The organism is Anaerostipes sp. MSJ-23 (assembly GCF_018918155.1).
Classification (GTDB): Bacteria; Bacillota; Clostridia; order Lachnospirales; family Lachnospiraceae; genus Anaerostipes.
The window spans coordinates 1-57,671 of the sequence record NZ_JAHLPY010000002.1; the positions used below are offsets into that span (position 1 = coordinate 1).

48 protein-coding genes and 1 riboswitch (1 of these 49 running past the window's edge) are annotated in these 57,671 nt (G+C 36.7%); of the genes, 37 read left to right on the forward strand and 11 right to left on the reverse strand.

Going from position 1 to position 57,671, the window contains the following annotated elements; all coding sequences use genetic code 11:
* Positions 1–223: 223 nt before the first annotated feature.
* Positions 224–1,705, forward strand: coding sequence for a UbiD family decarboxylase (locus KQI71_RS01975; protein ID WP_216433576.1), 1,482 nt, complete (start codon positions 224–226; stop codon positions 1,703–1,705).
* On the forward strand, positions 1,702–2,271 hold the full coding sequence (locus KQI71_RS01980; protein ID WP_216433578.1) for a UbiX family flavin prenyltransferase: 570 nt from the start codon (positions 1,702–1,704) through the stop codon (positions 2,269–2,271). Before KQI71_RS01975 ends, KQI71_RS01980 begins: the two co-directional genes overlap by 4 nt.
* A 128-nt stretch (positions 2,272–2,399) precedes the next feature.
* On the opposite strand, the gene KQI71_RS01985 is transcribed toward KQI71_RS01980, so the two are convergent.
* Complete coding sequence (locus KQI71_RS01985) at positions 2,400–3,626, reverse strand: pyridoxal-phosphate-dependent aminotransferase family protein (RefSeq protein ID WP_216433580.1); 1,227 nt, start codon at positions 3,624–3,626, stop codon at positions 2,400–2,402.
* 306 nt (positions 3,627–3,932) lie between these two features.
* The gene (locus KQI71_RS01990) at positions 3,933–4,766 is read right to left on the reverse strand and encodes a DUF2877 domain-containing protein (protein WP_216433582.1); all 834 of its coding nucleotides are present in this window, start codon (positions 4,764–4,766) and stop codon (positions 3,933–3,935) included.
* A 122-nt stretch (positions 4,767–4,888) separates the two neighbouring features.
* On the opposite strand from KQI71_RS01990, the gene allB (KQI71_RS01995) reads away from it, so the two are divergent.
* Genes allB (KQI71_RS01995) through KQI71_RS02010 form a run of 4 tightly spaced genes read left to right on the forward strand, consistent with a single transcriptional unit; the run spans position 4,889 to position 10,439 of the window.
* Positions 4,889–6,265: an allantoinase AllB gene (allB, locus tag KQI71_RS01995; RefSeq protein WP_216433585.1), complete on the forward strand. Its 1,377-nt coding sequence runs from the start codon at positions 4,889–4,891 to the stop codon at positions 6,263–6,265.
* On the forward strand, positions 6,266–7,633 hold the full coding sequence (locus KQI71_RS02000) for an NCS1 family transporter (RefSeq protein ID WP_216433587.1): 1,368 nt from the start codon (positions 6,266–6,268) through the stop codon (positions 7,631–7,633).
* Positions 7,634–7,645: 12 nt separating this feature from the next.
* Entirely contained in the window at positions 7,646–9,058 is a 1,413-nt protein-coding gene (allB, locus tag KQI71_RS02005; protein WP_216433589.1) for an allantoinase AllB, read from the forward strand.
* A 22-nt stretch (positions 9,059–9,080) separates the two neighbouring features.
* The gene (locus KQI71_RS02010; RefSeq protein WP_216433591.1) at positions 9,081–10,439 is read left to right on the forward strand and encodes an NCS1 family transporter; all 1,359 of its coding nucleotides are present in this window, start codon (positions 9,081–9,083) and stop codon (positions 10,437–10,439) included.
* Between the two features lie 4 nt (positions 10,440–10,443).
* Here KQI71_RS02010 and KQI71_RS02015 read toward each other — a convergent pair whose 3' ends face one another.
* Positions 10,444–11,292 carry an alpha/beta hydrolase fold domain-containing protein gene (locus KQI71_RS02015; protein WP_216433594.1) on the reverse strand — a complete coding sequence of 283 codons (849 nt, stop codon included), beginning with the start codon at positions 11,290–11,292 and terminating at the stop codon, positions 10,444–10,446.
* 128 nt (positions 11,293–11,420) lie between these two features.
* Here KQI71_RS02015 and fdrA point away from each other — a divergent pair, with 128 nt between their 5' ends.
* The 8 genes from fdrA to KQI71_RS02055 all read left to right on the forward strand — a co-directional run bounded on the left by fdrA (position 11,421) and on the right by KQI71_RS02055 (position 20,685).
* Positions 11,421–14,432, forward strand: coding sequence for a DUF1116 domain-containing protein (gene fdrA / locus KQI71_RS02020; protein ID WP_216433596.1), 3,012 nt, complete (start codon positions 11,421–11,423; stop codon positions 14,430–14,432).
* Between the two features lie 17 nt (positions 14,433–14,449).
* Positions 14,450–15,385 carry a carbamate kinase gene (gene arcC, locus KQI71_RS02025; protein ID WP_216433598.1) on the forward strand — a complete coding sequence of 312 codons (936 nt, stop codon included), beginning with the start codon at positions 14,450–14,452 and terminating at the stop codon, positions 15,383–15,385.
* Positions 15,386–15,404: 19 nt separating this feature from the next.
* Positions 15,405–17,018 carry an L-lactate permease gene (locus KQI71_RS02030; RefSeq protein WP_216433600.1) on the forward strand — a complete coding sequence of 538 codons (1,614 nt, stop codon included), beginning with the start codon at positions 15,405–15,407 and terminating at the stop codon, positions 17,016–17,018.
* Between the two features lie 18 nt (positions 17,019–17,036).
* The gene (locus tag KQI71_RS02035; RefSeq protein WP_216433602.1) at positions 17,037–17,249 is read left to right on the forward strand and encodes a hypothetical protein; all 213 of its coding nucleotides are present in this window, start codon (positions 17,037–17,039) and stop codon (positions 17,247–17,249) included.
* Between the two features lies 1 nt (position 17,250).
* Positions 17,251–18,492: a M20 family metallo-hydrolase gene (locus KQI71_RS02040; RefSeq protein ID WP_216433604.1), complete on the forward strand. Its 1,242-nt coding sequence runs from the start codon at positions 17,251–17,253 to the stop codon at positions 18,490–18,492.
* Position 18,493: 1 nt separating this feature from the next.
* The gene (locus KQI71_RS02045; RefSeq protein ID WP_216433605.1) at positions 18,494–19,501 is read left to right on the forward strand and encodes a FadR/GntR family transcriptional regulator; all 1,008 of its coding nucleotides are present in this window, start codon (positions 18,494–18,496) and stop codon (positions 19,499–19,501) included.
* Between the two features lie 49 nt (positions 19,502–19,550).
* On the forward strand, positions 19,551–20,282 hold the full coding sequence (locus KQI71_RS02050) for a DeoR/GlpR family DNA-binding transcription regulator (protein WP_253287894.1): 732 nt from the start codon (positions 19,551–19,553) through the stop codon (positions 20,280–20,282).
* A gap of 97 nt (positions 20,283–20,379) precedes the next feature.
* Entirely contained in the window at positions 20,380–20,685 is a 306-nt protein-coding gene (locus tag KQI71_RS02055) for a hypothetical protein (RefSeq protein ID WP_253287895.1), read from the forward strand.
* A 70-nt stretch (positions 20,686–20,755) separates the two neighbouring features.
* Here the strand turns inward: KQI71_RS02055 and pflB are convergent, their stop codons facing one another.
* The 3 genes from pflB to KQI71_RS02070 form a co-directional block, all read right to left on the reverse strand.
* On the reverse strand, positions 20,756–22,984 hold the full coding sequence (gene pflB, locus KQI71_RS02060; protein WP_216433607.1) for a formate C-acetyltransferase: 2,229 nt from the start codon (positions 22,982–22,984) through the stop codon (positions 20,756–20,758).
* Complete coding sequence (gene pflA, locus KQI71_RS02065; RefSeq protein ID WP_216433609.1) at positions 22,977–23,696, reverse strand: pyruvate formate-lyase-activating protein; 720 nt, start codon at positions 23,694–23,696, stop codon at positions 22,977–22,979. Before pflA ends, pflB begins: the two co-directional genes overlap by 8 nt.
* 176 nt (positions 23,697–23,872) lie before the next feature.
* Positions 23,873–23,957: riboswitch (ZMP/ZTP riboswitch) on the reverse strand.
* 73 nt (positions 23,958–24,030) lie between these two features.
* Positions 24,031–24,855 carry a MerR family transcriptional regulator gene (locus KQI71_RS02070; RefSeq protein WP_216433610.1) on the reverse strand — a complete coding sequence of 275 codons (825 nt, stop codon included), beginning with the start codon at positions 24,853–24,855 and terminating at the stop codon, positions 24,031–24,033.
* 190 nt (positions 24,856–25,045) lie between these two features.
* Here KQI71_RS02070 and KQI71_RS02075 point away from each other — a divergent pair, with 190 nt between their 5' ends.
* The 7 genes from KQI71_RS02075 to spoIIR all read left to right on the forward strand — a co-directional run bounded on the left by KQI71_RS02075 (position 25,046) and on the right by spoIIR (position 31,860).
* Positions 25,046–26,197, forward strand: a complete 1,152-nt coding sequence (locus KQI71_RS02075) for a tyramine oxidase subunit B (RefSeq protein WP_216433612.1) — start codon at positions 25,046–25,048, stop codon at positions 26,195–26,197.
* 30 nt (positions 26,198–26,227) lie between these two features.
* Complete coding sequence (locus KQI71_RS02080) at positions 26,228–26,545, forward strand: (2Fe-2S)-binding protein (RefSeq protein ID WP_216433614.1); 318 nt, start codon at positions 26,228–26,230, stop codon at positions 26,543–26,545.
* Positions 26,546–26,564: 19 nt separating this feature from the next.
* Complete coding sequence (locus KQI71_RS02085) at positions 26,565–28,133, forward strand: FAD-dependent oxidoreductase (RefSeq protein ID WP_216433616.1); 1,569 nt, start codon at positions 26,565–26,567, stop codon at positions 28,131–28,133.
* 13 nt (positions 28,134–28,146) lie between these two features.
* Positions 28,147–28,473, forward strand: coding sequence for a (2Fe-2S)-binding protein (locus tag KQI71_RS02090; protein WP_216433618.1), 327 nt, complete (start codon positions 28,147–28,149; stop codon positions 28,471–28,473).
* A complete protein-coding gene (locus KQI71_RS02095) occupies positions 28,473–29,609 on the forward strand; it encodes an NAD(P)/FAD-dependent oxidoreductase (RefSeq protein WP_216433620.1) in 1,137 nt (378 codons plus the stop codon). Before KQI71_RS02090 ends, KQI71_RS02095 begins: the two co-directional genes overlap by 1 nt.
* A gap of 91 nt (positions 29,610–29,700) precedes the next feature.
* Entirely contained in the window at positions 29,701–31,209 is a 1,509-nt protein-coding gene (locus KQI71_RS02100; RefSeq protein ID WP_216433622.1) for a Na+/H+ antiporter NhaC family protein, read from the forward strand.
* 63 nt (positions 31,210–31,272) lie between these two features.
* Positions 31,273–31,860 carry a stage II sporulation protein R gene (spoIIR, locus tag KQI71_RS02105; protein ID WP_216433624.1) on the forward strand — a complete coding sequence of 196 codons (588 nt, stop codon included), beginning with the start codon at positions 31,273–31,275 and terminating at the stop codon, positions 31,858–31,860.
* A gap of 29 nt (positions 31,861–31,889) precedes the next feature.
* Here the strand turns inward: spoIIR and KQI71_RS02110 are convergent, their stop codons facing one another.
* The 3 genes from KQI71_RS02110 to KQI71_RS02120 all read right to left on the reverse strand — a co-directional run bounded on the left by KQI71_RS02110 (position 31,890) and on the right by KQI71_RS02120 (position 34,300).
* Positions 31,890–32,420: a class I SAM-dependent methyltransferase gene (locus KQI71_RS02110; protein WP_216433626.1), complete on the reverse strand. Its 531-nt coding sequence runs from the start codon at positions 32,418–32,420 to the stop codon at positions 31,890–31,892.
* A gap of 79 nt (positions 32,421–32,499) precedes the next feature.
* Positions 32,500–33,831, reverse strand: a complete 1,332-nt coding sequence (locus KQI71_RS02115) for an MATE family efflux transporter (RefSeq protein WP_216433629.1) — start codon at positions 33,829–33,831, stop codon at positions 32,500–32,502.
* A gap of 25 nt (positions 33,832–33,856) precedes the next feature.
* Positions 33,857–34,300, reverse strand: a complete 444-nt coding sequence (locus tag KQI71_RS02120; RefSeq protein ID WP_216433631.1) for a MarR family winged helix-turn-helix transcriptional regulator — start codon at positions 34,298–34,300, stop codon at positions 33,857–33,859.
* Between the two features lie 153 nt (positions 34,301–34,453).
* Between KQI71_RS02120 and KQI71_RS02125 the strand changes: the two genes are divergently transcribed.
* Positions 34,454–35,140, forward strand: a complete 687-nt coding sequence (locus tag KQI71_RS02125) for a DMT family transporter (RefSeq protein WP_216433632.1) — start codon at positions 34,454–34,456, stop codon at positions 35,138–35,140.
* Positions 35,141–35,198: 58 nt separating this feature from the next.
* On the opposite strand, the gene KQI71_RS02130 is transcribed toward KQI71_RS02125, so the two are convergent.
* Positions 35,199–36,272, reverse strand: coding sequence for a 6-phosphofructokinase (locus tag KQI71_RS02130; protein ID WP_216433634.1), 1,074 nt, complete (start codon positions 36,270–36,272; stop codon positions 35,199–35,201).
* A 610-nt stretch (positions 36,273–36,882) separates the two neighbouring features.
* Between KQI71_RS02130 and ileS the strand changes: the two genes are divergently transcribed.
* The 8 genes from ileS to KQI71_RS02170 all read left to right on the forward strand — a co-directional run bounded on the left by ileS (position 36,883) and on the right by KQI71_RS02170 (position 49,228).
* Entirely contained in the window at positions 36,883–40,041 is a 3,159-nt protein-coding gene (gene ileS / locus KQI71_RS02135; protein WP_216433636.1) for an isoleucine--tRNA ligase, read from the forward strand.
* 198 nt (positions 40,042–40,239) lie between these two features.
* Complete coding sequence (locus KQI71_RS02140) at positions 40,240–44,934, forward strand: SpaA isopeptide-forming pilin-related protein (RefSeq protein WP_216433638.1); 4,695 nt, start codon at positions 40,240–40,242, stop codon at positions 44,932–44,934.
* The gene (locus KQI71_RS02145) at positions 44,934–45,134 is read left to right on the forward strand and encodes a hypothetical protein (RefSeq protein WP_216433640.1); all 201 of its coding nucleotides are present in this window, start codon (positions 44,934–44,936) and stop codon (positions 45,132–45,134) included. The genes KQI71_RS02140 and KQI71_RS02145 overlap by 1 nt, the downstream gene beginning before the upstream one ends.
* A gap of 17 nt (positions 45,135–45,151) precedes the next feature.
* Positions 45,152–45,700, forward strand: a complete 549-nt coding sequence (lepB, locus tag KQI71_RS02150) for a signal peptidase I (protein WP_216433642.1) — start codon at positions 45,152–45,154, stop codon at positions 45,698–45,700.
* A gap of 46 nt (positions 45,701–45,746) precedes the next feature.
* On the forward strand, positions 45,747–46,871 hold the full coding sequence (locus tag KQI71_RS02155; protein WP_216433644.1) for a DUF7601 domain-containing protein: 1,125 nt from the start codon (positions 45,747–45,749) through the stop codon (positions 46,869–46,871).
* Between the two features lie 8 nt (positions 46,872–46,879).
* The gene (srtB, locus tag KQI71_RS02160; RefSeq protein ID WP_216433646.1) at positions 46,880–47,620 is read left to right on the forward strand and encodes a class B sortase; all 741 of its coding nucleotides are present in this window, start codon (positions 46,880–46,882) and stop codon (positions 47,618–47,620) included.
* 30 nt (positions 47,621–47,650) lie between these two features.
* On the forward strand, positions 47,651–48,331 hold the full coding sequence (locus KQI71_RS02165; RefSeq protein ID WP_216433648.1) for a hypothetical protein: 681 nt from the start codon (positions 47,651–47,653) through the stop codon (positions 48,329–48,331).
* Between the two features lie 120 nt (positions 48,332–48,451).
* On the forward strand, positions 48,452–49,228 hold the full coding sequence (locus KQI71_RS02170; RefSeq protein WP_216433650.1) for a Cof-type HAD-IIB family hydrolase: 777 nt from the start codon (positions 48,452–48,454) through the stop codon (positions 49,226–49,228).
* Here KQI71_RS02170 and KQI71_RS02175 read toward each other — a convergent pair.
* Complete coding sequence (locus tag KQI71_RS02175; RefSeq protein ID WP_216433652.1) at positions 49,179–49,694, reverse strand: HD domain-containing protein; 516 nt, start codon at positions 49,692–49,694, stop codon at positions 49,179–49,181. The two genes, KQI71_RS02170 and KQI71_RS02175, sit on opposite strands and share 50 nt — an antisense overlap.
* A 178-nt stretch (positions 49,695–49,872) precedes the next feature.
* Between KQI71_RS02175 and KQI71_RS02180 the strand changes: the two genes are divergently transcribed.
* From KQI71_RS02180 to KQI71_RS02210, 7 genes are all read left to right on the forward strand, one after another.
* Positions 49,873–51,606: an ABC transporter ATP-binding protein gene (locus KQI71_RS02180; RefSeq protein ID WP_216433654.1), complete on the forward strand. Its 1,734-nt coding sequence runs from the start codon at positions 49,873–49,875 to the stop codon at positions 51,604–51,606.
* Positions 51,603–53,354, forward strand: coding sequence for an ABC transporter ATP-binding protein (locus KQI71_RS02185; protein ID WP_216433656.1), 1,752 nt, complete (start codon positions 51,603–51,605; stop codon positions 53,352–53,354). The genes KQI71_RS02180 and KQI71_RS02185 overlap by 4 nt, the downstream gene beginning before the upstream one ends.
* Before the next feature lie 49 nt (positions 53,355–53,403).
* The gene (locus tag KQI71_RS02190; protein WP_216433658.1) at positions 53,404–54,387 is read left to right on the forward strand and encodes a P1 family peptidase; all 984 of its coding nucleotides are present in this window, start codon (positions 53,404–53,406) and stop codon (positions 54,385–54,387) included.
* The gene (locus KQI71_RS02195; protein ID WP_216433660.1) at positions 54,384–55,016 is read left to right on the forward strand and encodes an endonuclease III domain-containing protein; all 633 of its coding nucleotides are present in this window, start codon (positions 54,384–54,386) and stop codon (positions 55,014–55,016) included. Before KQI71_RS02190 ends, KQI71_RS02195 begins: the two co-directional genes overlap by 4 nt.
* 183 nt (positions 55,017–55,199) lie before the next feature.
* Positions 55,200–56,222, forward strand: a complete 1,023-nt coding sequence (locus tag KQI71_RS02200; protein ID WP_216433661.1) for a DUF3878 family protein — start codon at positions 55,200–55,202, stop codon at positions 56,220–56,222.
* 373 nt (positions 56,223–56,595) lie between these two features.
* A complete protein-coding gene (locus tag KQI71_RS02205; RefSeq protein WP_216433663.1) occupies positions 56,596–57,123 on the forward strand; it encodes an ECF transporter S component in 528 nt (175 codons plus the stop codon).
* 16 nt (positions 57,124–57,139) lie between these two features.
* Positions 57,140–57,671 carry the 5' end (the start) of a pyridoxal-phosphate-dependent aminotransferase family protein gene (locus tag KQI71_RS02210; RefSeq protein ID WP_216433665.1) on the forward strand. Its footprint extends 605 nt past the window's final position, so 532 of the gene's 1,137 nt are visible here — the first part of the coding sequence; its start codon is at positions 57,140–57,142; its stop codon lies beyond the right edge, outside the window.

Genomic DNA, 57,671 nt, shown 5'->3' on the forward strand with positions numbered 1-57,671 from the left:
GCAATGGTATCTTTGGTAGTGAAAGTTTTGTAGAAGTTCATTAGTCTCATATGCTTTCGAGTATATTTGGAAGTGAATGTATATAAGAACCCAACGTGCTTTAGCTGTTGGAGTGTCAGATCTATAAAAGGAAGAAGCAGATGACGTAAGGAAGTTTGCTTCTTTTTTGCCTTTGAAGAAAACAGATGTTAAAATAGAAAAAAATACCAAAGGAGATGAAATGATGGCAGAGAAAGTTAGAGATTTACGGAGTGCTCTCAAACTTCTTAGTCAAATGCCAGGGCAGTTGATTGAGACAGATGTGGAAGTAGAACCAATGGCAGAACTTTCTGGCGTTTATCGTTATGTGGGAGCTGGAGGAACAGTAAAAAGACCAACAAAAGAAGGTCCAGCCATGATTTTCAATCATGTGAAAGGTCATCCGGGTGCGAAAGTAGCGATCGGTGTGCTTGCGAGTAGAAAGAGAGTTGCGGCTTTGCTGGATTGTAAACCGGAAGAAGTTGGGAAAAAGTTATATCATAGTGTGGATCATCCAATTCCGCCAGTGGAGGGAAAAGGAGAGGCACTTTGTCAACAGGTTGTGCATCGCACAGAAGATCCAGATTTTGATCTTTATAAACTTGTTCCAGCACCAACAAATACCCCAGTGGATGCGGGACCTTATATTACTCTTGGAATGTGTTATGCGACACATCCAGATACCGGAGTGCATGATGTAACGATTCACAGACTTTGTATTCAGGGAAAAGATGAATTATCTATTTTCTTTACTCCTGGAGCAAGACATATCGGTGCTATGGCGGAGAGGGCAGAACAACTTGGAAAAAAACTGCCGATTTCTATTAGTATTGGAGTAGATCCGGCGATTGAAATTGGATCTTGTTTTGAACCACCAACAACACCGCTTGGATATGATGAACTTTCGGTAGCGGGTGCACTGAGAGGTGAACCGGTAGAACTTTGCCAGTGTCTTACGGTAAATGAAATGGCGATTGCAAATGCAGAATATGTAATTGAAGGAGAGGTAATTCCAGGTGTGCGTGTGACAGAAGATCAGAATAGTCATACAGGTTATGCAATGCCGGAGTTTCCAGGATATACAGGACCTGCCAGTGATCAGTGCTGGTTAATTAAAGTAAAAGCAGTGACTCATAGAAAAAATCCAATTATGCAGACTTGTATTGGACCGAGTGAAGAACATGTATCAATGGCTGGAATTCCAACAGAGGCAAGCATTTATGGAATGATTGAAAAAGCAATGCCAGGAAAACTTCAAAATGTATATTGTGCTTCATCAGGTGGCGGAAAGTACATGGCAGTTTTACAGTTTAAAAAGACAGTGCCAAGTGATGAAGGGAGACAAAGACAGGCAGCACTGCTTGCTTTTTCTGCATTTAGTGAGTTGAAACATATTTTTCTTGTAGACGAAGATGTCGATTGCTTTGATATGAATGATGTTTTGTGGGCAATGAATACAAGATTTCAAGGAGACCAGGATATTATTACAATTCCAGGAGTTCGTTGCCATCCTCTCGATCCGTCAAATGATCCAAAATATTCTACAAGTGTTCGGGATCATGGAATTGCATGTAAGACAATTTTTGATTGTACAGTTCCATTTGAATTGAAAGATCGTTTTAAAAGAGCGCAATTTATGGAATTGGATCCAGCAAAATGGCTGAAAGGTAATGAAGAAGAACGATGAAAAAGAAGATTATCGTTGGAGTTTCCGGAGCCAGTGGAATGCCGGTTATGGTCGAGTGTTTGAAACTTATTCGGAAGCATCCGGAGTATGAAAGCGGACTAATCTTAAGTGATAGCGCAAAGATTACGATAGAAAAAGAAACAGATTTTGAAATTTCAAAAATAGAAGCGATGGCGGACGAAGTTTTTTCCATGAATAAGATTGGAGCGGGACCTGCCAGTGGGTCTTATCAAACTGAAGGAATGCTAATTGTTCCTTGCAGTATGAAAACGGTTGCTGGAATCCATAGTGGTTATGGAGAAAATTTGATTCTTCGTTCAGCTGATGTAACAATTAAGGAACAGCGTCCGTTAGTTCTTGGTGTAAGAGAGACGCCGTTTAGTGGGATTCATTTACGCAATATGCAAGAGCTATCGCTGATGCCAGGGGTTCGAATTATGCCATTAATGATGACATTTTATCATCGACCAAAAAATATTGAGGAAATGGTTTATCATATGGCAGCGAAGCTTGTAGAGCCTTTTGGAATTGAAGCAGAAAAATATCGCAGATGGAATGGAGAATAAATATAAATACGAAAAAAGAAACCTGCGAATAAGGAATTTCACAGGTTTCTTTTTCATTTGGGGAAATTTACATGTTTTTAAGAAAATAAAATTCTTAAAAATCTATATGATAGAAAATTATAAATTTTCTATTTAGCGTTTTTATATACTTCCATTGCAGCAGCAACACCATCGCCAGCTGGTACTTTCACACCGTTTTGAAGTAATACGGCTTCCAGAGCACCTAATGTGAAGAGAATATTTCTCTTCTGGCTTGAGTATCCCATGTTTCCGATACGGATGATTTTTCCATCCAGTGGACCAAAGGAAGTAGCAACTTCAATTCCGAAGTAATCAAGTAACTGACCTCTTAAAGTAGGACCATCGATTCCTTCAGGAATATTGATTGCAGTAACAACAGGCATTTTGTGTTTAAGATCACCAAAGATTGTGATTCCCATGGCCTGAAGACCAGCACATAATGCTTTATCATTTAAATTATGACGTTTAAAACGTTCTTCCAGACCTTCTAACATGATGCAACGAAGTGCTTCATGAACCGCATACTGCATACTTGTTGCTTCCGTATGATGATTTAAGTGACGTGGGCTCCAGTAATCCTGTAACTGAGCAAGATCTAAGTAGTTACTTGGGATCATTGGAAGAGAACCGTCAACATCGTCTGCGGTACGAATTCCTTTTTCGACTTTCTTTCTTTTTGCAATAATATCTTCAATTTTTTTGTCATATGTAATTAATGCAGATCCAGATGGTGCGGAGATACATTTCTGTGTACCTGCGATACATGCATCTAATCCCCATTCATCAACACGAATGTCAACTCCACCTAAAGTGGCAACGGTATCAACGATGAGTAATGCATCATATTTTTTACAAAGTTTACCGATTTCTTCTAATGGTTGCATCATGGAAGTAGAAGTTTCTCCATGAATACATGCAACGGCTTTATATCCGCCTTTTTTTAATTCAGCTTCAATTTCTTCTGGTTCGAAAACAGTTCCCCATTCTCTTTCCAGTAATGTAATTTCTGCACCACAGCGTTCCAGAATTTCAGATAATAAGTATCCAAAACGTCCGAAAGCAGGAATTAATACTTTATCTCCAGGGCAGATTGCTGCAGTAAGAACAGTTTCTAAACCTCCACGGGATGTTGTATCTACAGTATATGTCTGATGATTCTTTGTCTGGAATACACGACGGGCCATTTCCTGAGTTTCAGCCATAAGTCCTGTGAATTCTGGGTCAAACTGTCCTAAAATATGAGCACCCATTGCACGAAGAACTCGTGGGTCAGCTTCTACAGGACCTGGGCACATTAATGTACGTGGTGATGGATTGATTTCCTGAAAATTCATCTTTCAATCTCCTTCTTTCTTAATCTATTTCTGTCAATAATGAACAACTTGCATGAACTATTATTACAAATAACACATTCTTAAAAAAAAGTAAAGAAAAATTTTAATAAATTTCTTAAAAACCACGAAAAAACGTTATTTTTCTATTAAAAAGTGGTTGACCGCATAAGAGGAATATGATATATTAACAGCATCAGCAGTACATATGACATTGATTTTACAAAGAGGTAAATCGCAGATACCGAAGCCTTAAGGCCTGGGTCTGAATGATTTGCCTCTTTTTTGTTTTGTAGAAAATTTTAGATGTTAAAGGAATATCTGGAACGCAAAATAGATTCCGCAAAGGGTATCTAGACCAGAAGAATGTCCGATCGCAAGAAATTCAGAAAGAATATGTGACATTTTTGGATGATCTGAAAGCATATGAACTGCCGTTCCAAACTGTCGGTGCAGTGCACAGGATAAAAAAGCAGAACTAATTTCATTTGTTCTTGAAAGATTGCATTGGATTTGCTGTCTTAAATAACATGAAAATGGTGTATCCCATAAATTCATAAAAATAAGACCACAAAGAAATCCACAAAGAAAATCATCTCCGCTTGGAGTCAGACCAATTCCAAGGCCAATCAGGCTAATAAGATGGGAAACAGCATCTTGAAAATTCCTTGTTTTTAAAGAGTTAGATGTGGCATGAATGTGTTTCCTAGCAGTTTTAAGCATGAGGTTCAAGTTCGGTGTTGGTTGAAAAATCAATACAAATCCTTGAGGAGGAGCTGTTATGATGGTATTTTCAAGGATTTGTCTTAAAAAAAGACAACGCTCATGATCCAATGGGAAAAGCTCTGCATAAAAAATTTTTGCATTTGCAAAAGTAATTTTATGAACATCTAAAAATATGGTATTCTTAGAAAGGCTGAGCTGTGGAGATGGTTCAGACAGCAGTGAAGATAATTCATTGGTAGAAAGATCTGTGATCAGACTCAGGGGAGATAAGGAAGAGGTTTTTGGCTGAAGAGTTAGAAGCTGACCGTTAAAAGAAAGGTTGATCGCTTTTTCATAGCCGGAGTGAAAGGAAGGTTTTGCATCAGATGTGAGAATCCGGGCAGCATAGTCGGACATTTTTATAATTTTGGATTTCATAGTAGATAAACTCCTTTTTGTTTTATTTCATAGCAACATGATAAAGCAAGAGAGACGCTCTCTTTAAGAGAAAATTAGCAGATAAAGAAAAACTTGTCAATTTAGAAACAGGAGGAAGATGTATGTACGATTTACTGATCAAAAATGGAAAAGTTGTTACACCAGATCAGGTTTATGAAGCAGAAGTTGCAATTCAAAATGGAAAAATTGCAGGCATTTTAGCTGTTGGTACCAAGGTGGAAGCAAAAAAAGTAATTGATGCAAAAGGAAAATATATTTTTCCAGGAGCTATTGATACCCATGCTCATTTAAATGATCCTGGATATGAATGGAGAGAAGATTATGAACATGGAACAGCCGCTGCTGCTGTTGGAGGTTATACAACAATTATTGATATGCCTCTTCAGAATGATCCGGCAATGACCAATGGAAAGGCTTTTGATGCAAAAATTAACAAAGTAGATCCCAATGCTTATGTGGACTATTGTTTCTGGGGTGGATTGATTCCGGATAATTTTGATGATTTGGAAGAATTAAATGAAAAAGGATGTGTGGCATTTAAGTCGTTCATCGGACCAGTTTCACCAGATTACAGTTCTTTAAGTTATGGACAGGCATATGAGGCAATGGAAAGAATTGCAAAATTTGATGGACGTGCAGGATTTCATTGCGAAGACTTTTCAACAATCAAATGGCAGGAAGAACGCATGAAAAAAGCGGGACGTCTCGACTGGCAGGGATTTTTAGATTCCAGACCTGTGATTGCAGAAATGTTGGCAACGGTTGATATTATTGAAATTGCAAAGGCAACAGGATGCAAAGCACATATTTGTCATGTCAGCAGTCCAGATGTGGCACAGAAGATCAAAGAGGCGCAGCAGGAAGGTTATGATATTACTGCAGAGACATGTTCTCATTATTTAAGTATGACAGATCAGGATGTGCTGAAAAATGGACCATTGTTTAAATGTGCGCCACCATTACGTTCTCAGGAAGAAGTAGATCGTTTGTGGAAGTATGTAGAAGATGGAACGATCAGCGGAATTGCGAGTGATCACTCTCCTTGTAGCTATGATGAAAAGTACAATGAAATTCTTGGAAATAAGATTGAAAATGTATTTGATGTTTGGGGTGGAATCAGTGGAATTCAAAGTGGATTCCAGGTAGCATTTCATGAAGGATGTGTAAAAAGAGGTATTTGTCCAGCTGTTCTTGCAAATGCCATGGCAAAACAGCCAGCACAGGCATTTGGAATTTATGGTAAAAAAGGAGATATCAAACCTGGATTTGATGCAGACCTTGTCATTGTAGATCCAGATAAAGAATGGGAAATTACGGAGGATTCTCTTTACTATGTAAACAAGATTTCAGCCTTTGTTGGTATGAAAGGAAAAGGACTTCCAGTATATACAATCATCAGAGGACAGGTTATCGCAGAAGGTGGAAAACTAGTCGGAACGAAAGGATTTGGAAACTTTGTAAAGAAAGGTGAAAAGTAGATGGAAAAAATAACAGACAATAAAAATCTGGATGCGAGCCTTGCAAAGAATGTAGATACAGATTTGCAGCCAACAAAAGAGCGTATTATGGACCCACTTTCCTATGGAGCAAGTTTCCTCGGTGGATGTGTTTCTATTGGAACATTTTCTATGGGTGCCAGTCTGATTGGAGCACTGACAGTAACACAGGCAATCATTGCAATGGCGATTGGGTGTTTGGTCATTGCGGTTGCACTCGTATTGATTGGAAACTGTGGCCATAAGTATGGGATTCCTTATAGTATTCAGCTAAGAAGTAGTTTTGGAACGACTGGTGTAAAAGTGCCTGGATTTTTGCGTGGTATACCAGCGATCATATGGTTTGGATACCAAAGTTGGATCGGAGCAGGAGCAATCAACAGTTGTATGAAAATTTTATTTGGATTTGATAATCTTCCATTTATCTATGTATTATTTACGATTGCACAGGTAGCACTTGCAATTCATGGATTCAAAGAAATTAAATGGTTGGAAAATATTTCATGCATTTTTATTATTGGAATTTTAATTTATATGCTTTATGTCGTAAAGACACAGTTTGCAGTAGAAATCAGCGGAACATTTTCTCATATCAAAGGAACATGGGGAATGCCTTTCTGGGCAGCAACAACTTCTTTCCTTGGAATTTATTCTACAATGATTATTAATGCATCTGATTATGCAAGAAATTTAAAGAAAAATATAGGACCAAAAACAACAGGAAGTATTTATGCTGTTGCAATTTTACCAGTTACTTTGTTTATGGGATTAATTGGTCTTCTTGTAACTGCAGCAACAGGAAACAGTGATCCAGTTGCTGTATTCTCTACAACTATGCATAGCAAGGCATTAACGATCATTACATTGGCATTTATTGCGTTTGCACAGGTAACAACGAATGTATTAAATAATATTGTACCACCAGCTTATGTTTTAATGGAAGCAACACATTTGAAATGGAAAGTATGTACAGTGATCGTTGGTATTTTATCTGTTTGCTGTTGTCCATGGGTTCTTGTTACGGATAAGTCAGCTGCAGGACTTGCATTATTTACAAAAATTTATTCTGCATTCCTCGGACCAATTTTTGCTGTTATGGTCGTAGATTATTACTTTATTCGTAAGAAAAAATTAAATGTCAATCTTTTGTATGATAAAAATGGACCATATAAGGGAATCAACTGGGCAGCGATTATTGCAATTATTGTAGGATCTCTTTGTTCTTTAATCGTTGTGGATCTTTCTTGGTATGTAAGTCTGATTCCGACAGGAATTGTTTATTATATTTTAATGAAAAAAATGAAGAGTGCACAACCGTATTGTACCGGAAGTATTTTTGAAGAAGAATAAGGAGGCAAAATAATGTATGATTTACTGATCAAAAATGGGAAACTTGTTACACCAGATCGTATTTATGAAGCAGAAATTGCGATTCAAGATGGAAAATATGCCGCTTTTTTGGCAAAAGGAACAAAAGTAGATGCAAAAGAAGTGATTGATGCAAAAGGAGGATATGTTTATCCTGGAATTATTGACTGTCATGCACATTTAAATGAACCTGGATTTGAATATCGTGAAGATTTTGAAACTGGATCAAGAGCGGCAGTTTCTGCAGGATGCACTTGTCTGATTGATATGCCGTTAAACAATGATCCATCTTTAATGAATAAAGAGATTTTTGATCTTAAGATGGAAAAAATTAGTAAACATTCTGCCGTTGATTTTGCATTGTGGGGTGGAATCGTTGGAGATTATGATGATAAACCAGGTTCTGTAAAAAATAATATGAATGATCTTGTAGATCTCCATAAATGCGGAGTAGCAGCTTTTAAAGGATTTACATGCCCAAATGGAGATTTATTTCCAACGGTCAATATGGGAAATGTAAGGAAAGCTCTGGAAATCTTAAAACCATACAATGCTTTATGCGGATTCCATTGTGAAGAATTTGGACAGGTTTTGGAACGCGAAAAAGAAGCAAAAGCGAAAAAACAAGAACGAACAAAAGAAGAAAAAATCAGAGATTTCCTTGATGCACATGATGTGTGGACAGAATATGTAGCAACAAAAAATGTCATTGATATGGCAAGAGCAACAGGAGGAAGAGTACATATTTGTCATGTTAGCCATCCAATGGTAGCACAGGTTGTAAAAGATGCAATTCATGAAGGCCTTCCAATTACAGCAGAGACATGCCCACATTATCTTGGATTTACAGAAGATTTTGTCTTTGAAAAAGGCGCACCAGCGAAGTGTACACCTCCAATGAGAACAAAAGAAGACATGGAAAAATTGTGGGATTATGTTTTAGACGGAACGTTATCTTGTGTTGGAAGTGACCATTCACCAGCTGCAGATGAAGAAAAAGATAATGAGACAAAAGATATCTGGTCTGCATGGGGAGGATTAAACTCGATTCAATTTTTCCTTCCAATGATGTTTGATATGGTGGTTCATAAAAAGAATTTAAGTCCAACACTAATTGCAAAAGTAATGGGATATAATCCGGCAAAGATCTTTGGGCTTTATGGTAAAAAAGGTGCTTTTGAACTTGGATTTGACGGAGATATTGTTATTGTAGATCCGCAAAAAGAATGGAAATGTGAACAAGAAAAATTATTTACAAAAGGACATATTTCTTGCTTTGATGGATTAGAAGGAAAAGGAGCACCTGTTTGTACAATCATCCGCGGAAAAGTCGTAGCAGAAAATGGAAAATATAAAGAAGACGCGATTGGATATGGACAATATGTAACACCTGTAAGAAATGATTAAAAAAGGAAAGGAATAAAAATATATGAGTGATGTAAACAAGGAAGAAAAGAAAGAGTCTGGCTCACTTGCTCCGATTCAGGATAAAGACCGTATTATGGGTTGGGGTTCTTATCTGATGCTTTGGCTTGGAGGGTGTATTTCTATTGGAACGTTGACCATGGGTTCCGCCCAGCTTGATAAAGGCTTAAATCTTTTTCAGGTTTTCTTGGCAGTATTGATTGGTTCTACGATTCTGATTATTGGTATTTGTGCGAATGACCGTTTTAGCTATATTTCAGGAGCACCTTATGCTGTTCAATTAAAAAGTGCATATGGAACAAAAGGAAATATCGTACCAGTTATGATCCGTGGATTGCCGGCGATTGTATGGTATGGTTTCCAAAGTTGGCTTGGTGGATCTGCAATCAATCAGATTTCTATTGCATTGTTTGGATATGATAATGCAGTTTTATATTTTGTATTATTCCAGGTTCTTCAGATTGTTTTATCAGTTAAAGGCTTTCATGGAATTAAGTGGGTAGAAAATATCGGTGGCGTTGTTATCGTGTGTGCTATGCTTTATATGCTTTTTGTATGTGTGACACAGTACGGAGATATCATTGGAACAAAACTTGTTCATAAACAAGGAACATGGGGAATGCCATTTGTAGCAGCAATTATTGCGTTCTTTGGAAATAGTACAACAGTTATGTTAAATGCGGGAGATTATTCCAGAGAACTAAAACCAGGATTTTCTATGGGAAAACGTGGAATTGCGTATTTTATTTCTATGGTTCCAACAACCGTTTTGCTTGGATTAATCGGTGCAATGTCATCGACAGCGACAGGAATTGCAAATCCAATTAACGCATTTTCAAAAATGGTCAATAATAAAGTTTTGCTTGTTGCAACACTTGCGTTTATCCTGTTTGCTCAGATGACAACAAATCTTGCAAGCAATGTTGTTCCACCAGCTTATGCCTTTATGGATGCTTTTAAAATGAAACATAAGACGGCAGTTATTCTTGTTGGTATTTTGGCGGTATGTACCTGTCCTTGGATTCTGACAAATGATAGCTCTGCAGCAGGCCTTGATTTGTTTGTTAAAATTTACACTGCATTTTTTGGCCCTATTTTTGCAGTTTTGATTACAGATTATTATATTCTTCATAGAGGGAAAATTACAGGAGAAAAGCTTGATGATCTTTATGACGATCATGGAAGCCGCGCCGGTATCAACTGGGCAGCGATTATTGCAACGGCCGTAGGTGCAGTCATTGGATTGCTGAATGTAGATATCTCTTTCTTCACAGCAACGATACCGACGGGACTTGTATATTATTTCTGTATGAAAAAAATGTCTTCCTGTGAACGATTCCGGAAAGGAACGATATTGGAATAAAAATTTAAAGGGATTCTGTTAAAAATCCGATGGTGTCTTTTAATAAAAGCTTTGTGAAAAAGCTATTTTCATTTCGATCAAAGTCATGTGCTTTTTCAGAAGCAACAAATCGTTTTGCCTGATAAAGATCGCACAATTTTGTAAATTCTTCGTATGGTACATCAGGATCATTGGTGCTATGAGCGCAAAAAAGTGGACAAGGCATTTGGCTGGATGTACGAAGAGAATAGTTTAATAAAAAATCTTTACTTTTTCCATGATAGAATTGGGAGATCCACTGGCCGCTTTGTCTTGCATAGACGTAGGCACTATAGTGGGTATCTAGGGCACCGTTGGCATGAAGTTCCTGTGGTAATGTTTGTAAAATAGAGACATCAACCCGAGGAAGCGTACAATAATAAGGGGCAGGCTGTTCAAACCAAAGATCACAGAGGAATCCATATCCATAGTAAGATAGGATTCCCTTTGGTGCCTCTTTAAAAGTTGCTTTTGCTCCGGCAAGAAGGCACAAATAAGCACCGGCAGAACGACCCCATAGAAAATATGGAAGAGGTTTATCTACATAAAGTTCGCTGTGATCGATATAATGTGAGATGGACTGACATACATCCGAAAGGATCTGGTCGATATCTGCGGCAGGAGCTAGCGGATAGTCAAAAGAAATGACAGCAAACCCTGCTTTTGTAAGAGTCGTAAGATGAAGATCTGGAAGATCTTCTTTTTGACCATATAAAAAACCACCGCCATGAAAGTAAAGAATACTTCCTTTGCAGGCAGTTTCAGAATCTTTATAAACGATTGCCTTTTTTTCAAAAGGGGTGTCAAAGATGGAAACAGTACGATTAATTAACATAAAAAACTCCTTTTTATTTTTTCTTTTTTTACTGTTATTCATTATAGCATGCCAAAAGGAGTTTACAAATGATGCTGGATTGTGCATAATAAAAATTGGTTGTACGGATTTTAATGAAAGGAGAAACAATGTTAAAAACAATTGTAAAAAAAGGCAGTTATCATGATTCTGTCGTATTAATGTTACTGACAAATCAGATTTCAGCTCTTGAAGGTGTAAATAAGGTGTCAATTATGATGGCGACACCGGCAAATAAAGATATTTATAAGCAAAGTGGACTGGCGACAGAAGAGCTAATGGAGGCTACGGCCAATGATATGGTTGTTGTTGCAGATGTAGAAGATGACAAGCTGCTTGATACAATCATGGAGGAAACAGAAAAATTCTTCCAGAAACAGCAAACACAAGAAAATCAGTCCGGAGATGATATAAAAAGAGTAAAATCATGGGAGAATGCTAAGAAAAACCTTCCAGATGCAAATTTAGCAGTTATTTCGATTCCTGGAGTTTATGCAGCATTGGAAATCGAGCGTGCACTGGATGAAGGTCTAAATGCGTTTGTATTCAGTGATAATGTTTCTCTGGAAGATGAAGTTCGTCTAAAAAAGAAAGCACATGAAAAAGGACTAGCTGTTATGGGACCTGACTGTGGAACAGGAATTATTCAAGGAGTTCCGATTGCTTTTACAAACAGTGTTGCAAAAGGTTCCATTGGAATTATTGGTGCTTCTGGAACAGGTATTCAAGAATTAACAACAATTATTGATCGTCTTGGTGAGGGAGTTACAAATGCGATTGGTACTGGTGGAAGAGATCTGTCAGAAGAAGTTGGTGGCATTACCATGCTTGATATGATTGAAGCAATGGAAGAAGATGATGCAGTCAAAGTGTTGATCATCATCTCAAAACCACCTGCAAAAGCAGTTAGAGATCGTATTTCAGGAAGATTGAGTAGCTTTAAAAAGCCAGTGATTACATTATTCCTGGGAGAAAAACCAGAATATCATGAAGAAAACTTCTATCATGCCTATACATTGGATGAGGCAGCAAGACTTGCAGTATCTCTTGTTAGGAATGAAAAAATTCAGGAGGCCAAAGTTCCTGTATCTGTAGGAGATTATTTTAAGGCGGAAGAAGAAAAAACAATCAAAGCTTATTATTCGGGCGGAACCCTTGCTGGAGAAGCAGCGATGTTAATCAAAGATGCATTGGATCTTAAAATTCCACCCGAAAAAGCCGAAGGATTTATGTTAAAGACCGGTGGACATATTGTTGTGGATCTAGGAGATGATGTTTATACACAGGGAAAACCACATCCAATGATTGATCCGGAAAAACGTATCGAGTGCATGAAAGAGGCGATTGATGATCCAACAACTGGTGTTATTTTATTTGATGTCATGCTCGGATATGGATCTCATGAAGATATGGCGGGAGCTTTAATTCCAACGGTTCTTGAATTGAAAGAAAAGGCCGAAAAAGAAGGAAGAAATATTGTTTTTGTTTCAACAGTATGTGGAACAAGAAGAGATTTACAGGGATATGATAAAGCAGTATCAGAATTAAAAGATGCTGGTGTCATTGTATGTGAGACAAATAAGGCAGCAGTTCGATCTGCCATTCGTGCCATTGGACTTGATTTTGAAGAATCTCAAAAAGAGATTTGTGCGAAAGCTGTTGTGGAAGAGCATAAACCGCAAGCATCTCAGAAAATTCAGAAACTTTTATCTGAAAAACCAGTCATCATTAATATTGGATTAAAGAGTTTTGCAGATGTTGCCAAAGAATTTGGATGCAAGACGGTACAGTATGACTGGATGCCGCCAGCAGGAGGAGATATCGAATTGATCAAAACATTAAATTTCCTACGAAATTATGATGGATTTGATATTGATGAAGCAAATCGTGCAGTGATTGCAAAAGTTGTTGCGAGTCAGCCAGTGATTACAGATGTTGTACCTGCAAAATCTGTGATCAAAGAATTTTCTGAAGGAAAAGTAATCTTACATGCGGGTCCGCCAATTGAATATAAAAACATGCCAGATCCAGTACAGGGATCTTGTGTCGGAGCTGTTTTATTTGAAGGATGGGCAGACAATGAAAAAGATGCTAGAGCGTTGCTTGAATCCGGAGAAGTAACATTTATTCCTTGTCATCATGTAAATGCAGTAGGACCAATGGGTGGTATTACATCTGCGAATATGCCAGTATTTGTTGTAAAAAATACAACCGATGGAAATGAAGCTTATTGTACAATGAACGAGGGTATTGGAAAGGTTCTGCGTTTTGGGGCATATTCACAGGAAGTTGTTGACCGTTTGACTTGGATGAAAGATGTTCTTGGACCAACACTTGGAAAAGCGATTCGTTCCATGGAGGAAGGGTTAAGTGTTAATCCTTTAATTGCAAAAGCAATTGCTATGGGAGATGAATTCCATCAGAGAAATATTGCCGCATCTCTTGCATTCTTAAAAGAAGTAGCACCGATTATTACGGCTATGGATATGGATGATAAAGATCGTTATGATGTGATCAAGTTCTTATCAGACACAGATCAGTTCTTCTTAAATATTATGATGGCGACAGGAAAAGCTGTTATGGATGGAGCACGTCAGATTCAGGAAGGAACGATTGTGACTGCGATGTGCAGAAATGGTGTAGAATTCGGAATTCGCATTAGTGGTATGGGGGATCAATGGTTTACCGGACCAGTCAATACTCCACAGGGATTATATTTCACCGGTTATGATGGTGATGATGCGTGCCCAGATATGGGTGATAGTGCAATCACAGAAACTTTTGGTGTTGGTGGAATGGCAATGATCGCCGCTCCTGCCGTAACACGTTTTGTTGGGGCCGGTGGATATGAAGATGCGCTTCGTACAAGTACAGAAATGACAGAAATTACGATTGACCGCAATCCAAACTTTATTATTCCAAACTGGAATTTCCAGGGAACTTGTCTTGGTATTGATGCAAGACTTGTTGTAGAAAAAGGAATCACTCCGGTAATTAATACCGGTATTGCTCATAAGATTGCAGGATATGGTCAGATTGGAGCAGGAACAGTACATCCGCCGCTGGAATGTTTTGAAAAAGCAGTTCGTGCATATGCGGAGAAATTAGGGTTTACTCTCTAGAAAAGGGGGAGGTTTCAATGGAAAGAAAGAAAGTAGTAATAGCCCTTGGAGGAAATGCTCTGGGGAAAGGTGTGACAGAACAAAGAAAAGCGGTTGCAAAGACAGCAAAAGTAATCGTTAATTTAGCCCAGCAAGGGTTGGATATGATTGTAACTCATGGAAACGGACCGCAGGTCGGCATGATTCAGGATGCAATGGATGAGTATGTATACCAGCACAAGGATTATGGACCGACACCGCTTCCAACCAGTGTAGCTATGAGCCAGGGATATATCGGAATTGATCTACAAAATGCGATTAAGTATGAGCTGTATAAGAGAAATCTTGATATTAAGGTCTCAACAATTCTGTCTCAGGTGGAAGTAGATCCAAAAGATCCGGCTTTTGATCAACCAACGAAGCCAATTGGAAGATTTATGACAAAGGAAGAAGCCAACGAACGTGAAAAAAGTGGCGTTGTCTGCATAGAAGATTCTGGAAGAGGTTACCGTGAAGTGGTAGCCTCTCCAGAGCCAAAGAGAATTCGAGAACTGGAAACGATTCGGACATTGGTTCATGCAGGTCATATTGTGATTACATGTGGCGGTGGAGGAATTCCGGTCATAAATCATGACGGAAAATTGGAAGGGGTCAATGCAGTTATTGACAAAGACCGTGTCAGCAGCCTTCTTGCATGTCAGATTGATGCAGATTATCTAATTATTTTGACTGCGGTTGAGAAAGTTGCTATCCATTTTGGAAAAGAAGATCAGGAATGGCTTTCCGATATGTCAGTTGAACAAGCTAGGCATTATATGGAAGAAGGAGAATTTCCAGCGGGATCGATGCTTCCGAAAATACAGGCAGCGGTTGCATTTGCAGACTCCGGAAAAGGAAGAGAGACATTGATTACTCTTCTTGAAAAAGCGTCAGAAGGAATCCAGGGAAAAACAGGAACAAGGATTCATCAATAGTAGTATAGAGGAGAAAATGATGCAGATACCAATGAATTTATTTATGTGGCTCATTGCACTGCTTCCGATCATTGTACTTTTGGTGCTGATGATTAAGTTTCAGTGGGGAGCTACGGAAGCAGCACCTGTCGGGCTGATGATCACAGTTATTACAGGTGTTGTATTTTATAAAGCAAATATCACTCTGCTTGCGTCAGAGAGCGCAAAAGGAATTTGGAATGCACTAGTCATTCTTGTGATTGTTTGGACAGCGATTTTAATGTACCAGGTTGCAGAAGAAGCAAATGCTTTTTCGGTTATTCGAAAAGGAATGGGAGAGCTTTTACCGAATGAACTTTTAATGATTCTTGCAATGGGATGGATTATTGAAAGTTTTCTTCAAGGAATTACCGGATTTGGTGTGCCGGTTGCAGTTGGTGCACCGTTACTGATTGGAATCGGAGTAAGTCCTCTTTGGGCAGTTATCATTCCACTTCTTGGACAATCATGGGGAAATACATTTGGAACACTGGCAGCAGCATGGGATTCACTTGCCATGTCTGCAGGAATTCATGTAGGATCAGCAGAATATTTTCGTACAGCATTTGTCGCAGGCAGTTTTTTGTGGATATGGAACCTTGTGATTGGTCTTGTTATTTGTTGGTTCTATGGAAAAGGAAGAGGAATAAAAAAAGGCCTTCCAGCTGTGGTTATTTTATCATTGATCCAGGGCGGAGGAGAACTTCTGTTAAGCCAGTTTAATACAACACTTGCTTGTTTTGTACCGGCCTGTGGAGGAATGGTTGCCATTTTTTTACTTGGAAGAACAAGCTGGTATAAAGAACCATGGAAACTTTCGGACAGCCCGATTATGATAAGAAAAGAAATAAAGGAAGAAGAAAGCAATGTACCAGAAGGAATGACGCTTGTACAGGCTTTTGTGCCATATATCCTTCTGGCAGTGATTACATTGATTGTATTACTTTGTGAACCAATCAATGCAATTCTTGGAAGTTTGAAATTTGGTTTTTCTTTTCCAGAGACAAAAACAGGTTATGGGTTTGTAAATGCGGCAGTGAAAGGATATTCTTCCTTTTCTCCATTCACTCATGCCAGCATGTTTTTGTTTATTTCTTCGATTCTTGGTTTGATTTACTATCGAAAATGTGGATGGATTTCGAAAGAAGGAACGAAAGCAATTTTTATTCGTTCGGTATCAATGACAATGCCTTCTGGTATTGCAGTCATTGGTTTGATTATTATGTCAAAAATTATGGGAGGAACTGGACAAACATTGGTTTTAGCTCAGGGAATTTCTCAGGTTCTTGGCAAAGGATATGTGGTACTTGCACCAATCGTTGGAATGATTGGTTCCTTTATGACAGGAAGTAATATGAGTTCCAATATTTTATTTGGAAATTTCCAGATGACAACAGCAAGTATGTTAGGTGTTAAAGCTTCCGCATTGCTTGGAGCTCAGACAGCAGGTGCTTCGGTAGGAAGTTCCATTAGTCCAAGTAATATCATCCTTGGTACAACAACTGCCAATATTCTTGGAAGTGAGGGAGAGGCATTGAAAAGAATTCTTCCAATTTCAGTTACGATGACGCTCCTGATTGGTGTTTTTACGATGGTATTTCTTGTCTTGATCTAAGGAAGGATGGAAAATGGTATGGAAACGAAATTCTGGAAAACGAGAGCAGGAGCTATGACAAAAGCATTTCTTGTGATTATGGCAGCTTTTGTGATCATTTTGATTGGACTGAAGGAACAAAATACGATGCTATGTAGTGTAGGATTTGTAATGATCGCGGGTGCAATGCTTTATGCTCCTTATGATACATTTAAAAGAAAATCAGCACAGAACAATGGAAAGGAAAGATAAGATGGCAGTAGAACAGATGACAGGAAGAATTGCAAGAGACTTGGAATATTTAAAGAGATTTACATCTACACCAGGGAAAGGCTGTACAAGACTTCCTTTTACAAAGGAAGCTAGAGAAGCAGTGGATTTCTTGAAAAAATTGATGGAAGAAGCAGGACTGGAAGTGAAAGAGGATACTGCAGGAAATGTATTTGGAATTTTATATGGGGAAGATCCATCCCTTCCATGTGTGATGATGGGATCTCATTATGACTCTGTTTATAATGGCGGAGATTATGACGGAATCGCAGGAATCATCTGTGCCATTGAGGCGGCAAGACAACTTCAGGAACAGGGAATCAAACCACATTGTAGTTTTGTTGTTGCAGGATTTTGTGATGAAGAAGGAATGCGTTTTGGAAATGGATACTTTGGTTCTGGAGCAATGCTTGGACATCGTGATCTTGATTACTGCAAACAGTTTAAAGATAAAGACGACATTTCTATCTATGATGCAATGAAATCTTATGGACTGATTCCAGAAAGAATTGAAGAAGCAAAATGGAAAGAAGGAAGCATTGGAAAATTTGTAGAACTTCATATTGAACAGGGTCCAGTTCTTGATGCAGAAGAAATTGAAATTGGATTGGTAGATCATATCGTAGGAATCCAGCGTTATATGATTACAGTAGAAGGAAGATCAGATCATGCAGGAACGACGCCGATGGATATGAGAAAGGATGCAGTAGAAGCTGCAACAAAAGTAATTTCCAAAATTCCAGATTGGGCAAGAGAAAAGGCTGATGGAACCGTTGCAACCGTAGGATTGATTCATACAATTCCAGGCGGAGTTAATATTGTAGCTGAAAAAGTAGAATTTACAGTAGACATTCGCTCAAAAAACAACGATAATATAAACGACATTGCAAATCGCATTCGTCATGCACTTGAAAGAGAGACGGAAGAAATTGGCGGAAGTTTTAATATGGAAACAAAACTTGTAATCACACCAGTAGAATTGGATCATGAGATTCTTGAAATTATGGAAGAAAAGTGTAAAGAACTGCATTATACTTACAAATATCTTCCAAGTGGAGCAGGGCATGATTCTCTGGAAATTGGACAGGTGTTGCCAACAGCGATGATTTTTGTCCCAAGCAAAGACGGAAGAAGTCATTGCATGGAAGAATTTACGAAATACAGCGATCTTGCGAAAGCAACACAGGTAATGGTGGGATTGCTTACGGAAATAACGAGGGAATAGAATGGATGGAAAAACCGCAGATATAAAATATCAGAGAGAGAATATCAGATTCTTAAGAAGATTTCTTGGACTGACACAGAAAGATTTTATTAAAACTTACCTTTGTGATGAAGATGGGAAAGCACTTATGAGCGTTCCAACCTTATCAAATTTGGAATCAAAAGGAGGAGAACGGCTCAATGAGGTTGTGTTGTCGGTATCAGATCAGCTTGGAATTGATCCAACTTATTTCATGATTCCGCCGGAACAGTTTGTTGAAAAAATGGATCTCCTTGTTCCACAGGATAAACAAGCGATGACAAGAGAACGAAGTGGCATGAAAAAGGGAAGTATCAATCAGAATCTAAATCGGTTGACAATGTATTTTGCAGAGCAGATTTTTGATAAAAAATTAAAAAAAGGTGATAAAATTGAATCGGATCGAGAACTGGCAGCTAAGTTAAGTCTTGGAAGATCTGCGGTTAGAGAGGCGTTGAAAGTTCTGGAAGTACTTGGAATGATTGATATTCGCCCCGGTCAAGGAATGTATATTAGCAATAATGAAAATAATTTCTTTGTCATTCCATTATCATGGTCAATGTTTTTAAATGGAAGTCAGGTGGACAGTATTATCGAGGTACGAAATGTACTTGAAGTAAAGGCAGCACAGTTGGCTGCAAAACAGGATGATCCTGACAAGTTAAATCGTTTGCATGAAATATCTCATCGTATGCATAAAGCCTATATTCAGGAAGACTATGAGGAATTTTTAAAAGGAGATCTTGAATTTCATGGTTGTATTGCAGAATGCAGTGGAAATCCTGTGATCTTTAGTATGCTTCAGACCATTCGAAATCTAATGAAATATGTCAGTGGAACCGGTATGGTGGAAGAAAGTCAGTTACATGATATTTATGAAGAACATCAGAGGGTTTATGGATTTATTATAGCTCATGATAGTGATCTTGCAGCAAAAGCGATGGAAGAACATATGGAACGCTCTATTATGCGATACGATATTAAAGAGTAGGAGTTATAAAGCGATGATAGCAAGTCAAAGATTTGAAAAAATTGTTTAGATGGTCAATGAGCGGGGGATTGCTCATACAAAAGAATTAGCTAAAATCCTTAAAGTTACGGAGACAACCATTCGAAGAGACTGTGAGGAATTAGAAAATCAGGGACAACTAATTCGAGTTCATGGAGGTGCCAAAAGCATCAAACACAAAACAATCCTGTCTGCACAGGATGAAAAGAAAATGAAAGAACGTACGGAACACTATAAAGAAAAAGAGGCAGTTGCAAAAAAGGCAGCTTCTTTTGTCAAGGAAGGAGATTGCATTTTTCTTGATGGTGGGACTAGTATTGTGCCAATGATCAAATATTTAAAAGGGAAAAAAATTAAAGTTGTAACGCATAGTCTTTTGGTTGCGAATACATTTGAAGATGGAGAATCAGAATTATTTATCATTGGAGGAAAGTATATTCCGGAGTACAGTATGTCGGTGGGGCCGATTACACTAAGTGGTGTAGAAAAATTCAATTTTGATTATACTTTTATCAGCTGTGCTGGCGTGGACTTGGAACGGGGTCTCATTTATACAGCAGAAATGGATACGATGGCGGTTAAAGAAAAAGCTATGAAATTATCTGTGAAAAAGTTTTTACTTATGGATTCTTCAAAATTATATGTAAAAGGATTTTACAGTTTTATTGAAAGTAAAGATTTTGATGCAATCATTTGTAATGAAGATCCTGTGATTCGCCACGAAGAACTTCCAGACAATTTTATTTTAGAAAATTTTGAATAATAATTCATCCTTCCCTTGTGGTCTTATGACCGCAAGGGAATTTTTATATAAAATAGTAAAAAACAAACAAAAATAAATATTGTTATCAAAAATGAGAATGAAAACATTAACAAAAAAAGCCGCTGATATGAATTTAAAAGAATTAGCAAGTTACATTGACTACTCCGTATTAAAACCAGAATTTACGCCAGAAGAAATTATAGATTTAACAAAAGATGGAGTAAAGCTTGAATGCGCAACCATCTGCATCAATCCGGGATATATGGAATTATGTAATCCATATGTACAAGGTACAAATACAATGCTTTGTCCTTTCATAGGAAATTTCGATAAAATCCTCTGTGAAATAAAAAAGCCTTCCGGGCAAGATCGCAACTGCGGCAGAGGGGAAATTTGTCGCTGAAGCGATCTGCCGCAGGCGTAAAATCCTGTAAAACAGGATTTTTTCTTCTATATATTATAGAAGAAATCTTTTACATACTTTGATGGAAGGTTCTGCTTACAACCTCTTCTTGTTGCTCTCTAGATAGGCGGTTAAAGTTTACTGCATATCCAGAAACACGGATTGTGAGGGTTGGATATTTTTCTGGATGATCCATTGCGTCAACTAATGTTTCGCGCTTCAAGACATTTACATTTAGGTGATGAGCACCCTGAATAAAATAGCCGTCTAAGATTGTTGTCAGATTTGTTTCTCTTTGTGTCTGATTCTTTCCGAGAGCATCTGGGACAATAGAGAAAGTGTTTGATACACCATCCTGGCAGACATCGCGATAAGGAATTTTTGCTACAGAATTTAGAGAAGCAAGTGCTCCATTTTTATCTCGTCCATGCATTGGATTTGCTCCTGGAGCCAATGGCTCTCCAAGTTTTCTTCCGTCTGGTGTTGTTCCGGTTTTCTTTCCATACATAACATTGGATGTAATTGTCAATGCAGATAATGTATGGATGGCATTTCGATAAACTGGATGTTTTTTTAATTCATCAGAGAAATAAGTAACGATATTGACAGCAATATCATCTGCGCGATCATCATCATTTCCATATTTCGGGAAGTCTCCAATCGTTTCAAAATCTGTAGCAATGCCTTGTTCATTGCGGATTGGTCTTACTTTTGCATAGCGGATAGCGGATAAAGAATCAGCGGCAATAGAAAGTCCAGCGATTCCATAAGCGGCAATTCGCTCGAGATTTGTGTCATGAAGAGCAAACTGGCTTGCCTCATAAGCGTATTTATCATGCATGTAATGGATAATATTAACAGTATCTACATATAATTCTGCGACATAGGCCATTACTTTTTTATAATTTTCCATAACTTTATCAAAGTCAAGAATTTCGTCAGTTATTGGTTCGATTCCAGGGACAATTTCCGTGCCATATCGTTCATCAATTCCACCATTAATTGCATATAGAAGAGATTTGGCAAGATTGCATCTTGCTCCAAATAGCTGCGTTTGTTTTCCAACCTTCATTGCAGATACACAGCACGCAATCGCATAGTCATCTCCATAAACAGGACGCATCACATCATCATTTTCGTATTGAATAGAATCTGTATCAATAGAAACTTTAGAACAGAAGCGTTTAAAGTTTGCAGGCAGTTTTTCGGACCATAAAATCGTAAGGTTTGGCTCTGGTGCTGTCCCAAGATTATAAAGAGTGTGCAGATAACGGAAAGAATTTTTTGTAACAAGAGGTTTTCCGTTGACACTAATGCCACCGATAGATTCGGTTACCCATGTTGGATCGCCACCGAATAATTCATTGTATTCTGGTGTCCTTAAATGGCGAACAAGACGCAGCTTAATAATGAACTGATCAATAAGTTCTTGGGCTTCGGCTTCTGTTAATGTAGCATTTTGTAAGTCTCTTTCGATATAAATATCAAGGAATGTGGAGGTACGTCCAAGGGAAGTCGCAGCTCCATTATTTTCTTTTACGCCGGCAAGATATGCCATATAAGTTGCTTGTACGGCTTCTCTTGCGTTTGCGGCAGGTTTTGAAAGATCAATATTGTAAGAAGCAGCCATTTCTTTGATCGCCTGTAAGGCGCGAATTTGTTCAGATACCTCTTCTCTTAAGCGGATACGATCTTCTGTCATTGGTCCATCAAGTTCAGAAAGATCTTTTTTCTTATCTGCTATAAGATAGTCAATTCCATATAATGCGACACGACGATAGTCTCCGATAATACGTCCACGTCCATATGCATCCGGAAGACCAGTCAAAAGTCCGGCATGACGCGCTTTTCTTGTACGCTCTGGATAGGCATCAAAAACACCTTCATTATGAGTTTTTCTGTATTCATGAAAGTGGCGATCGATTTCTTCGTTTAATTTATAACCATATTGCTCAAGAGAACTTTTGGCCATACGTTTTCCACCGTATAAATTTACCATACGTTTGAGAGGAGCATCTGTTTGGAGACCGACAATGATTTCATTTTCTTTGTCAATGTACCCAGGGGCAAAGTTTGTAACACCGGAAATGATATCCGTTTCTACATCGAGAATTCCTTTTTTCATTTCTTCCAATAATAATTCTTCACACTTTCCCCAGACAGCCTTTGTTTTGTCTGTAGGTCCGGCTAAGAAAGAATCATCGCCTTCGTATAATTTATAATTCTTTTGGATGAAATCTCTGACGTTGATTTCTTTTTCCCATTTTCCTCCATTAAATCCATTCCATTCGTTAAACATAATCATATCCTCCAAAAAATTTTTGCTGTAGTTTTGCTGTTTTATCTTTATCCATGGCAGGTATATTGCTAAGTGGATAAGAAAGTTTCATGGTTTTATATTTGTTGACTCCTAGTAAGTGATATGGGAGTAATTCTACTTTCTGTACGTTTGAGATGTTGTTGATATAGTCTTTTAGTTGTTTTATGTGAATCGGATGATCCGTGATTCCTGGTATGACTACATGGCGAATCCAAATAGGGGTCTGATGTTTATTTAATGCTTTGAGAAACTGGTTGAATCGATCTATGGACTGACCAGTTATTTCCTGATAATTTGTTGGATTGATATGTTTAATATCCAGTAAGACCAGGTCTGTATAAGAAAGAATCTCATCATAATTTCCCATGCCATAACCTGCGGTATCAATGCATGTATGAATACCTTCTGCTTTACAAAGTTTGAGTACTTCAAAAAGAAAGTCTGGTTGCATTAAGGGTTCTCCACCGGAGAAGGTGACACCTCCGCCATTTTTGAAATACGGTTTAAAGCGGCATATTTTTTTGACGAGTTCTTCTGGTTTTGTCAGTTCTCCACATGAAAAATCCCATGTGTCCGGATTGTGACAAAATTTGCAGCGGAGCGCGCATCCTTGAAAAAATATAACGGTGCGGATGCCAGGTCCGTCGACGAGTCCCATAGATTCCATAGAATGGATGTGGCCAAGCGTCATAAGCTGCCTCCTTTCATAGTGTGACGTTATCGATGAAAAGATTGCCTGGAGGTTGTGAAGATAAAAAATCGAGATTTTTAATGGAGATTAAAATGACAGATAAGCTTGTACATCTTCGCAGCTTTTTTTATTGTCCTGTTTTGTTATCAGGATAATAAAAAAAGCCGCACCTCCAGGCAAATTGCCCAGACGGTCGGCTTTTGTAAATGATCATAGTTCCTTGTGGTTAATTCCACGATTCCGTCAGTCGTATGACCTTGTAGCAACAAGATACTACAGAAAGGTAAGGTTCGTCAAGTAAAAAATGCAAGTATACAAAAAACGTAAAATAAAATTATGTGGAAGATACCTGAATTTGAACATCGGTAATGTACTCATTTTCATTGGCTGTTTCATATTCATTGACATAGCAAAATTCCATTGGATCAGAAAGAACTTCCATATCATGTTTTTTCGCATAATCTAACATTTTTGGAACCCATTTTTTTGTATAATCATAAGATCCAGTATAGGTTACACAAAGGTAAGTCCCTTCCGGAAGAACATAGTTATGTTGTCCTTTTAAACCTTCTGAATAGTAAAATACATTTTTCGTCCGATAAAGTGTAGATTTTGGGTTGCTGTTTGCAAGATCTAAAGTGTAACAGTCGCAGGAACCAATCGTGTTGATAGAAGATTCCGGATGATTTTTTGTATATTTGATAATTGCATAATCCACATAAGCATCGGGAAGGTTGGTATCACTGATCATGATGCAGTAACGTTCTGGAAAATGAGCAATACGAATTCCTTTTTGCTTTTGAAGGAGGAGTGCATGCCGTATGGAAGAGAGTCTTGTTTGAATACTCTGTTTTGTTTTTATAAGTTTTTTAATTGATTCATTGATGACATCAAGTTCTTCTTCTAAAAGATGAAAAGAATGATTAAGATCTCGATGATTTTCAAAATCCCGAATCTGTTCCATTGAAAAATTTAGGTCTAAAAGTTCTCGGATTGTTGTCATTTTCCGGATATCTTTGAGGGAATAGAGACGATAATTATTATGAGGATCACGAACTGGTTTTAAAACTCCCATTTTTTCATAATAACGGATGGAATCCAGCCCGATATTGTATAAATGGGATAATTCTCCTATCCGAAAGTATTCTTTTGAATCCATAAAAGTTCCTTTCTTAAAATAAATGCAAAAAATTTTCAAAAAACTATTGACCCTAGTATTATACCAGAGTTTATAATGTGAGCAAATAGAAAAGAAGAAAAAAGAGCAAAGAGGCGCTTTTGTCAGAAATGGCATGGCGCCTCTTTTGCATTGAAAGGATAACAAAAGATCGGAGAGGAGAAGAGATGCAATGAGTAATGATTCAAGAATTGATTTTTTATATTTGAATGAACAGGACATGATCAAAGCAGGTGTTTTAGATGCTGGAAGATGTGTGGATACAATGGAAGAAGTTGTATCCTTGCTTGGAAAAGGCGACTATCTGATGGGAGGTCCGGATCATAATGCACATGGATTGATGCTGGAATTTCCAGATGAATCTGATATTGATGATTTTCCGATCAATGATTCTGCTGATCGACGATTTATTGCGATGCCGGCATATCTTGGAGGTCGTTTTCATATTGCAGGCCAGAAGTGGTATGGTTCAAATGGAAGAAACAGAAAAAGAGGTTATCCGAGATCTATTTTGATGGCAACTTTAAATGACGTAGAAACAGGTGCACCACTTTGTTACATGTCAGCAAATTTGTTAAGTTCTATGAGAACTGGAGCAATGCCTGGTCTGGCCGCAAAATATTTTGCAAGAAAAGATAGTGATACTGTAGCACTGATTGGACCAGGGGTTATCAATCGAGCTTGTATGAGAGCCTTTGTTGCAAAATTTCCAACCATTCATACAGTAAAAATGGTTGGAAGTACACCGCAGTCAAAGACGGCACAGAAAATGAAGAAATTTATTGAGGAACATTTTCCACAAATTAAAACAATTGAAATATGTGGAGAGGTAAAGGATGCTGTGAAGGATGCAGATATTATTTGTGAAGCAGCATCGGTTATGCCGGATCACTGGCCAGTATTAAAGAAAGAATGGTTGAAACCTGGAGCTGTTGTTATTTCTACAAATGGATTGAATCTTACTTGGGAAGATGAGATGTCCTTCCGTAAGGTTGTAGATAATTGGCAAATGTATGTTGATTATGCCAATGAAGATGGAGATGAGTATCTGGATAATGGAGATCGTAAACATATGGGAACCGTTGGAGAGGATCTGGTCTTCTTACAAAGAGATGGAAAAATCAATCGTAAAGATGTGACCAATCTTGCAGACGTGATCAATGGAAAGAGTGAAGGTCGTAAGAATCTGGATGAAATTTTCCTTGTATCGATTGAGGGAATGCCAATACAAGATGTAGCGTGGGGATATGAATGTTATCAGAAAGCGAAGAAAGAAGGCATTGGAACAATGTTAAATCTTTGGGATGAACCGGTAGCATTTTAGAATAGAAGAAAGAATACGGAGGGAAAAAATATGGACAGAATTATGGAACATCCAATTTTAGGAGAAAGCCCAGAAAAGAAAATAGTAACTTTTACATATGATGGAAAAACGTTGGAAGGACTCGAGGGAGAACCAATTGCAGTTGCTTTAAGAGCTGCTGGAGTCATGGTGCATCGTTATACAAAAAAAAGGCATGAACCAAGAGGTGTTTTTTGTGCGATTGGAAGATGTACCGACTGCGTTATGATTGTAAATGGAAAGCCTAATGTGCGTACATGCATTACTCCTTTGGAAGAAGGAATGACAGTACAGACACAGTATGGAGTGACTGCAAAAGAGGAACAGTAGGAAAGGAGAGGAAGAAGCAATGAAACGATATGATTTGATAGTAATTGGAGCTGGACCTGCAGGATTATCTGCTGCAATTGAGGCTGCAAAATGTGGAATGAAACCTGTTGTTTTTGATGAAAATGCAAAACCGGGAGGACAGTTATTTAAACAGATTCATAAGTTCTTTGGATCAAAAGAACATAAAGCAAAGATTCGTGGATTTAAGATTGGGGAAGAACTTCTTGCTGAAGCCGAAAAATATGGTGTGGAAGTTGTCTTAAATGCAACGGTTGTCGGGTTATATGAAGAAAAAGAAGTAACCGTAAAAATTGGAGATGAAATCAAACATTTTAAAGGAGATTCTGTTCTTGTATCAACTGGTGCAAGTGAAAATATGGTTACATTTAAAGGATGGACAAAACCAGGAGTCATTGGAGCAGGAGCTGCTCAGACCATGATGAATCTTCATCATATTAAGCCAGGTGAGAGAATTCTTATGCTTGGTACCGGTAATGTAGGACTTGTTGTAAGTTTCCAGCTTTTGCAGGCTGGATGTGATGTTGTTGCGCTTGTAGATGCTGCACCTCGCGTTGGTGGTTATGGTGTCCATGCAGCCAAAGTATCTAGATGTGGAGTCCCTTTTTATCTTTCTCATACAATTATGGAAGCTGAAGGAGAAGAGGAAGTGGAAGGCGTGACAATTGCGCAGGTTGACGATAAATTTCAGTTTATTCCTGGTACGGAAAAACATTTTGATGTTGATACGATTTGTGTTGCTGTTGGGTTATCTCCAATGTCACAATTGTTAAAACAGGCTGGATGCAAAATGAAAGATACACCAGGCGGATACATTCCAGAATGCGATGAGTTTGGTGAAACTTCGGTTGCTGGTGTTTTTGCGGCAGGTGATGTATCAAGCATTGAAGAAGCAAGTTCAGCAATGATTGAAGGCAGAATGGCAGGAGTTTCTATTGCAGCTTCTCTTGGATATTTAAAAGAAGAGGAACGAGATCAAAAATGTAAAGAATTGGAAGGAGCATTAGATAGTCTGCGTCAGGGAATGTTTGCTCCGAAAAATAGAGGAAAAATGTTAACAAAGACAGAAGAAGGAATTGATATTTCCATGAATCTTCTAAAAAAAGGTTATGTATCTGATGACGAAATTGAAAAATATCCGGGAGTTACCCATACGATTGGTGTTCATCCGGTAATGGAATGTACACAAAATATACCATGTAATCCTTGTCAGGATGCATGTCCAAAAGGATGTATTACCATTGGAGATAATATTACATCACTTCCAGTTGTAGATACAACAAAACAATGTATCGGATGTGGTATGTGTGTTGCTTCATGTTCTGGTCAGGCCATTTTCCTGGTTGATGAAACCTATGAAGAGGATTATGCAACAATTACAATGCCTTATGAATTTTTACCGCTTCCAAAGGCAGGAGATAAAGGAAAGGCATTGGATCGAAGTGGTTCTTATGTATGTGATGCAGAAGTTCTTGGAGTAAAGACTTCCAAAGCATTTGATCATACGAATCTTCTTACTGTAAAAGTACCAAAAGATATGGCTATGAAAGCACGTTTTTACAAGGCATAGGAGGGAAAAGAGAATGATTAATGTAGATGATAAATTAAAAGAAATTGGTGAATTCGTGCCGCAGCCGGATGATGATATGCTGGTGTGCCGATGCGAGGAGGTAACCAAAGGCGAAATCAGACAGGCAGTTCATGCAGGAATGTTTACAATAGAAGAAATCCGAAGATTTTTAAGAACAGGAATGGGTCTTTGCCAGGGACAGACTTGTGGGAAACTGGTGAAAGGAATTGTTGCAAGAGAACTCCATGTTTCTCCTGCACAGGTAGAACCAGCAACTTCTAGAGCGCCGATGCGTCCGATTGAAATGGAAATCCTGGGAAGAGATGGAGGTGACAAATAATGAAGACAACAGCAGAAGTTATTATTATTGGTGGTGGTGTCAACGGATGTGCCGCAGCCTATTATCTTGCAAAACGTGGAATCAAAGATGTAATTGTACTGGAAGCTTCGGATAGTATTGGACATGGAGGTTCTAGCCGAAATGGTGGAGGTGTTCGTCAGTCAGGTCGTGATATAAGAGAACTTCCATACGCAATGTATGCCATTCAACATCAGTGGCCGACATTATCTGAAGAGCTTGGTGTAGATGTCGAATATTGTCAAAAGGGAAACCTTCGTTTAGGAAAAACAGAAGAACATTTAAAGAAACTGAATAAATTAGCAACAAACGCACAGTCTGTTGGTTTGGATGTGCGTATGATTGATGGAAAAGAAGTAAAAGAGATTAACCCGTATCTTTCTGATGAAATCATAGGTGCGAGTTGGTGTCCAACGGATGGGCATGCTAATCCGTTAATGACAACCCTTGCTTATTATAAAAGAGCGGTAGAACTTGGAGTTTCTTTTGTAAAAGGAGCACCAGTAAAAGAAATTAAAAAGATAAAAGGAAAAGCAAGACAGGTTGTAGTAGAAGACGGAACAGTATTTGAAGGAGAAACAATTATTCTTGTTGCAGGATATGAAAGTCGAGAAATCGCAAGAACGGTTGGAATCGATATTCCAATGACAAAATACTTTGAGGAAGCACTTGTAACAGAAATGCAGCCACATATGTTTGATCAGATGCTTGGAACTGCAGATGCAGACTTTTATGGACATCAGTCCACACATGGCTCTTTTGTTTTTGGATCTGAATGTGGATTGGAAGAAGCAATCGATAAGCCAATAGAAGATCTTTCTACTTCTTCTCTGACAATGTCTGCTGGATGTCGTGCTATTATGGGTTATATTCCAGCATTAAAAGATGCAAAAGTAGTAAGAAGCTGGGGTGGATGGTTGGACCTTTGTATTGATGGTGTTCCAGTCATCAGTCCTGTGGACGAAGTGCCAGGATTAATTCTTGCCTGTGGATTTACAGGACATGGATTTGGAACAGCACCAGCAGTTGGTTTAATGCTCTCTCAAATGGTAGAAGGAGAAGATACAGTTGTAGATATCAGCGCATTGCGGTATGATAGATTCAAGAGTGATCGATAAGAAGAAATAGAAAAAGAGGCAAGGATGTCAGAAATCAAGGTATCTTTGGCTCTTTTTCTTCTATTTTTTAAGAGAAGGGAGAGGGCTTCTTATGAATAGCAAGAATATTTTAAAACGAATGATCTATGGATTGAATCCAAAACATATTGATGCAAAAATGGTAAAACTATGGACATTTTATCTAATTTTAAATGTCATTTTTTTCTGTTTGCCCAAAGGACTTGTAAATGGAACAATTCTAATTTTAGCTCCGCTTGCAGGTCTGTTTGTCTATGCGCTGGTGACAAAAGATGTAATGAGCAGCCTTGTTCTTGGAACATTTTCTATGTATATTTTATGGTATAAGTTTGGCGCTGTTGGAGGATTCTTCAATGATCTGGAAAGTGTGCTGGCAGATAAGGAAAATATCGAAATGTATATGTCATTCTTTCTGTGCGGAGGTATCATCATTGCGTTAAAACGAAGTGGAAGTACAAAAGCCTTTGCAGATTTTGTAACTTCTCGTTTTGGAAAAAATGAAAAAATGATTTTGGCAGCATCTGGAATTTATGCAGGGGCAACTTCCATCGATGATTATGTTTCCGTTTTAACGGCGGGAGCTTCCTTTTCACCATTGATTGATGCTATTAAAAAACCACGTTTGGCACTTGCTTATGTTATCCGAACCTTTAGCATTTGTATTTCAGATATGCTTCCATTTGGTGCGTGGGGATATTTTGTTATCTATCAGATTGCTGCTGCAAAAAATGTTCATGGGAGAGCGCAGGCGACGAATATTTTCCTTCATACGATCCCATTTATGTTTTATGCGATTGTCGCATGTATCGTAGCTTTGTTATTTGCTCTTGGAATTTTTCCAAAGATTGGACAGATGAAAAGAGCTTATGAAATGGCAGAACAGGGAATTCAGATGGGAGCTTTGGAAGATGGTTCAGAAAAAGAGGAAGAAGATTTTGATGATACTGATCCAAGGAAGAAAAATGTAAGTATTTTAAATCTCATTCTTCCAATTATTGTTATTGTCGTAGCATTAATTGCAACTGGATTAAACTGTTATCTTGCCTTTGGAATTGCAACAATTGTAACAGGACTATTATTTATTTGCCAGGGCATCATGACAATTAGTGAATATGTACAATGCATTGTAGATGGTTTCCTGGATATGTCGGATATGGTCATTATTTTGATGCTTGGTTACAGCATACAGGAAGTCATGTATACGATGGGAATGGAATCTTTTGTAGAGACAGTTTGTGGGGCTATCCCATTTGCAAGTTTAATTCCATTTTTGATTTTTGCATTTTTCAGCTGCACAGAGTATCTTTATAGTTTAAATTACACTTTGTATCAGATTGCTATTCCGGTACTTCTTGTAGTGCTGCCACATGTAGGGGCCAATGTGCCGCTTTGTCTTGGGGCACTCATTTCAGCTTCCTTATTTGGTGCAAATGCCTGTGTTGTATCAGATCTTGGGATTATTTCTGCAAGATCATGTCGAGTCAAAGTATATGAACAATATATTGTTTGTCAACCATACTTTATCATATCAGCGCTAATCACAGGAATTCTATTTCTTATCGCAGGATTTCTTTTTGTTTGATAAGCAAAAAGAAATTCATATGATACCTGTAATAAAAAAAGAAAAAACGGGAATTCTTTTACTATGAAAAAGAAATATCATAGAAAGGTTCTCATTTTTTTAATATTTTTTATTGCTTTATTTTTATGTGTGGGTATTCTTAGGGCATCTGTTAAAGTAAAGGAGGATTTAAAGGAAAATGTTGTTCGTTTTCATATTCGCGCCAATAGTGATAGTGTATATGATCAGCAGCAGAAATTAAAAGTAAGAGATGCGGTTATTGATTATATTAGTCCATACATGGAACAGGCAAATACAAAAAAACAAGCGATGCAAGTTTTAAAAAATAAGCAGCAGGAAATACAAAAAGTATCTAAAAAAATAATAGGGAACAGTAGAAAAGTTCAGGTGCATTTTACCACAGAAAAATTTCCGAGAAAACAATACGCAAATTATATATTCCCAGAAGGAATTTATGATGCGATCCGTGTGGATATTGGAAAAGCCAAGGGGCATAATTGGTGGTGTGTCATGTTTCCAGATCTTTGTATTACAAAAAATGAAAAAGTAACCATCAATCAAAAAGCGGAACAGAAATTGAAACAACTGCTTGGAGAAAAAACTGTGGAAGAAATTCGTAAGAATCATTACCTTGGCTGGATGATAAAATAGGAGATGACGGATGTCATCTCCTTATACGATTAAAGAGGCTTTTTTGCGGAAACGAGCAAAAGCCTTTTTTTTGTAAAAACACGAAATTTTGTAAGTCCTGCTAGTTTGAAATAGTTTAGTATTTCATAAGTAGAATGAAACTTACTTTTTCTTGAGGAAATTAGATAAGTTGGAATATTTGCTATGATTCGTAAGACCTCTGGAAGGGCTACTTCTCCGATATAAAGTCTTCCACCTGGAGCCAGAACACGAGTTGCTTCTCTAATAAATTTTTCTGGATCCTTAAATGTATGAAAGTCATCACATACAGTAATGATGCGAAACATATTATCATCAAAATCAAGAAGATCACAGTCTCCTTTTTCAATATGCAATTCCGGATGATTTGCAAGAGCTTTTTGAACATTGTCAGCGGATGGATCCGTACCATAACCTTCGGCTTCACGCCACTGTGTTAGTTCTGTAAGAAAAGTACCATCTCCACATCCAACATCCAGGATTTTATCCCCATCACGGACACATATTTTCTTTAACATCTCATTTCTCAAAGAATCTTTCATATTAAGAAACTCCTTTCACGTTTTGACAGCTTGTAAAAGATTATACAATATTGAAAGAAACTCGTCCAGTATGGACTTTTTATACGTAATGATATTGATGTCGCTTGCGAATTAGGAAAAAAATCGTGACAATCAATGTCAGAAGTTCGGCACATCCAACTCCAGACCAAATTCCGTTGATTCCAAAGAAAACTGGTAAAAGCATGATGGCGCCAACCTGAAACAGCAGTGTACGCAGGAAGGCAATAATACCTGATACTAAGCCATTGCTTAAAGCTGTAAAAAATGCAGATCCCCAGATATTAAATCCATTAATCAGATAACAGATGGCATAAATACGGAAACCGTGTAGTGTCATGGCAAATAATTGTGCATCATATCCTACAAAAATATGGATCAAAGGATGGGCGAAAAATTCAGATAGAAGAGTTAAAAAAATACCAGTGATTGCGATCAGTGTTAAGCTTTTCTTTAAAATATTATGCAATTCCTTGTGATTTCCGGCACCATAATGATAACTTGTAATTGGAGCACTTCCCATGGAATAACCAAGATAGATTGCATTAAAAATAAAATTCGAATACATGATGACTCCATAGGCGGCAACGCCATTTTCTCCAGCAAGATTCATCAGTTGATGGTTATAAAGCATGTTTACAATGGAAGAAGATGCATTTGTCATTAACTCAGAAGAACCATTAAAGCAAGTTTGCAAAAGAACTCTTGGTCGAAAAACAGGCTTTACAAATTTTAACGGAGTAGAGTTTTCTCGTGCAAAATAAATCAATGGGACAATTCCACCAACGTATTCTCCAATGGCTGTTGCAATGGCAGCTCCCTGAATTCCAAATCCAAAAACAACAATAAAAATATAGTCAAAAAGTACATTTAAAAATCCAGAAATCAGAGAAAGACGAAGAGCATAAGATGGTTTTTCTGCGACAATAAAAAAATTATAAAAAATTGTCTGCATCATAAAGCAAGGCTGTGAGATAAACATAATACGTCCATAGGCAGAACTATATTCCAATAGCTGTCCAGATGCTCCAAGAGCCATACAAATTTTTTGCACAGAGAAAAAACCAACGATTGAAATAGCGATGCTAAAGCCAAGAGCAATGAAAATAAGCATGGAAAAATATTCTCTTGCAACTTTTTGTTTCTTTTCTCCAAGCGCTTTTGCAACAATCGCGCTTCCTCCAGAACCAATCATAAAGCCAAGAGCAGCAACACCTATAGCGACTGGGAGAATTAGATTGACAGCTGCAAATGCAGTTTTTCCAACATAATTGGAAACAAAAAGTCCATCGATGATACTATATAGAGAAGTACAGATCATCATAATAATGGAAGGAAAAATAAACCGGATCAAGCGCCGGTAAGTAAAATGATCAGATAATTGAATTTTCATAAATAAAATCCTTTCTATTATTATATTATTTTAAAAATTTTTGCATGTTTTCCTTTAAAAGTTGAACTCGTTTTCTTGTAAGATAAAGTAGTTGTGCTTTTTCTTCTTCAGACATTCCAGAAAATGTAGCATTTTCCATTTCAAAAACGGGTCCGATGTTTTGTTCTGTAAAATGTAATCCATATTCTGTAAAATATAGATGCATATCCCGTCCTTTTCCAGGCTTTCTTGTTAAAAATCCTTTTTTCTCAAGAGATTTTACTGAAGAATTGACTGTCTGTTTACTTAATTGATACATTTCACAGACATCTTTTTGAAGGCATCCATCTTCTAGTTCCATCATGCAATATAAAATAAGAAAAGCAGTATTCGTTAGATGAAGTGAGAGCGCAATTTTATGATAAATGCCTTCTTCCTCTCGATAAAGTCGATCAAATTCTTTCATATCACGATTCTGTTTAAATTTCATAAAAACCTCCTTAGTCCGATTTCATACTTAAAAATCATAAGGTATATTTTAGTCCGATTTCATACTTGTGTCAAGAAAAGGAAAAACTTGACAAAAAGAGTATCCTATAGATATAGTATAGCCAGCAAAAGAAAAAAGATGAGGTGTACGGAAATGAATCAGAAGATCAAAGGAATGTGTTTCACTATTATAGGAGGATCTTGCTGGGGAATGTCTGGTGTTATGGGAAAATATTTATTCAATATAAAAAATATGACAGCAACAGTTCTTCAGTATTCCGCACCGGTATTCATTATGTTTTTTTGTATATTTGTTGAAAAGAGAATTCCCAAAGTGATAGAAATGATTGTATTGATTGCAGTTATTTGTGGAGTTTTTCTTCTTGCGACACATGGAAATGTGCATAACCTTGCAATTACAGATCAGGCATTATTTTGGGGATTATTTTCTGCAGTGGCATTTGCTATTTATAGTATACAGCCAGGAAAACTGATGATAGAATATGGAACCATGGAAATTACTGGATGGGGGATGTTGCTTGGTGGAATTATGGTGGCTCCATTTACAAAAGTTTGGGAAGTACCTGGGCACTGGGATGGAATGACCATTCTGATGACGACAGGTGTTGTAGTGGTAGGAACCATCGTGGCGTTTTGTTGTTATCTGCGAGGAATTTCCATGCTTGGGCCTGTACAGGGAAGTATGCTCGGATGTGTGGAACCGCTGGTATCTACTATTCTTTCCGTAATGGTTCTTGGAGATGTATTTGGAGCAATGGATATTATGGGAATTGTTTGTATTGTTGGAGGAGTGACAGCTCTGACTGTACTAGATCGATAAAAAAACCACTGAACAGACTTTTTGTCTGTTCAGTGGTTTTTATCATTAAAATGAATTTCTAATCACCAAAACTAATGCCAATGGTTTTTGCTTCCTGGATCATCTTACATTCTGGATCTACGTATTTTAGTTTGCCAGCAACTTCAGAAAGCGGCACTTTTTGTGTTTCACCATTCCGAATAGCAATCATGTAGCCGTATTCTTTATTTAAAATCAATTCTGCAGCAGCGGCTCCAACTCTTGTCGCAATTACTCTGTCATATGCACATGGAGAACCACCGCGTTGTGTATGACCGGGAACGGTAACACGAACTTCTTTATCTAATTTCTGTTCAATTTCGGAAGCAATTTGATAGGCAACAGAAGGAAATCTTCTTTCAGCTAGTTTTGCTTTATATTTTTTCTTTTTCAGTTTTGCATCTTCTTTAGAAATTGCACCTTCTGCCACTGCAAGGATTGTAAATTTTTTCCCGGCAGCTGAACGTTTTTCAATTACTTCTGTAACTTTATTAATATCATAAGGAATTTCCGGTAACAGAATGATATCAGCTCCACCGGCAATACCTGCATGAAGGGTAACATGCCCTACTTTATGGCCCATAACTTCAATAATGAAAACGCGGCTATGAGAAGAAGCTGTCGTATGAATTCGATCAATGGTATCTGTTGCGATATCAACGGCACTTTGAAAACCAAACGTCATGTCGGTTCCCCAAAGATCATTATCAATCGTTTTTGGAAGCGTTACAACATTGAGTCCTTCTTCACGAAGAAGATTTGCTGTTTTATGCGTTCCATTTCCACCAAGAATCACAAGACAGTCAAGGTTAAGCTTATGATAATTACTCTTCATTGCTTCAACTTTATCCAGACCATTCTCATCGGGAATCCGCATCTTTTTAAAAGGCTGTCTGGATGTTCCAAGAATTGTTCCACCACGGGTAAGAATACCAGAAAAATCATCTGGTGTCATACGTTTGACATTTCCATAAATCAAACCTTTATATCCATCTTGAAATCCATAGATTTCAAAATCATTTGTTTTTGTGTGTAATCCTTTGATCACGCCGCGCATGGCTGCATTTAAAGCTTGACAGTCACCACCGCTTGTCAGCATTCCGATTTTTAACAAAATAGCACCTCCAAAAAACGTATAAACTAAATTATATTCTAGCATAAAAGCATGTAAGATAATAGGAAACTTGGTTAAGAAAAAGTTAAAAATGTGTAAAATTACAAAGAAACTAAAAATATTTGAGGTACAAGGGTGAAAAAATTTTAAAAAATAAAAAACGATACAAGTACACATGGTTATAAATAGTATCTATATTTTGGAAAATGGATGATATATTGATAAACAAAAATAAATCAATAAAACATAAGCATTGTTATCATAGCATAAAAACTTACATTTCGATATTGACGAATCCATCTCTATGGTGGTAAGATAATTCCATATGAAGAAAGGCAATGAAGGAGACAGTACTTCTATGATGAACGCTTGAGCGAGTTCGGGATGGTGGAAGCCGGATGCAAGTAAAATAGGAAGGAAGATCACTCCCAAGCTGCAGGCTGAAAGAAGTAGGCTGTGCCGGTATCCTCCGTTAACGGGATAACATATGATAGTATGTGAAATAGGTGGTTTAAAAGCAACGACGTTGTCCTATTTGGGGCAGCGTCTTTTTTTGTGCAATAGCACAAAAAGATTCTTTTATATTAAATTTTAGAAGGAGAAAAAGAGAATGTACAAAAAAGTATCTTCTGATTTGAACTTTGTGGATCGTGAAAAAGAGACCGTAAAGTTCTGGAAAGACAATGACATTTTTGAAAAAAGTATCGAAGAAAGAAAAGATGATCCAACATATACTTTCTATGATGGACCTCCAACAGCAAATGGAAAACCTCATATTGGCCATGTATTGACTCGTGTTATTAAAGATATGATTCCACGTTATCAGACAATGAAAGGTCATAAGATTATTCGTAAAGCAGGATGGGATACCCATGGTCTTCCGGTAGAACTGGAAGTTGAAAAAATGCTTGGATTGGATGGAAAAGACCAGATTGAAAAATATGGTATGGAACCATTCATCAAAAAATGTAAAGAAAGTGTTTGGAAATATAAAGGTATGTGGGAAGATTTCTCCGATACTGTAGGTTTCTGGGCAGATATGGAACATCCATATATCACATATGACAACAATTTTATCGAGTCTGTATGGTGGGCTTTAAAACAAATTTGGGACAAAGGTCTTTTATACAAAGGATTTAAAATTGTACCTTACTGTCCTCGTTGTGGAACTCCACTGTCTGCACAGGAAGTTGCACAGGGATATAAAGATGTTAAAGAACGTTCTGCAATTGTTCGTTTTAAATTAAAAGATGAAGATGCATATTTCCTGGCATGGACAACAACACCATGGACTTTGCCATCGAATATTGGTCTTTGTGTAAATCCAGATGAAACTTATGCAAAAGTCAAAGCAGCCGATGGTTATGTTTATTATATGGCAGAAGCATTGCTTGATACTGTTCTTGGAAAACTTGCAGATGAAGAAGCTGGAACACCTGCATATGAAGTCTTGGAGACTTATAAAGGAAAAGAACTGGAATATAAAGAATACGAACCATTATATGACTGTGCTGCAAAAGTTGCAGAAAAACAGCATAAGAAAGCGTTTTATGTAACATGTGATGGTTATGTAACATTGACAGATGGTACTGGTATCGTTCATATTGCACCTGCTTTTGGTGAAGATGATGCGAAAGTCGGACGTAAATATGATATGCCATTCGTACAGCTCGTTGATGAAAAAGGTGAAATGTCACCGGAGACACCATTTGCAGGGCTGTTTGTAAAGAAAGCAGATCCAGAAGTATTAAAAGATCTGGATGGACGTGGATTGTTATATGATGCACCAAAATTTGAACATAGCTATCCTCACTGCTGGCGTTGTGATACACCATTGATTTACTATGCAAGAGAATCATGGTTTATCAAGATGACAGAAGTAAAAGATCAGTTGATTGCAAATAATAATACAGTAAACTGGGTACCAGAAAGCATTGGTAAAGGCCGTTTTGGTGACTGGCTGGAAAATGTACAAGATTGGGGTATTTCAAGAAACCGTTATTGGGGAACTCCATTAAATATTTGGGAGTGTGAAGAATGTGGACATCAGCATTCCATTGGTTCCATCGAAGAACTGAAGAGTATGTCTGATAATTGTCCAGACGATATTGAACTTCATCGTCCATATATTGATAAAGTAACAATCAAGTGTCCACATTGTGGAAAACCAATGCATCGTGTGGAAGAAGTAATTGACTGCTGGTTTGATTCAGGATCTATGCCATTTGCACAGTGGCATTATCCATTCGAAAACAAAGAGATTTTTGAGGATAATTTCCCTGCAAACTTTATCTCTGAAGCGGTTGACCAGACTCGTGGATGGTTCTATTCTCTAATGGCAATTTCTACTTTATTATTTAATAAGGCACCATATAAAAATGTTGTTGTCTTAGGACATGTACAGGATGAAAATGGACAGAAGATGAGTAAGTCCAAAGGAAATGCTGTTGATCCTTTTGAAGCATTAGAAGAACATGGAGCAGATGCAATTCGTTGGTATTTCTATACAAATAGTGCACCATGGCTTCCAAATCGTTTCCATGCGAAAGCGGTAACAGAAGGACAGCGTAAATTCATGGGTACTTTATGGAATACTTATGCATTCTATGTTTTATATGCAGAAATTGATCAGTTTGATCCGACAAAACATGAATTAGATTACGATAAATTATCGGTTATGGATAAATGGCTGTTATCTAAGATGAATACAATGGTAAAATCTGTAGACGACAACCTTGGAAATTATAGAATTCCGGAAGCTGCAAGAGCATTACAGGAATTTGTTGATGATATGAGTAACTGGTATGTAAGACGTTGCCGTGATCGTTTCTGGGCGAAAGGAATGGAACAGGATAAAATCAATGCATATATGACTTTATATACAGCACTTGTAACTGTATGTAAGGCAGCAGCACCAATGATTCCGTTTATGACAGAAGAAATTTACCAGAACATTGTAAGAAGCGTTGATGTAAATGCAAAGGAAAGCATTCATTTATGTGATTTCCCTGTATATCATGCAGAACAGGTAGATGAAAAACTGGAAGCAGATATGGATCTCGTGTTAAAGATTGTTGTTCTTGGACGTGCTTGCAGAAACAGTGCAGCGATCAAAAATCGTCAGCCAATCGGACAGATGTATGTAAAAGCAGATGCAACACTTCCAGATTATGATGAAGCAATTATCTTAGACGAATTAAATGTTAAAAACATTACTTTCACAGATGATGTATCAAACTTTACAACATATAACTTTAAACCACAGTTAAAAACAGTTGGACCAAAATATGGTAAACTAGTTGGAGGAATCCGTAATTATCTTGCAAACGTTGATGGTAATGAAGCGAAAGCTGAATTAGACTCTAAGGGAGTATTAACATTTGAAGTTGACGGAACACCAGTAGAATTAGCAGAAGAGGATCTGTTAATTGAAATGGTAAAACAGGAAGGATTTGTAACAGAGGCAGACAACGGGGTGACAGTTGTACTTGATACAAACTTATCCGAAGAACTGTTAGAAGAAGGATTCGTCCGTGAAGTTGTCAGCAAGATCCAATCTATGAGAAAAGAAGCTGGATTTGAAGTGACAGATCATATTACATTGTCTTATGAAGGAAGTGAAAAAGCTGCTTCTTTGATCGGAAAGAATGAATCAGCGATTGCTGGAGATGTTCTCGCAGATGAAGTAAAAGCCGGAGAAGTTTCAGGATATACAAAAGAGTGGAACATCAATGGTGAAAAGGTCACAATGGGTGTTGAAAAAAGATAATTATATTTAGAAAATAAAAGAGTAAATTGTGCAGAGTATAAGCGAATATTCTGCACAATTTTTTTATATAAAATTTGAGATAAAGGTATTGAATATAAAAAAAAACCGTTGTATAATTCTGCTTTGAAAAAAAGAACAGTTGATAGTCAATGAACTATTCATATATAACAAAAAATTATACATCGAGGGGGACAATATATGAATCGCATAGGGAAAAAACTCATGATAGTTCTGGTTTCTATTTGTATGATAACCAGCATAGTTCATCCTTACATGACGTTAGCATCATCAGAAAATTTACAAAAATCATCTGTGGAAATAGATTCTTTTATACAATCGGCCACGATAGAATATCAATCAGAAAAAGAATGGATAAAGATTGATGATCAGACAAAGAACATTTCTGCGGATGCTAGATTAAAGACGACCATTCACTATGATGATATTGATGCGAAAATGTTGATAGAAAATGGGGGAACATTAACTTACAAATTGCCACAATTATTTAAAGATTCAACGGTGGCTAATAATACAATTCAGGATGCAGATCATAATACCGTCGGTACAATTTCTATTGATGAGAATACAAGAACTGTAAAATTAAAATTTGAAGAATCTTTTTTACAACAGGATGAAGATGAACATAAGAAAATTAATGGAAATTTTACGGTTTATTCAAAAGCTGATACGGAGCAAATCAAAAAAAATCCAGAACAAAATGTAGTAATAGGAAATACAACCATTCATTTGAATTTTGAAGAAAACAGCGATGCAAGACTTGGGGAATTAAATGTTTTGAAAACAAGTCCTGAATATAGCGAAGAAGGCGGAAAAGCATATTTAACTTACACATTGATCGTTAGTACAGGAAATGATCCAATGCCGGATGTAAAGATTACAGATTATTTTTTACAAAATGAGAAGTATGTGGATGGTTATGTTGGGGTCAGTGGAACACAGACGGCAACAAAACATGAAGAGAATACGGATAATATCCCATATGAATGTGGAGAAAGTGCAGAGTCTTATACAAGTAGTGTTTATCTTGGCAACAGTAATGCAGATAAAAGTAAAGTTCCAGAACCAGCAGGGGATCATGTGAATGGTACAGGTACTCTTGTATGGGATATTGGAAATATGGGAGCCAATCAAACAAGAAAGTTGAAATATAAGGTAAAATTAAAAGATTCCTATATTGGGATTCAAAGTCGTGGTACTATTACAAACCATGCAAAAGCTTTTTCTAAGTCTTATGAACATAAAGAGTCAAGTTCAGAATTTACTCCAAGTGCAGGAATGTATCTTAAAAAAACGGCCGGGGCTTATCAAGCAGATCCAAGTGGTAACGGCGGAACGATTACTTATACAGTGTATATGAAAGCAAACAAAGATAATACATATACACTCAAAAATGTAAAATTATATGACAATTTTATGGACTATAATACAGATAAAAAATTATTTCCTTATATGAGTTATGAATCCGATAGTTTTAAATTGTATGAAGGAAGCACAGCAAAAGAAGAGAATCTTTTGGAAATACCGAAAAATAAACATGAGGGAAAAAGTAATCCGTCCATTGTAAGTGATGGAAAATCCGTATGTAAATTTGATTTTTATGTTGGAGATTTGAAACCAGGAGAAGAAAGAGTCGTCACTTATCGTGTGAGAGTTACAGAAGGAATTTTTGCTTTAAGTAATGATGAGATAAAACTCAGAAACCGTGCCGCAGTATATTCGGATGATACGGCAGAAGGAGGTAATGTACGATTTAATGGTTATAATAATGAAAAAAGTATTGGGAAAAAAATGTGGGATCGTAAACTTCAAAGTGAATCTATGAAAGAAAGTCAGACGATTAATATTCCACAGTCAGATAGTGTTTATAATTCATCGATGAATACAATTTCGCCATCATCTCGTAGTTTTACGATTCCATCTGGAAGTTATAAGTATCAGGTTGTTGTGAATGAAACTGGAGATTGGGATGTATCTTCTTCTATATTTGGAGACCAGCTTGCAAATAATTATTTGGCTTATCAAGGATACTTAAAAATTGATTATTATGAAAGTGGATTATCTACTCAGCCATCAACAGATAAAGAAGCAGCCGAGCAGTTTGCAAAGAAAGAACCATCGCAGACAGTTTGGATTGATATTCATAATCAAGAGAAATTTTCTCTTTCACCTAAAATGTTTCAGCAGGAGCATAAAAAAGGAGCTTACCTTTTGACTTATTATGCGACACCAAGAAATACGGAAGATGTATCACAAGTTTCTTCAGGAAATTCCTTTACTCTAGGAGGAACTGTCATTGGACCAGGAGGTACCAGTATTTCCATGTCAGGAGTCAGAGTAGAGATTTCGGTCATTATTGAAGGTGGAAATAAATTTGAAGCCAAGAAACAGGGTTGGTATTTTGATCCAACAAAGACTGCAGGTGACTGGCGGAATGGAAGTTTGTACTGGGTTATTGAAGCAAGCGGAGAAGAAATTCCAGAAGGTACCGTATTTCGAGATGAACCAGATAGAACAAGTGCATGGAATCGACATTTGCTTAGAAAAAGTTCAATGGTTGGTGTTTATATCGGAAAAATTCCGGAAGGAAAAGATTTTCATGAATATTTTGGAACGGTAAATGATTTATCAAATGACGCACAACTTCGAAAACTTTCTGGTAATGAGCTTAATGGGGGACAACTTCCATCAGATTCTGATTATCAGTGGTCAGCAACGAATACGGCAGCTGATATTACTTTGAAAAAGTCTATCAAACTTCAGCAAGGAGAACATTTATATATTGTTCTGAGGACAGCACCGGACCGGAGTATTTCTTTAAGAGATGGTGTTCGGTATGATAATGAGTTGCTGACGAAAGATCATAATGCTTCGGATTATGTTTCTCAGCAGAAAGTTAGTCTCTGGTCGGCCGGAGGTGGTAATAACTTTAAAGAAGTTGCAGGTGTTTATGAGCGTGATACGGATGGTAAGTGGACAACGAAGCAGTCATATAATGGTAACAACTATGGAAAATTACTTACAAATCAGATAAAGGATCCAGGAACTTATATTGAATGGAGGATGAAGATCAATTACATAGGAAACTTAAGCGGTAAGGTTATTGTAGAAGATCAGCTTCCAGAAGGTCTTGATTTTACTTATGCAAGATATTTTTGGATTCATCCATCCTTAAGAAAAAATCCTCCGACGACGACAACGATTCCAGAATGCGAAAACGGATCATGGAAGAAGATAGAACTTAGCAGTTCACTTGATAGAGATAGCAGTGGTAAAAAATATAGCTGTATTGCCTATTATAATCCTGAGACTAGAAAAATACGTATTGCGGTTGATAATTTACAAAGAGATGGAAATAAAGATGAAAGATCTCTGGAATTTCAGCTGGTGACAAAAGTTACAGATTCTCAAGTTTTACTAGATGGAATACAAAAGGAATTTGTGAATGCCATGACGGTTATGACAGAGTCAGGAAATACAGTTTCTACAAGTACAGCTACAGCAAATATTAAAAAAACGAGCATTCAAAAGACAAAACAGGACGTCAAAGATGGGAAATTACCATTTACAATTACAGTGAATGAACTAGGAGAAGATTTATTAAAAAATGGAGATCAAATAACACTAGTAGACGAAATGCAAAAACCACTTCGTTTTGATCCAGATTCTGTACAAGTAAGAGACAAAAATGGAAAAGTACTTACTGGTATTTCACCCAAAATTGAAACAACAAATAATGGTGAAAAGATGAGTCTTACAATTCCTGATAATGAAAAATTAACGATTACTTATAATGCAACATTAAATGCTGCGCCAGATACGGATATTTCAGTCAATAATAAGGCATATTGGTTTGGACATAGGAATGATATTGCTAAGATCGAAAATGAGACCATCCGGTATCATGTAGAATCTTATGCAGGATCTACTACAAAGCCAGGATTAAAAGTAAAAAAAGTGGATAAAGATAATACGTCAAAGGTATTGGAAGGGGCTACTTTTATTATACAGAAAGTAACGTATGATTCCTTGAAAAAAGAGTGGGTGGCTGCACAAAACGCACCAATTTATAAGAATACGACCGATGCTTCGGGACTTGCAACCTTTGGAAAAAACGAATCGCTCGAATATAATACGGTTTATTGTTTGAGAGAGACAAAGGCTCCATCAGGTTATATGCTGGATTCCACGCCACGCTATTTTGCTATTGCACAAAAAACCGGGCCTAAAGGGCAGGAAACTTATCCAGCAGATTTAAAACAATGGGAAGATGAAGGAGTGGATGTCTACTATCTTGGTGCTACATATCAGTGTACCATGTATAATTCCAGGGGAGTTGTTAACGTAGAAAAACAATTTATTGATGTAAAGGGAAATCCAATAACTGGAAAAGAAATTCCAAATGTGACTTGTTCTTTTGCGATTTATGAAGATAAAGGAAAAAATGCAGATTACTCTAAAGAGAAAAAATTACATATTTTGCAAATAACAAGTAATCATGGTCAGATTTCTTATAAATTAGATGGAGTTCATACAGATAAACCACAATTTAGTCAGCTCTCTGTAGGCGGGAAATTCTGTATTTTTGAATTGGATCAGAATGGAAATCCAGTGACGAAAAGTGGTATAAGGTATCAACCAACAGATACGATTGGCTTTGAAGTTTTATATAATGGTGGATGGAAATCTTATGTTATAAGGGATGATGGAACTTCAGAAAATGTAGAGATCACAAATCGTTATTATACTCATATTGATACAACCGTGAATACTGGTGTATGGAATGAGCATTTATGGATATATCTTTGTATGATTGCTGTTGCTATTCTTGTGGCAGTGCCAGTAATTTATCGAAGGATAAGGAGGCGATATTGATGAGTGATCCTGGAAAAAAACATCAAGATCAGATTGCTCAATGGTTGAAGAAAGTGAAGTTTAAAAGAAAAATAATTGGTGGAGTTAATGAAGCAGATGTCTGGAAAAAAATTGGACAACTTGATGAAAAATACCAGGCAGCATTACATGATCAGAAAATTTATTATGAAGCTTTGCTTGAGGAAGCCAGAAAAAATTGAAAGGCGGTGAGTGATCTTTGAAGAAAAAAAGAACATTAGTAACACCGCAGAGCGTGATAAAGAAAAGAAGACAACAGGTTCTTCTACGGCAAGAGTATATGATGTTAATTCTGCGAGCAATATTTTTTATTCTTGCAATCTATATTTTCTTTACGAAAATTTTATGTTTTGTGAGAGTTGAAGGAACACAGATGTTTCCGGCATTAAAAGATGGAGATTTAACATTATGTTATAGTTTGCCACAACAATATCGCAGTAATGATATTATTGTGTATGAACAAAACGGACAAAACCACTTTGGAAGAATTATTTCTGTTGGAGGAAATGATGTCAATATTGATGGAAGTGGAGATGTAAAAATTAATGGAATATCTGAGGGCGGAGAAATTGTTTACTCTACTTATAAAAAGGGTAGTATTTCTTATCCATATCATGTTCCACAAGATAGTGTTTTTGTTATGGGAGATTATCGCAAGGAGACAAAAGATAGTCGCAGTTATGGAGCAATTGCAAAGACACAGATTAAAGGAAAAGTATTAACAATTCTAAGAAGACGAGGATTGTAAATATAGATGAAAAAAGCAAATATAAAGAAACAAAGGAGTTATTATCATGAATAGGAAAAAGATTTTGACATTTTTACTAGCAATTGTTATGGCATTTGGAAGTAATCTAGGGAATCTAAAAACTGTGAAAGCCGATGAACCGCAAACACAAGGGACAGCATACACATTTATTAAACAGTATTATTTAAAGGCCGGAGACAGTACAACAGCAAAAAATCCAGCAGAGACATTTTTGTTTGGAATTAACGGAAGTAGTGAAGAGGGAAGTGTTGGAAAAGCAATTTTATGTAAAGTTGGAAAAACAAAGTATAATGATGAATCACATCAAATGTTAGATGTAGAAACAATGGAAAAAAAGGATGAAATTCCTGAAAGTATTAAAAAAATAAGTATTGGTTCTGTATCATTTGATGAAGGTAGTGTTAAGACAGAAGGGATACAAAAAGAGGTAACAATTACAGTTCCAGATGTATCTCAGTATCCAAGTACTGGATATTATTTTTATAAGTTTAAAGAAGTACAGGGGGATACTGCAGGAGTTACATATAATGATGAGGAATATCTTGTCCGTGTAGCGGTTCACTATAACAATGAAAATAAACTTGAGATTGCTAACGTAAAACTGTTTAATGGAAATGTATTGAAAGTTACTGGACTTCAAAATAGTTATTCTGCAGGAAGATTGATGGTTCAGAAAGTTGTAACTGGTAATATGTCTAATCGAAACGATGAATTTAATGTCAAGGTTACATTTACAGCTCCGCAGGGCAAAAAAATAAAACTTCCAATTGAAGCAAAATCTGAAGAAAATTCGGTTGGTGATGTCCAGTGGGAAGGTAATGAGCAACATAAAACTGCAACTTTTAAAGTAAAAGCAGGAACAAAGACTGTGTTTACCAATATTCCAGAAGGAGTTACTTATAAAGTAGAAGAACAAAAAGCTTCAGGTTATGATGATCCAGTTTATAAGACAAATTCAAAAGAGAATGAAAATTATGGAACGATTACTGGAGGAACAGCAGATGAAGTTATAATTAGAAATAATAAAAGTACACAAATTGATACCGGGGTATTTATGACAAATCTGCCATATTTGCTTGTCCTTGCAGCAGCAGTTGTTGGTTTTGTTCTATTCTTTTTGAATAAAAGACATCACATGGATGAGGAATAATCAATAAAATGGGAAAGAAAATGCTTCGTATCCTGAATTGGATTTTAAATAGATTGATTGTGATTGTTCTTTTAATGGCTGTTTTATATAGCATTTATTCTTTATGGGATAACAATCAGTTTTATCAGGAAGGGCTTGATCTTAAAGTAAAGCTTCGTAATTTAAAACCGAAAGGAAGGAAGCCGTCTTTTGATGAACTTCGTAAAATAAATCCGGACGTTGTAGCATGGATTACATTAGATGGAACAAAGATCGATGAACCAATCGTACAGGGAAAAGATAACATGGAATATTTGAATAAAAATGTCTATGGAAAATATTCTATGGCAGGAACTGTTTTTCTTGATCATCGTTGTAGCAAGAATTTTCAGGATCCGTATTCGATTGTATATGGCCATCACATGGAGAAGCATTTAATGTTTGGAGATTTGGATTTATATCAGAAACCAGATTTTATACAAAAGCACCATACAGGAATATTGATGATTCCAGGTAAAAAATATCCTGTTCATATATTTGCTTCGATGCTTGTGAAGTCTACGGACTCTTATATTTTTGATCCTAACTTGTACCAGTCCAATAAGAGCAAATTTTTGAGTTATGTTGAAAAAAAGTCTATTTGGGTGCAGGATGGTGTTTTAAAAACATTAGAAAATACAGGTTCTCAATATTCAGTATTGGCACTTAGTACTTGTTTTTCAACAGGAGATGACCGAACAGTTGTACTTGCATGGTATCAAAAAAAGTAAATTAATAAACAGAAAGGAGTAGCCGAAAAAATGAAAAAAATATGTGTTGCGCTTCTGGTGGCAGTATTTTTTATGATTCATGGTGTTTTCGGAGTTTTTGGAAATACTTCCGTTGGTTTTTCTCTTCCTTTCAGTTATCAGTGGGGATCTGGAGGACTAATACGTGGACTAAAATATCAAGTCTGTTTGAACACATCTCAGTCAGAGGCACCGATGCCGAAAGGAAGTAGCAATAGGCAATACATTATGGAACTTTCTGAAAAAGAAACAAAGGCATCGTTACCAGAAATTGTTTATACACAGCCTGGAGATTATAAATATGATGTGCAATTAGTTAGGGAAAATCAAAGAATCGTACAAAGTTATCATATTCATATACAAGTATTGAGACAAAAAAATGGGAATCTTTCTATTGTTCAAACCATTGGTAATGAAAAAGGGAAAAAAGTAATTTCAATAACGTTTAAGGATCCTGCAGTAGTTAAACCAGGCAACAACCATGGAAAAGATAATAAGAAATATAATGTAAAACATGACTCGAAACATCATAATATAAAACATGACAAAAAAAATAATAGAAAAAATAGCGGGAAATCATCAAAAACTGTTAAAACAGGAGATGATAGAAGTGTTGAATTTTATCTTATGGTATGCGTAGTTTCGTTATTTATGCTTTTGTTAATCGGGAAAAACTGGAAAAATAAAAAATAGCAAAAAACACTGTAATAAATGATTTTGTTACAGTGTTTTTCTTTTTGTTTCTCTTAAAAAATTAATAGTATTTTTTAAGAGAAAGTGATAAGATACTTTCAGAAGAAAGGCAGGAGAATTATGGGAAGACGTAAATTTGTTTTTTTTGATGTAGATGGTACATTGGCTGCAGGACGTCCAGGACAGCAATATGTTCCGGAATCCACAAAGCTTGCGTTAAAAAAATTAAGAGAAAACGGACATTTTTTAGCAATTGCAACAGGTAGAAGTCATGCAATGGCTCTGCAGATGATGCAGGATCTTGGGTTTCATAATATGGTGCATGATGGAGGAAATGGAATTACAATTGATGATCAGTTGGTTTTTATTGAACCGTTAGATCGTAAAAAATGTATCAAACTAATCAATGAGTGCAAAGAGAATGGAATTTTATGGGGAATTTCGCCATATGATACAACATATCGACTTGTTCCGGATGAACGATTTTATGAATTTACACATGACGTTTATATGGATACAAAAGTAAAAGAGGGTTTGGATCCGGAAGACTATGAAAATATTTATAAAGTTTATATAGCATGCTATAGTCCCAAAGAAGAACGATTGCAAACATTAAATGAGCTACCATGGTGTAGATTTCATAAGGAATATTTATTTGTAGAGCCAGCCAATAAAGAGAAGGGAATCAAATCTATGGTTGATCATCTTGGTGGAGATTATAAGGACGTTGTTGTATTTGGTGATGCAAAGAATGATTTAAGTATGTTTTGTGATGAGTGGATATCGATTGCTATGGGTAATGCAATTGATGAATTAAAACAAAAGGCAGATTATGTTACAACGGATGTCACAGAAGATGGTATTTATCATGCATGCAAGCATTTTGGGTGGATTTAAAATTTGTTTGTTTTTGCTTTTTGATGGAAAATCGAGCAGAGAAAGTTTCCTTTAAGGCGCAATATTTATCAGCAAGACAAACAATCCAAGCTTCTCGGTAGATTGGTGGTATTGGTGTTAAAGGAAACATATGACGCAAAATAATATTTTCTTCAATTTTATTAAGAGAAAAATCTTCCTGAGCATTATGAAGGGCTTTTCGTGGATGAAAAAATCCGTGCAGGCGGTGGCTTTTGTCTTTTTCGTGCCAGTCATATAAGAAATAATCATGGAGCAGGGCACCACGAAGAAGGCAGTCTGTATCAACTTGAAATGGGAGCTTTTCTGCAATTCGAAGACTTATACAGGCAACATGGATACTATGTTCATAAACAGATGTAGATCCGTGTTGACTGTATTTTTTTTCATCTAAAAATCGACTATTTTCTTCTAGGCTACGAATGAATATATCAAGATCTGTTTTCACGCTATCTTCTCCCTTCAAAAAATTTTTTTATTACCATCATTATACGAAAAATTTTCAAAAAAGAAAGAAAAAATTGCATATTTTTTGTGTATAGATTCTAGAGGAAATGGATATTTGTCATATAAATAGTACGATGATATACTTGAATCATGAAGAAAAAAGAGAAGGAGAGAAAAAAATGGGACGTTTGCTTGGATATTTAAAAAAGAATATGGTACAAGCAATATTGGCTCCATTATTTAAAATGTTGGAAGCCAGTTTTGAATTGTTTGTTCCGCTTGTTGTGGCTCGTATGATTGATATTGGTATTAAAAATCATGATATCAGTTATTGGGTTCGAATGGGTGGGGTTTTAATCTTACTCGGGGTTATTGGATTCGGTTTTTCTTTGACGGCACAATATTTTGCTGCAAAATCGGCCGTATCTGTTGGAAAGGCGATAAGGAGTGATTTATTTGCTCATATGAACACCTTTGCATATCAGGAAATTGATCAGATAGGGACATCAACTCTAATCAATCGAATGAGTAATGATGTCAATCAGGTGCAAAATGGAGTGAATATGTTTTTGCGGCTATTTCTTCGTTCGCCGTTTGTCGTATTTGGTGCAATGGCAATGGCATTTGTTGTAGATGCAAAAGCAGCAATTTCTTTTGTTTATACGATTATTGCATTATTTATTGTCGTAGCATTGATTTTATGGATCACTATGCCGCTGTATCGGAATGTGCAAAGGCAGATGGATAAGGTGTTAAAGACAACAAGAGAAAATCTATTAGGGATTCGTGTTATTCGTGCTTTTAATCAACAGGAAAATGAAAAACAGATGTTTGGGAAGGAAAGTCGTACCTTATATAAAAAGCAAATTCATGTTGGTAAAATTTCCGCATTATTAAATCCAGTTACTTGTGTCATTATTAATTTGGGAATTGTAGCAATTTTATGGTCTGGAGGAAAACAGGTAAATGTTGGTGCTTTGACACAGGGACAAATTATTGCGCTAATTAATTATATGTCGCAGATTCTTGTAGAACTTGTGAAACTTGCAAATTTATTGATTTTGCTTTCTAGAGCAATGGCCAGCATGGATCGTATCAATCAGATTTTCGATGTTCATTCTTCTATGGAAGAAACTGGAGCTAGAAAGACAGATCCAAAAGAAGGAGAGCCAATTCTTTCTTTTGAAAATGTATCCTTTGCCTATCATGGTTCTTCAAAAGAGACATTAAAGCAGTTTGATTTTCAAGTAAAAAAAGGAGAAACGATAGGGATTATTGGTGGTACTGGTTCTGGAAAAAGTACTTTAGTTCAGTTGATTCCACGTCTTTATGAGGTAAGTAGCGGAAAAATTTTGCTGGAAGGAAAAGACTTAAGAAAATTAGCACCAGAATTTATTCGGAAAAAGATCGGTATGGTACCACAGAAAGCGATTTTATTTGAAGGATCATTGCGTAAAAATATGCAATGGGGGAAACAGGATGCGAGTGACGAGGAGATTTATCGAGCATTGGATATTGCACAGGCAAGAGAATTTGTGGATGCAAAGAAAGAAGGACTTGATCTGAATATTGAACAGAATGGAGGAAATTTATCAGGTGGTCAGAAACAGAGATTGACCATTGCAAGAGCTCTTGTTCGAGATCCGGATATTTTAATTCTTGATGATAGTGCATCAGCATTAGACTTTGCAACGGATGCAAAACTTCGAAAAGCAATTAAGGAAAATACAAATCATATGACAGTTTTTCTCGTATCTCAGAGAGTATCAACTATTCGCAATGCAGATCATATTCTTGTGCTGGATGATGGAGAGCTTGTAGGAATCGGAACACATAAGCAATTATTAAAGGAAAATTCGGTTTATCAGGAAATCTGTGCATCCCAGATGTCAGGAGAGGAGGCTCTTTCATGAGGGAAAAAGCAAAAAAACAAAAAACACTGCAGAGAATTTTTATTTATATGAGGCCATATATTCCGTTGATTTTATCTTCTTTATTTCTTGCTGTGGTAACGGTTGTATTGACCCTATATATTCCAATTTTAACCGGACATGGTGTGGATATGATTGTTTCCAAGGGACATGTAAACTTTAAAGGACTATATCGAATTATAAGAACCATTATCCTTTGTATTGCCATTACAGCAGTAGGACAATGGTTGATGAATCATATCAACAATCAGATTACTTATAGGATTGGAAAGGATTTAAGAATTCAAGCATTTGAACATTTACAAAAACTTCCGCTTTCTTATATAGATGATCATTCTTCGGGTGATCTGATTAGTAGAATTGTTACGGATATCGACCAGTTTACGGATGGATTGCTTCTTGGATTTACCCAGCTATTTACTGGTGTAATAACGATTGTTGGTACCATTTGTTTTATGCTTGGTATTAATTTATGGATTACATTGGTTGTTGTGATCCTAAGTCCTTTATCATTTTTGATTGCGCGATTTATCTCTCAGAGAAGTTATCATATGTTTCAGAAACAATCAGAAATAAGAGGAAAGATGACAGGTTTTGTAAATGAAATGTTAAGTGGAATCAAAGTAGTAAAGGCATTTGATCATGAAAAAGAGGCACAGAAGGAGTTTGATGAAATTAATGATTCTCTTGCGTATTATTCTATGCGTGCGACCTTCTTTTCTTCTATTACAAATCCAGCAACTCGTTTTATGTATTCTGGCATTTATGCAGGAGTTGCGATTGCCGGCTGTATTTCTGTTATTATGGGAAGAATTTCCGTTGGTCAATTATCAAGTTTTTTGAGTTATACAAACCAGTATACAAAGCCGTTTAATGAAATTACTGGCGTTATCACAGAATTTCAGAATTCTCTTGCTTCAGCAGCCCGTGTGTTTGAATTGATTGATCAGGAAACAATCAAACCAGATGAAGCGGATGCAGCGGTTCTTTCGGATGTAAAAGGAAAAGTGGATTTAAAACATGTTGCTTTTTCTTACACACCAGAGGTACCATTGATTGAGGACTTCAATCTTCAGGTAAAACCAGGGCAAAGAGTGGCTATTGTTGGACCAACTGGATGTGGTAAGACAACCTTGATCAATTTGCTGATGCGTTTTTATGATGTAAATGCCGGATCGATTGAGATAGAAGATCATGATATTCGGAATGTAACAAGGAAGAGCCTGCGATCAAGTTATGGAATGGTATTGCAGGAGACATGGTTGAAAGCAGCAACCATTCGGGAAAATATTTCCTATGGAAAACCAGATGCAACAGATGAGGAAATTATACAGGCAGCGAAAGAGGCAAATGCACATGGATTTATTATGCGAATGCCAGATGGATATGATACTCTTATTTCAGAAGGAGGAGGAAATCTTTCTCAAGGACAAAAACAGCTTCTTTGCATTGCAAGAATTATGTTAAGTCTTCCTCCGATGTTAATTCTTGATGAGGCTACATCATCTATTGATACGATGACAGAAATCAGAATTCAGAAAGCATTTGAAAAGATGATGAAAGGAAGAACAAGTTTTGTTGTGGCACATCGTCTTTCTACAATACAAAATGCGGATGTAATTCTTGTTATGGAAAATGGACATATCTTGGAGCAAGGAACACATGAGGAATTGCTAAAGAAAAATGGAGCTTATGCCAAACTTTATAATAGCCAATTTGCTCCGGTATAAAATAAGGCGCCATTGCAATCAATGGCGCTGTTACTTGGGAGAATAAAAAATGAAAGTAATAAATATTAAAGAAATTTCAGGAGTCAACATTGGAAATGCACAAAATTTTGAAGCGGGTACCGGCTGTACAGTTATTCTCTGTCAGGATGGAGCCTGTGCAGGACTTGATGTTCGTGGTGGCGGTCCAGCTTCTAGGGAAAGTCAGTTGTTGCAGCCATTAGCAGCGGCAGATCAGATTCATGCCGTTTTATTAAGTGGAGGCAGTGCTTTTGGTTTAGATGCAGCAGGAGGTGTTCAGAAATATTTGGAAGAACGAGGAATTGGTGTTGATGTTGGAGTGACAAAGGTTCCTTTGGTATGTCAATCTTGTTTATTTGATCTTACAGTTGCGGATGCATCAGTAAGGCCCGATGCTGCTATGGGATATGAAGCTTGCATAGAAGCACAAAAAGAAAATTATCAAGATGGAAATTTCGGAGCGGGAACGGCAGCAACAGTAGGTAAATTTTATGGGATGGACTTTTGCATGAAATCTGGTATTGGAAGTTATGCTATACAGACAGGAGATCTTCAGATCGGTGCGGTTGTCGCAGTCAATGCATGGGGCGATGTTTATGATTGGAAAAATGGTCACAAAATTGCCGGACTTCTTTCCAAAGATAAAAAATCGTTCCGGTCAACGCAAGAAGAAATTTTAAAAAGCTATCAGGTGGTTGATAATAAATTTGTTGGAAATACAACAATTGGTGCGATTATAACGAATGGGGATTTTCATAAAAATCAATTAAATAAAATCGCATCAATGGCGCAGGATGGAATGGCAAGAGTCATCTGCCCGGTACATACTTCTGTGGATGGAGATAGCATTTATGCATTATCTGCAGGAAAAGTAAAGGCTGATCAGGATGTTGTTGGGACATTGGCAGCACAAGTTTTTTCTGAAGCAATTTTATGCGCTGTAAAAAGTGCAAAAGGTGCTTATGGATATCCATCGGTAAATGATGTAAAGAAAAACTGGAGGAATGAAAGATGACAAAACAGGAATTAGCATTAGAAGTAATTGCACGTTTAAAAAAGGAATACCCAGATGCGGGATGTAGTTTGGAATATGACCAGGCATGGAAATTGCTGATTAGTGTTAGGTTAGCTGCTCAGTGTACAGATGCCAGAGTTAATATGATTGTGCCTAAATTATATGAAAAATACCCGGATGTAGAAGCACTTGCAGCTGCAGATGTTGCAGACATTGAAGAAATTATAAGACCTTGTGGTCTTGGAAAAAGTAAGGCAAGAGATATTAGTCGATGTATGAAAGTTTTGAGAGATGAATATGATGGAAAAATTCCAACAGATTTTAAATCTCTTTTGAAACTTCCAGGTGTTGGAAGAAAAAGTGCTAATCTGATCATGGGAGATGTTTTTGGAAAACCAGCAATTGTAACAGATACACATTGTATTCGATTGGTGAATCGTATCGGATTGGTAGATGGAATAAAAGATCCTAAAAAAGTGGAGATGGCATTATGGGAAATTATTCCGCCAGAAGAAGGAAGTGATTTTTGTCATCGTCTTGTGTATCATGGAAGGGATGTTTGTACTGCCAGAACTAAACCGCATTGCGAAAGATGCTGTTTGGAAGATATTTGTGAGAAGATCATATAAGAAATAAAAAAGACCGCTTTTTGCGGTCTTCTTAATGAAAAGAGAGGATTAAAAATATATGAAAAACTATGGTTTAAGTATATGAAAAAATGGCTTTTGATTCAATATACAGATTATAAACAATTCTAAAGGAATTATAAACTCATCATAAAAATTTTCTGGAGGTAGTAAACAAAAAAGAAAATGAAACGATTTTATGGATTAAATGAAGCGATGCCAAAAGAATTTCAAATGCTGGAGGAGATCTTTGAATATCAGGTATTCGAGTTACAGATTGGACAGAAAAATGGAAAAAACTACGGTTATATTCCTTATATGATGAATGATGCGTTGGAATGTTATCTTGTTTTAAAAGAAATAAAGCAAGTAGGAGAATATGTTCCTTCTTGGGAAGGCGAGATGTGGGCAGAAATTGATCAGAAAGAGAACCAGTATGTTTTGATTGTTCATCAAGGAGAAGAGCACGTTTTTACCTTATGGTTTTATGACATAGAAAAGAAATGTGAATGTTATCAATATCATTCCATCGGTCATTTTTGGGTAAAAGGACAGGAACAATGGCGTCAATTGGTATATATTATTGGGACAATTTATGAAAAGTATGAATATCTTGGGATGAAAGTTTGTAATCAGGAAGAGATGCAAATTCTTTCATTAATAGAGTTTGCACCTTTTTGTTATTGGTCTCCAATCAGGGAATCGCTAGAAGGGAAATATCCAAAAACTTATGAAGGAATAAATTGTATGGATCAGATGGCAAAAGAGGCAGGAGACTATAAATATAGGATGTTGATCTGGATTTATCGAAAACTGCCATTTCGATGGATGGAAAAATTTCTAGCACAAAGATTGACCGTAGCATCTAGAGAAAATCTTTATCAGCTCATTTGGGATAAAGTAGCACGAGCATCTTCTTTTTATAAAACAAGAAATTATCCACCAGATTTGAATGAAAAAATATCTAAATGCAGAAAAAAGACGGATCAAATTTTAAAAGAGGAAGGATTTTCTGGGAAGTATCCGGCATATCATAAGAAATATTGTTATGTGCAGGTGACAGAGGAACATCCATTTACTATTTTAGAATCAAAAGATTTTAATTTTAAAATTCAATGTATGGTCTCTGAATGCAAACAAAAGAAGGTGAAAAGAAATAGTGGATTTTTTCATGGACTTGGAAGAAAAGGATGGATTAGAACAATATAAAAAAACCGCCATATCGGCGGTTTTTCTTGAAAAGAGAGGATTAAAAAATATATGAAAAACTATCCCTTGTATTAAGGTGTACCCTTAGGGTATGTATTAAGTATAGGTAATTTTCGGTTTAAAAGCAATGTATAGACTATAAACAATTCTAAACCATTTCTAAAAAAAACTTAATAAAACCTTATGAACGTGTAAAGTTTCTGGCATTCATTGAGCGCTAACATAAGTTTTATTTTAAGATACAAAGAAAACTGGCACTATTAAATTTATAAAAACTGGATGTTTTAAAAATGCCAATTATGGATTAGATTAGAACAAAACAAAGAGCGCGGCTTTGTATAAAGAAGAAAGAGAAAAAGGAGAGGCAAGTATTATGGAAAGCCAGAAAAATAAAATTCAATTTGTAACAGTAACAGCAATGTTTATTGCTTTAACTTATGTATTTACCGCGTTTGTTAACGTAAGACTTCCAATTGCGGCAAATGGAGGACTGATCCATCTTGGAAATGTGCCTTTATTTATTGCAGCAATGATTTTTGGAAAGAAAACAGGAATGTTAGCAGGCGGAATTGGTATGGGATTGTTTGATTTAACATCCGGGTGGACGGTATGGGCACCATTTACTCTTGTGATTGTTGGAATTATGGGATATGTTATGGGAGCTATGACAGAAAAACATCCTGGATTTGGATGGAAAATTGCAGCAATGATCGTCGTAACGGTCATTAAAGTTGTTGGCTATTATATTGCAGAAATTATTTTATATGGTAATTTTATAGCTCCGTTAAGTTCTGTACCTGGAAATCTTGTGCAGATGGGAACTGCTATTGTTGTTGTATTAATTATCATCCGTCCGATTGAAGTAGCAGTTAATCGAATGGGTATTCATCAATTTGCTTAGAGTGGAGGTCTCTGACATGGGAACAAAATATAAGATGATGACACCGGGACCGGTTCAGGTACCGGAAAGTGTAAGAGTTGCAAGAAGTCGTATCACACCAAACGCTGATTTAGATCCGGATTTCTTTGATGAATATAAAGAAACATGTGAATTGATCAGCCAATTGCTTCATACAAAAAATGAAACATTGATCCTGAGTGGAGAAGGAATTCTTGGATTAGAAGCAGCTTGTGCTTCTATGACAGAACCAGGAGATAAAGTACTTGTTCTTGACAATGGAATTTATGGAAAGGGCTTCGCAGATTTTGTAACCATGTATGGTGGAAATGTAGAAATGTATACGGTTGATGATAAAAATGAAATCGATGTTGATGCATTGGATGCTTATTTAAAAGATCATCATGACTTTAAGTATGCAACAGTTGTTCACTGTGATACACCAAGTGGCATGCTAAATGATATTCATAAAATTTGTCCATTATTAAAATCTTATGGAATTATGACAGTTACAGATTCTGTATCTGGAATGTTTGGAAATGAGGTTGATG

Excerpts from the sequence above, each read along its gene's own strand:
- KQI71_RS02080 (WP_216433614.1), top strand. The coding sequence starts at position 26,228 with ATGGACAGAATTATGGAACATCCAATTTTAGGAGAAAGCCCAGAAAAG.
- KQI71_RS02120 (WP_216433631.1), bottom strand. The coding sequence starts at position 34,300 with ATGAAATTTAAACAGAATCGTGATATGAAAGAATTTGATCGACTTTAT.
- KQI71_RS01990 (WP_216433582.1), bottom strand. The coding sequence starts at position 4,766 with ATGAAATCCAAAATTATAAAAATGTCCGACTATGCTGCCCGGATTCTC.
- KQI71_RS02110 (WP_216433626.1), bottom strand. The coding sequence starts at position 32,420 with ATGAAAGATTCTTTGAGAAATGAGATGTTAAAGAAAATATGTGTCCGT.
- KQI71_RS02165 (WP_216433648.1), top strand. The coding sequence starts at position 47,651 with ATGAAAAAAATATGTGTTGCGCTTCTGGTGGCAGTATTTTTTATGATT.
- allB (WP_216433589.1), top strand. The coding sequence starts at position 7,646 with ATGTATGATTTACTGATCAAAAATGGGAAACTTGTTACACCAGATCGT.
- pflA (WP_216433609.1), bottom strand. The coding sequence starts at position 23,696 with ATGACGCTTGGCCACATCCATTCTATGGAATCTATGGGACTCGTCGAC.
- KQI71_RS02205 (WP_216433663.1), top strand. The coding sequence starts at position 56,596 with ATGGAAAGCCAGAAAAATAAAATTCAATTTGTAACAGTAACAGCAATG.
- KQI71_RS02125 (WP_216433632.1), top strand. The coding sequence starts at position 34,454 with ATGAATCAGAAGATCAAAGGAATGTGTTTCACTATTATAGGAGGATCT.
- srtB (WP_216433646.1), top strand. The coding sequence starts at position 46,880 with ATGGGAAAGAAAATGCTTCGTATCCTGAATTGGATTTTAAATAGATTG.
- arcC (WP_216433598.1), top strand. The coding sequence starts at position 14,450 with ATGGAAAGAAAGAAAGTAGTAATAGCCCTTGGAGGAAATGCTCTGGGG.
- KQI71_RS02180 (WP_216433654.1), top strand. The coding sequence starts at position 49,873 with ATGGGACGTTTGCTTGGATATTTAAAAAAGAATATGGTACAAGCAATA.
- KQI71_RS02200 (WP_216433661.1), top strand. The coding sequence starts at position 55,200 with ATGAAACGATTTTATGGATTAAATGAAGCGATGCCAAAAGAATTTCAA.
- KQI71_RS02090 (WP_216433618.1), top strand. The coding sequence starts at position 28,147 with ATGATTAATGTAGATGATAAATTAAAAGAAATTGGTGAATTCGTGCCG.
- KQI71_RS02170 (WP_216433650.1), top strand. The coding sequence starts at position 48,452 with ATGGGAAGACGTAAATTTGTTTTTTTTGATGTAGATGGTACATTGGCT.
- KQI71_RS02050 (WP_253287894.1), top strand. The coding sequence starts at position 19,551 with ATGGTCAATGAGCGGGGGATTGCTCATACAAAAGAATTAGCTAAAATC.
- KQI71_RS02035 (WP_216433602.1), top strand. The coding sequence starts at position 17,037 with ATGGAAACGAAATTCTGGAAAACGAGAGCAGGAGCTATGACAAAAGCA.
- fdrA (WP_216433596.1), top strand. The coding sequence starts at position 11,421 with ATGTTAAAAACAATTGTAAAAAAAGGCAGTTATCATGATTCTGTCGTA.
- KQI71_RS01985 (WP_216433580.1), bottom strand. The coding sequence starts at position 3,626 with ATGAATTTTCAGGAAATCAATCCATCACCACGTACATTAATGTGCCCA.
- KQI71_RS02015 (WP_216433594.1), bottom strand. The coding sequence starts at position 11,292 with ATGTTAATTAATCGTACTGTTTCCATCTTTGACACCCCTTTTGAAAAA.
- KQI71_RS02075 (WP_216433612.1), top strand. The coding sequence starts at position 25,046 with ATGAGTAATGATTCAAGAATTGATTTTTTATATTTGAATGAACAGGAC.
- KQI71_RS02030 (WP_216433600.1), top strand. The coding sequence starts at position 15,405 with ATGCAGATACCAATGAATTTATTTATGTGGCTCATTGCACTGCTTCCG.
- KQI71_RS01975 (WP_216433576.1), top strand. The coding sequence starts at position 224 with ATGGCAGAGAAAGTTAGAGATTTACGGAGTGCTCTCAAACTTCTTAGT.
- KQI71_RS01980 (WP_216433578.1), top strand. The coding sequence starts at position 1,702 with ATGAAAAAGAAGATTATCGTTGGAGTTTCCGGAGCCAGTGGAATGCCG.
- KQI71_RS02055 (WP_253287895.1), top strand. The coding sequence starts at position 20,380 with ATGAAAACATTAACAAAAAAAGCCGCTGATATGAATTTAAAAGAATTA.
- spoIIR (WP_216433624.1), top strand. The coding sequence starts at position 31,273 with ATGAAAAAGAAATATCATAGAAAGGTTCTCATTTTTTTAATATTTTTT.
- KQI71_RS02145 (WP_216433640.1), top strand. The coding sequence starts at position 44,934 with ATGAGTGATCCTGGAAAAAAACATCAAGATCAGATTGCTCAATGGTTG.
- KQI71_RS02095 (WP_216433620.1), top strand. The coding sequence starts at position 28,473 with ATGAAGACAACAGCAGAAGTTATTATTATTGGTGGTGGTGTCAACGGA.
- KQI71_RS02185 (WP_216433656.1), top strand. The coding sequence starts at position 51,603 with ATGAGGGAAAAAGCAAAAAAACAAAAAACACTGCAGAGAATTTTTATT.
- KQI71_RS02140 (WP_216433638.1), top strand. The coding sequence starts at position 40,240 with ATGAATCGCATAGGGAAAAAACTCATGATAGTTCTGGTTTCTATTTGT.
- KQI71_RS02070 (WP_216433610.1), bottom strand. The coding sequence starts at position 24,855 with ATGGATTCAAAAGAATACTTTCGGATAGGAGAATTATCCCATTTATAC.
- ileS (WP_216433636.1), top strand. The coding sequence starts at position 36,883 with ATGTACAAAAAAGTATCTTCTGATTTGAACTTTGTGGATCGTGAAAAA.
- KQI71_RS02000 (WP_216433587.1), top strand. The coding sequence starts at position 6,266 with ATGGAAAAAATAACAGACAATAAAAATCTGGATGCGAGCCTTGCAAAG.
- KQI71_RS02195 (WP_216433660.1), top strand. The coding sequence starts at position 54,384 with ATGACAAAACAGGAATTAGCATTAGAAGTAATTGCACGTTTAAAAAAG.
- KQI71_RS02010 (WP_216433591.1), top strand. The coding sequence starts at position 9,081 with ATGAGTGATGTAAACAAGGAAGAAAAGAAAGAGTCTGGCTCACTTGCT.
- KQI71_RS02085 (WP_216433616.1), top strand. The coding sequence starts at position 26,565 with ATGAAACGATATGATTTGATAGTAATTGGAGCTGGACCTGCAGGATTA.
- KQI71_RS02100 (WP_216433622.1), top strand. The coding sequence starts at position 29,701 with ATGAATAGCAAGAATATTTTAAAACGAATGATCTATGGATTGAATCCA.
- allB (WP_216433585.1), top strand. The coding sequence starts at position 4,889 with ATGTACGATTTACTGATCAAAAATGGAAAAGTTGTTACACCAGATCAG.
- KQI71_RS02155 (WP_216433644.1), top strand. The coding sequence starts at position 45,747 with ATGAATAGGAAAAAGATTTTGACATTTTTACTAGCAATTGTTATGGCA.
- KQI71_RS02045 (WP_216433605.1), top strand. The coding sequence starts at position 18,494 with ATGGATGGAAAAACCGCAGATATAAAATATCAGAGAGAGAATATCAGA.
- KQI71_RS02040 (WP_216433604.1), top strand. The coding sequence starts at position 17,251 with ATGGCAGTAGAACAGATGACAGGAAGAATTGCAAGAGACTTGGAATAT.
- KQI71_RS02115 (WP_216433629.1), bottom strand. The coding sequence starts at position 33,831 with ATGAAAATTCAATTATCTGATCATTTTACTTACCGGCGCTTGATCCGG.
- pflB (WP_216433607.1), bottom strand. The coding sequence starts at position 22,984 with ATGTTTAACGAATGGAATGGATTTAATGGAGGAAAATGGGAAAAAGAA.
- KQI71_RS02190 (WP_216433658.1), top strand. The coding sequence starts at position 53,404 with ATGAAAGTAATAAATATTAAAGAAATTTCAGGAGTCAACATTGGAAAT.